Origin of the sequence: Brevundimonas bacteroides DSM 4726, assembly GCF_000701445.1 — a bacterium.
Taxonomy (GTDB): domain Bacteria; phylum Pseudomonadota; class Alphaproteobacteria; order Caulobacterales; family Caulobacteraceae; genus Brevundimonas; species Brevundimonas bacteroides.
Map to the genome: position 1 here is coordinate 1 of NZ_JNIX01000013.1, position 57,671 is coordinate 57,671.

The following is a 57,671-nucleotide window of genomic DNA, read 5'->3' on the forward strand; positions in this document are numbered from 1 at the left end:
GTGAGTTCGTGGTGTACTTCGACTGGGATCGCTCGACCCTGACGGCGGAAGCCAACTCGGTGGTCAGCCAGGCCGCGGCCTACGCCCGCTCGGGTCGTCCGACGCGCGTCCTGGTCGTCGGTCACGCCGACACCTCGGGTTCGGCCGCCTACAACGTGGGTCTGTCGAACCGCCGTGCGCGCACGGTCGCCGATGCCCTGGTCGCCCAGGGTGTGAACAGCGGCGTGATCTCGCTGGACGGCCGTGGCGAAACCCAGCTGGCCCGCCCGACCGCCGACGGCGTTCGTGAGCCGCTGAACCGTCGCGCCACCATCGGCATCAACTTCTAAGACGTCTGGACGGGGCTTCGGGTCTTTTCGATCCGGGGCCCCGCTCCGGTCATTTCGGAAGTGGCGGTGGTCGGTCCAAGCGTCCCCCCATCGCTCCCCTGATCCGTATGCAGAGCCGCCGGTTTTCGTCTTGAAGACCGGCGGTTTCGCTTTTTTGGACAAGTCGGTTGATCCGGCGCGGAGAGGCGGCGACAAAGGCCCTCATGTCCGTGCCCGCGCGCCTCTCTCGTCCGGTCCCCGACGGAACCGCCCGCTCCTTGCGTTCAGGGACAGGGGCGGGGATGCCGGACCGAAGCCCGGGCCGATGCGTTCTTCCGTCCTGTCCTTCTGACTTCGCGTGAGCCGGTCCATCATGACGGACGTCCGCCAGCCCCGCAGCCTGTTGCGAGACACCGCCCCGGAGATCGCCGTGGCGGAGCCCGCGACCGCCTCGGCTGTCTCATCGCCTGCTGCTTCGAGCGCCCGCGTTGCGGCGTCGGCCTCGGCCTTCGCCCCGGTCTCGCGCGCGGCTCCGGGCCAGAGCCTTCTGGGCCGCCGGTTCCTGATCGTGACCGCCCCGTTCGGCCCGTTCGGCCGGGCGCTGGCCGATGCGCTCCAGGCCGAGGGCGCCTCGGTCGCCCGCATGCTGTTCAACGCCGGCGACGCGGCCTACTGGCGCCGGTCGGGTGCGGTGCCCTACACCGGCGACGTGCGCCGCTGGCCCCAGCGTCTGGCCCGTCTGGTCCAGGACCAGGGCCTGACCGACCTGATCGTGTTCGGCGAAGGCGGTCCCTACAATCAGGGCGTCCTGGCCCAGCGCGACACGCTCAAGGCCGCCCGTGCGGGGGCGCTGGCCGGACAGACCGTCGAGGCCTCCACCGACGGCCCATCGTCGACGACGAGCGACCCCTCCGTTCAGGTAGCGAGGCTCCGCGAGCTGAGCGGTAGCGCCGCCGCCGCAGGCGGCCACCCCGATGCGCCCCTGCGCATCTGGGTGCTCGAGAACGGCTACTTCCGCCCGGACTGGATCACGGTCGAGGAGAACGGGGTCAACGCTTCCTCAGGCCTGCCGCGCGAGGCCCGGGCCTATGATCCGCCCATCCCCGAGATCCTGCCGACCCGTCCGGCCGGGCGCATCCTGCCTCACCACGTGGTCAACATCAGCCTGTATCACATGGTCCAGCCGCTGGGCCGGCTGATGTTCCGCCGCTACGTCTATCCCTACACCACCAGCCCGTGGCTGCAGTTCGTGGGCCATGTGAAGCGGTTCCTGGGCCTGACCTTCGCCTCGCGCTCGGAGGCCGACGCCGAGGTGATCCGCGCGCGCGGGCCCTTCTTCATCGCCTGCCTGCAGAGGGAGGGCGACGCCCAGCTGCTGCGCTACTCCCACTTTGCCGACAACACCGCCTTCCTGGCCGAGGTGATGAGCTCGTTTGCCCGCCACGCCCCGGCCGAGGCGCGGCTGGTGGTCAAGAACCATCCGTTGGACCCCGGCCTGGTCGACCTGCGCCGCATGACCCATGTGCTGGCGGTGGAGCGCGGCATCGCCGACCGGGTCGACTTCATCGACGGCGGCAACCTGGCCCAGCTGTGCCGCGCCTCGAGCGGAATGGTGGTCAACAACTCCTCCGCCGCCCTGTCCGCGCTCGGCTTCAAGACCCCGGTCAAGGTGCTCGGCGAGGCCTTCTTCGACTTCGCCGGCCTGACCGACCAGAAACCCATCGACCAGTTCTGGACCGACCCCACCGCCCCCGACGACGCCCTGTTCCACAGGTTCAGAGCCCACGTCATCGCCAGAACACAGGTCAACGGCAACTACCACGAACCCAGAGCCCTCAAACCCACCGCCAAAGCCCTCGCCAGAAGGTTCGCCGCAGCACGGTAGACGGTGGGGGCTTGTATCCGGACGGCGATCCCCGACGTAGCTGGGGCGTCCTGCTGATCGGAGCCTGTCCATGCCGCGTCCCGCCCACCGCTTTCCCGCCCGCCTCGCGGTCGTCGCCAGTCTGATCCTCGCCGCCTGTTCGGGTGAGCCCGCGACGGCCGAGCCGCCAGCGCAAGCGGGGCCCGACAGCGGGCGGCGCGAGGTCGCCCTCTTTGCCGGGGGCTGCTTCTGGTCGGTCGAGGCGAACTTCGAACGGATGCCGGGCGTCGTCTCTGCTGTCTCGGGGTTCGCCGGTGGGCGCGTGGCCAATCCGACCTATGATCAGGTCGTCCGTGGCGGAACCGGTCATCTGGAGGCCGTCCAGGTCACCTTCGACCCGGCACGCATCAGCTATCGCCAGCTCGTCGATCGCTTCTGGCGCACCATCGATCCGACCGATCCCGACGGCCAGTTCTGCGATCAGGGCGCGACCTACGCCACCGCCGTCTTCGCCACGGCGGCCCAGCGGCCGATTGCGGAGGCGTCGCGCGCCGCTGCCGTCGCCGTGATCGGAGAGCGACGTTTCGTCACGCCGGTGCGCGACGCGGCGCGGTTCTGGCCGGCCGAGGCCTACCATCAGGACTTCGCCCGACTGAATCCGGTCCGATATGGGGGTTACAGCCGGTTCTGCGGCCGTGAGGCGCATCTGCGCGCGGTCTGGGGCTGAAGCCGCACTGTGGCGCCCGCGTCACCGTCGAACGCTGTCACACGACTGTCACACCATTGTCGTCCCGCGTTCCAACACGCGGCTTAGAGGGGGCAAGATTTCGGCGGCGAGGCTTGTCTTCGGCGTCTGCTTGCGCGCCGGGCGCCGTCCGGACCTCTTGGGGATACCACAGATGAACATTCGCACTCGCGTGCTCTGGGCGACCACCGCCCTCGTCAGCGGCCTTGTCGTCGCCGGCGCCGCTTCCGCCCAGTCCTCGGGTACCGACGCCGCTGAAGGCGTGGTCATCGACGAAGTCGTCGTCACCGGTCAGCGCGGCCCGCGCTCGATCTCGGGTGCCACGGTCGCCCAGACGGTCGAAAAGACCCGCTCGACGATCACGCAGGAGTACATCTCGCGTCAGCAGCCCGGTCAGTCGATTATCGCGACGCTGAACAACGTCCCGGGCCTGAACGTCACCAACAACGACCCGTTCGGTAACTCGGGCTCGAACATCCGCCTGCGTGGCTTCGACGGCAATCGCGTCTCTCTGACCTTCGACGGCATTCCGCTGAACGACACCGGCAACTACGCCGTCTTCTCGAACCAGCAGCTCGACTCCGAACTGGTCGAGCGCGCCTCGGTCAACCAAGGCTCGACCGACTCGGACAGCCCGACGGCCTCGGCCAACGGCGGCACCATCGCCTACACCACCGCTCGTCCGCTGCGTGAGCGTTCGGCCCAGATCGTCTCCTCGATCGGCAGCTTCAACTATGGCCGCGTCTTCGGCCGCTTCGACACTGGCGAGTTTGGCCCCTGGGGCACCACGGCCTACCTGACCGCCTCTTACACGGACTACGACAAGTTCAAGGGTCCGGGCTCTCTGGAGAAGAAGCAGTACAACGGTCGTCTGTTTCAGGACCTGGGTGATGGCGACTTCGCAAGCCTGGCCTTCAACTGGAATGAAAACCGCAACAACTTCTACAATAACTTCAATACCCTGCCGACGTTCAACGCCGGCCTGAGCCCTGAGAACGACATCGCCTGCTTCCGCCCGACGCCGGGTGCCGGCACCGTCCAGAACGAAGCGACCGGTTCGACCATCATCACCTACTTCGGTGGCATCGCCTCGGGCAGCTGCACCAACGATCACCGCACCCGGATCAATCCGTCCAACACCGGCAACATCCGCGGTCAGTTCCGCTACAGCCTGCGCGACAACCTGATCCTGACCGTTGATCCGTCGTTCCAGTATGTCATGGCCAACGGCGGCGGCTATACTCTGGTCAGCGAGCGCGACGACCGTCTGGACCAGAACGGCACGAACAACGCCACCGTCACGACGGCAGCGCAGTGCACGGCCGCGGCCATCCTGAACACCGGCTTCGACCTGAACGGCGACGGCGACAGCTGCGACAACGTCGGCCTCTATACGCCGTCGAACACCAACACCCGTCGTTACGGCGTGATCAGCTCGCTGCTGTGGGACATCAACGACGATCACCGCGTCCGCGTGTCCTACGCCAACGACTACGGCCGTCACCGCCAGACGGGCGAAGCGACCCGCTACAACGCCGACGGCTCGGTGCCGGAAGTGTTCGCCGGCGAGAACACCTGGGGCAACGCCGACCTTCGCGTCGCGGGCCGCGACGGCTACTATTTCCGCAGCCGTGACCGGTTCTCGATCGCCCTGCTGAACCAGATCTCGGCCGAGTATCGCGGTCAGTTCCTGGACGACAGCCTCACGCTGCGCCTCGGCGTTCGTGCGCCGTTCTTCACGCGCGAACTGAACCAGTTCTGCTTCTCGCAGAACGGCTCGTCGAACGTGCGCTGCACGACCGAAGCGGTCGCCTCGACGCTGGCCAACGGCAACGTGACCTTCGCTTCGACCGGCACGACCCAGTTCATCCGGCCCTATTCGCAGGAAATCAAATACGACGACATCCTGCCGGACGTCGGCCTCAGCTACCGCTTCTTCGACAACCACTCGGTCTACGCCAACTACGCCGAAGGCATCTCGGTCCCGCGGACGGACAACCTGTACCAGCCGGTCCGCAACGCCGCTGGCGGCCTGGACTTCACCACGGTGCAGCCGGAAACGACCACGTCGATCGACCTGGGCTACCGCTACACCTCGTCGAACCTGATCGCCTCGGCCGCCTTCTGGTGGGTCGACTACGACAACCGCATCGTCTCGTCGTTCGACAACGATCCGACCTCGCCGACCTTCAACCTCTCGGTTGACCGGAACCTCGGCGCGGTCGAGCAGAACGGCTTCGACGGCTCGGTCGAGTGGCTGGTGACCGACAACATCTCGCTCTACGCCGCCGCGTCGTACAACGACTCCGAAGTGCAATCGAACGTGCCGCTGTCGGCCACGACCTTCCTGCCGACCGCCGGTAAGCGCATCGTCGAGACCCCGGAGTGGACCTTCAACCTGCGCGGCCAGTGGGCCATCACCGACAACTGGACCGTCGGCCTGCAGGGCAAGTATGTGGACGAACGCTTCACGACGGACGTCAACGACGAAACGGTCCCGTCCTACACGGTCGTCGACTTCGACAGCCGCTATGACCTGACCGATACCTTCGGCATCCGCAACGCCTTCGTTCAGTTCAACGTGACGAACCTGTTCGACGAGGAATATCCGGCCTCGATCTCGTCGGGCAACAACGCCACGACCATCGACGTGGATCCGGGCGCGGGCGTCGTGCTCCGCACCGGCCAGCTGCGCACCTTCTCGCTGGGCGCGCCGCGGACCATGATCCTGACGCTCGGCACGACCTTCTAAGGTCCACGCCTGCTGGAGAGAGACAGGGCGGTCCTTCGGGGCCGCCCTTTTTCTTTGGGGGTGGAGCTGTCGGCCGCGCATTGAATCCAGGGGCCGCCCTGTCTATCTGGCGCGGTCCGTTGTTCCGAGGAGGCCGCCCGGCCGATGACCCTTTCTCCCGTCCCCGCCGAATGGTCGGCGCACCGCGCGATGTGGGTGGGCTGGCCCAGCCATGCGGAGCTTTGGGAGGACAACCTCGAACCGGCCCAGGCTGAGGTCGAGGCCTTGGTTCGTGCGCTGGTTGGCCCGGGCCGCGAGCGGGTCCGGCTGATGGTTGGCAAGTCGGAAGCCGTGGAGTCGGCACGTGCGCGTCTTGATGGCGTCGACGGCATCGAGATCGTCCCAGGTCTCTTCGGGGACATCTGGCTGAGGGACACGGGGCCGATCTTCGCGGCGGGGTCTCGTCGCGCCTCGGCCTTCCGCTTCAATGGCTGGGGCGGCAAGTACGAGCTCGAGCATGACGACACCGTCGCCGACCAGATCGCCCAGGCCTCCGGCGCGGCGCTGGATCGACACGATTTCATTCTGGAAGGCGGCGCGCTGGATCACGACGGCGCGGGCACGATCCTGACCACCCGCCAGTGCCTGCTGAACCCCAACCGCAATACGGGCTGGACCGATGTCGTCGCCGAGGGAGCGCTGACGGACGCCCTGGACGCGCGCAAGGTGCTGTGGCTGGGAGACGGCCTGCTGAACGACCACACCGACGGCCACGTCGACAATCTGGCCCGCTTCGTCGCGCCGGGCGTCGTGGCCTGCCCGGTCGCCTGGGGCCGGAACGACCCAAATGCGGACGTCTACGCCGCGGTGGCCCAGGCCCTGACGGCGATGACCGATGCGGAGGACCAGCCGATCCGTCTGCTACGCCTGCCGTCGCCCGGCCTTGTGCTGGACGAGGACGAGCGGCCGATCCCGGCCAGCCACATGAACTTCCTGATCGCCAACGGTGCCGTGATCGTCCCGACCTACGGCGACGAGGCGGCCGCGCGGCTGGCCTGCGAAGGCCTCGCCACCGTCTTCCCTGAGCGCGAGATCATCGCCCTGCCGTCGACCGCCATCCTGACCGGCGGCGGGTCCTTTCACTGCATCTCCCAGCAGGAGCCCGCCTGATGGCCAGAACGATCAGTGTCGCCGCCATCCAGACCGCCTACGGTGAAGACCTCGGCGCGAACATCGAGACGACGATCGGCTTCATCCGGGAGGCCGCGTCGCGGGGCGCCCAGGTGATCCTGCCCAGCGAACTGTTCCAGGGCCCCTACTTCTGCGTCAGCCAGGAGGAGCGCTGGTTCGGCACCGCCTATCAGTGGGCGGAGCATCCCTGCGTCACGGCGCTCCAGCCGGTTGCGGCCGAACTGGGCGTCGCAATCCCCGTGTCGATCTTTGAGCGCGAGGGGCCGCACTATTTCAACAGCCTGGTCATGCTGGACGCCGACGGCCGGGCGCTGGGCGTCTATCGCAAGAGCCACATTCCAGATGGCCCCGGCTATCAGGAGAAGTACTACTTCCGGCCGGGTGATACGGGCTTCAAGGTCTGGAACACCCGCTTCGGGCGCATCGGCGTCGGCATCTGCTGGGATCAGTGGTACCCGGAAACGGCGCGGGCCATGATGCTCCAGGGTGCCGAGGTGCTGATGTATCCGACCGCCATCGGCTCGGAGCCGCACGACAAGGAACTGGACACGGCCGACCCTTGGCGGCGCGCCATGCAGGGTCATGCTGTGTCCAACGTCGTGCCGGTCGTCGGCGCCAACCGGATCGGCCACGAGCGGGTCAGCGAGGCCGGGCAGGTCTTCTACGGTTCGTCCTTCATCGCCGACCATAGGGGCGATCTGGTTCAGAGCCTGGGTCGGGACGAAGAGGGCGTGCTGGTCCACACGTTCGACCTCGACTACATCGACCGGCATCGCGCGGCCTGGGGTTTCTTCCGGGATCGGAGGACCGATCTGTACGGTGGCCTGGTGGCTCCGCGTCCCGCCTGAGGATCAGGGCAGGGGAATGGCCAGGGCGGCGCGTTCGGCCGCGCACGCCGGGCTGGTGCGGGCGGCGGTTCGTGCGGCCGCGATCTCGACGCGCGCGGCGGTGGCGTCCGCCTGGAAGGCCGGGGTGGTGATGACGGCTTCGGCGACGACCGCGCCCAGCGCCGCGCCGTCCTCGACGTCGGACGGATAGTGCATGCCGCAGACCATTCGGCTGATCGCGATCTGGCGGCCGATCGCGGTCACGGCCTCGGCCCGGTCTGGAACCAAGGCGGCCAGAACAGTGCCATAGGCCGACCCGACCGAGGCGCTGCCGGACGGATGCGAGGCTGTGGCGCGCTGGGCCGATGTCACGGCCTGACAGGCGCGCCGGTCGGGATCGTCACCGACCGGCCGGGGGCGGTGACCGCGCGCCTTGGCGAGTTCGGCGGCCTCATTGGCGTCGTGCAGAACGCGGGTCAGGATCGCGGCCAGCCGTGGGGCTTCGGCCGCATCGATGCGAAAGCCGAGCGCGCAGTCGAAATGGGCCAGCGCCACCCCGGGCCGAAGCTCGGCGTGCCGCGTCGCCAGCAGCCATCGGTCGGTATCCTCCAGCGCCGTCGACCGTTCGGAGGCCGTTCGGTCGGCGACGTCCTGCGGAGATCCCGGAGCAGCCGGGGCGGGAACGGCGGCGGCCAGCGCGCCGATCACCCTCTCGTCCAGATAACCCGCGGCGGGCGCGGCCGGACCCATCGCCTCCTGGGCCGTGGCGCCCCGGGAGAAACCCGCGACCGCCGCGACCAGCGCAATCGCCAGGACACCCTCCCTCATCCCGCCGCGCTCCAGCTCAGCTGCACCGAGGTCCGGCCTTCCGGCGTGGGTGCGGCGACGACCTGAAGACTGGCCCGAGCCTTCGCGGCGCCATAGGCCCGCGCGTCGCCCTGGTTCATGGCCATGACGGACGACAGGCCGGCGGCTTCCGCGCGTTCACGATGAAAGGCGATCACAGCCTCGGGCGGCGCATCGGTCAGGTAGGTCACCAGACCGCCCGGACCCTCCGGACCGGTGGCTACGACTGGATCGGCCTGGATCGTCGCCCCCGGATAGACGACGGCGAAGGCTGGAGCGCCGTCCGTCGCCGGTTGCGCCGGGACCGTCGAGCCAGAGGGTTCACTCGCCGCCGTCCCGGAAATGGAAACCGCGCCAGGCGTTTCCGTTTCCGGCGAGGTGGCCGCCTCATCGTCGTCCTTCAAACCGGAACAGGCCGCCAGCGATCCCATGGCCGCGAGGCCGAGGGCTGTTGCCCAGATACGCTTCATCCCTGTGTCGTCCTGTTCGACGTCTTGTTGGATGCACCGTGGCCCATCGAAACGGCGCCAGCAAGGCGCTGGTGCGGCGTTAATCGAAGATGTCGAAGATGCTGTCGCGCTTCTTCTTGCGGTAGCGGTAGTCGTCATCGTCTCGGTATCGCGGCTGGTCGCGGTATCCGTACTGCGGCGGTTGGGGTTGCTGCGGCTGGCCCCAGGGGCCCGGCTGGGGCGCGGCCTGCGGGGGCGGCGCATAGGCCGGCTGGGCGGCCGCCGGCGCCGCGGTGGCGGCAGCCTGCTCCATCAGCTTTTCCAGCTCGCCGCGGTCCAGCCAGACGCCCCGGCAGGTCGGGCACATGTCGAACTGGACGCCGCCGCGATCCAGGGTCTGCATCTGGGCATTGTCGTTGGGGCACATCAGCAGGGGCATGGGCGATCCTTTGCGGCGCGAGGTGTTTCGGGATGGTGAGGCCTCGGCACCGTCGGCGCAACCGGGCGGGGCGTCGCGCCCGTCCCGGTCCGCCCCGCATCAGCCTTCGGAGAGGACGATCAGCCGGTCCTCGGGCAGGAATTCCAGAACCTCGGCCTTGTCCGGATTGACCACGACGCCACCCATGTTGCGGCCGTCGGCCTCGTCCTCGTCACGCTTCCTGCGGTAGCCGATGGCGGTCTCGCCGCGCCTCCGGGCTGCTTCGGTCAGGGTGTAGCCGCTAACGGGGCCGGACAGGTCGACGTAGTCGCCGATCGGCCGCATGTAGATTTCCGACCCGTCCTCATCCAGCAGGTCGGCGAAGATGTCGGACAGGTATTCGTTCTCCGACGCCTGGGCCAGCATCAGGCTGACCAGCTTGTTGGACACCACGAAGTCGTCGGCGCGGGTGACCTCGGCCAGTTCGCGGTTCCTGATGTCGATCATCTCCGAGACCACGCTGATGTGGACGCCCAGCCGCTCCGACAGCTTCCTCAGGTGCAGCAGGGTGATCAGGGTGCGGGTGTCGGCCGACTGGGCCTCCATGGTGTCGGAGTACCCCAGCACCATGATCGAGTCGTAGGACACGGGGTCCAGCGCCTCGATCGAGGCCGCGTGGCCGGTGTCGATCACCTTGGCCTCGACCTTCATGTTTTTCGAGCCGAGCGGCATGGAGGCGACCTCCTCGGCGAAGCCGGGGGTGTCGGCCGCGATCGTCAGCAGAGAGCCCGGGCGCACGTACTTGGACAGCTCGTAGGCGATCAGCGCACCGCGTCGGTTCCAGCCGATGATCAGGGTTCGCTCCGCCTTCCGGCGCACGGCCTTGGGCATACGAATGGCGGAAGCGTCGATCAGGCGCTCGTCGGGCGGGGTCAGCCGAATGGAGTCGTCGTCCTCAGCGATGATGATGGCGCGGCAGCCCTCGGCAATGACCTCGTCCATCGGCGGGTTCATGCGGGTGCGGCCATCCGGATAGCGCAGGCCGATCATGGCAGAGTCGCGATAGCCCATGACTGCCTCGCCATAGGTCTTGCCGACCAGGTCCTCGAGTTCGGTCGTGTAGATTTCGCAGCCGTCGAAATCGAGCAGTTCAGAGTAGACCGCCGACAGACCGACCTGGCGGCTGGATTGGACCACGATGCGCGAGATCAGGTCGTCGGCCAGAACCAGCTGCACCTCGTCGCCGCCGACGATGCGGGCGACCTCGGCGTTATGGGAATCCCTCAGCTCGGCCGCGATCAGATACCGCTCCTCGCGCCGCTTGGGGTCGTTGGTCAGGGCCAGGACGGTCTTGATGACCTGGCTGTCAGGGTCGTCGGTGCCTTCCGGCGACACCACGATGATGGAGCGGCAGGCCTGGGGGTTGACGATCGACAGGTCGAACAGGTCGGTCGGGTCGCCAGAGCGGCAGATGATCTGGGTGTTCTTGAGATCCTCGACCTTGTCGGCGATCTCGTCCTCCATCTCGACCTTGTCCTTGTTGGCCATGATGACGATGCGCGGATTCTTCCGGCTCTCGTTGGCGATGACCAGTTCGGAGATGATGTCGAAGATGGAGGCCGACCAGTTCAGGATTATGGTGTGATCGGTCTCGAGCACGCGCGAACGGCCTTTCCGGGCCTCGTCGATCTTGGCGTCCAGACCGGCGGAGATCACCGAGATCAGGGCCGAAAAGACCAGGATGCCCATGGCCGTTACGAACAACGTCAGCAGCCGGAAGCTCCAGCCCGTGTCCCCGCCCATGGTGCCGGCGTCCATCGTCCGCATCAGCGACTGCCAGACCGCCTCGATGAAGTTGAAGCCGCCGTCCGGTCCGATTCCGGTCAGGGCCAGCACGCTGGCGGCGAACAGGATGGTGATCAGGGTCACGAGGCCCAGCCAGCCGACCAGGGCCATCGCCCCGCCCGACATCGACTTGTCGAAGCCGTACTTGAGCCGCTCGCCCAGGCTGACGGCCCCGAGCTGGCGATCCTTGGTGGTACCCGGTTTCGCGGTTCCCGCGCCCCTTCCGGCGCGCGCGGCGTTGGCGCGAGTGAGTGAGCCCATGATGCGGTCAGTCCCCCAGAAATCTCACCGGTCCCCCGACCGGTCTTTCTCCGTGAACGAAGCGAAATCGTCTTTCCCCGAAGCGCGTTGTCGTCATTAGTGATGTCCGATCACCTTGGGAAGCTGACGATTTCCGATTAAGGGACCGCACTGCCCACCGCCCCTTCGGAGAGCCGTCATGCGCTATCTGCACACCATGGTCCGGGTGAGGGATCTGGACACCTCCCTGCGCTTCTGGACCGATCTGCTGGGCCTGCGGGAAGTGCGCCGCATGGAGAACGAGAAGGGCCGCTTCACCCTGGTGTTCCTCGCCGCGCCGAAGGACCTGGAGAGGTCCGCCACCGAGCGGTCGCCGGAGGTCGAGCTGACGTACAACTGGGATCCGGAGGAGTACACGGGCGGGCGCAATTTCGGCCACCTGGCCTACAAATTCGACAATATCTACAAGGCCTGTCAGCGACTGATGGACGCCGGCGTGGTCATCAACCGTCCGCCGCGCGACGGGCGCATGGCGTTTGTCCGCTCACCGGACGGCATCTCGATCGAGCTGCTGCAGGAAGGCGAGCCACTGGCGCCTGCCGAGCCCTGGGTGTCGATGCCGAACATCGGGACGTGGTGATGCGTCTGGCGACAGCGGTCGGGCTTACGCTCGCCCTGGCGGCCTGCGCCTCGACCTCGGAGACCTATCCGGGGCGAACGGCGACCGAGCAGCTGCTGCTGGCGCGCGCGGCGGACCTCGCGGTCGAGGGGTTGCGTCTTCCGGTAGCCGACGGCGCGCGCGTGTTCGTGGACAATCGCTTCTTCGGAGGCGAAGGCTCAGGCTATGCGACCTCGACGGTTCGCGCCGCCCTGTCGCAGCGGGGCTATGCGCTCGCCGACGACAAGGCCCAGGCCGACGCGGTGTTCGAGCTGCGCGCCGGGACGCTCTCCATCGAGCAGATGCGCCGGGTCGTCGGCTTGCCGCCGCTGGCCTTGCCGATCAACGAGAACCTGAACGTCGTCTCGATCCCCGAATTGAGCCTCTACAGCCGCAGGGACCGGGTGGGCGTCGCCGAATTTTCGGGGTTCGTCTACGACGCGGGGACCGGCGCGCCGCTGGGCGCTGTCACGCCCATGATCGGCGAGTATCGAATTCGCAGCCACAAGGTGCTGATGATGGTCACCTGGGGCCAGCAGTCGGCGCGGCCTGGCGAACGCGATCCCGGCGACAGCTGGCGCGAGTTCTAGCGGCCGCAGGCGACCCGGTGCAGCGTCCATCCGGCCGCCGCGCCAGGCAGGGCGAGGGAAGCGACGAAGGCCCAGGGCTCCCAGGCGGTCGCCGGTTCGCCTGCCGCCAGGATGAAGATTGCGCCCGCGAGCGCGGACAACACGGCACCGGCCACCACGGCGTCCCGGCGGCTCCTCCGGCCCGTCCTCGACAGCACCAGCCAGGCAGGCGTGCCGATGACGATCAGACCGGCCATGTAGACCACGAAGGCGTAGATCGTGGCGGCTGGCAGGACCCAGGTCCCCCTGCCGACCTTGTCCCAGCCACCTTCATTGGCCAGCGAGGCATAAGTGCTGATGGCCGCGAACCCGATGGTCACGATGACCGCGCCCGCCAGCGCCGCCGCCGGATAGGCCAGGGCGACCGCGCCCCATCCCCGCGTCTTCATCGTCCGCCCCTCCCAAGGTTGACCCGCCAACACGACGCCTTTCTCCGGCGACGGTCAAGCTTGCAGAAGCTGACGGGGAATGGGCGCGGAGTGCGTGACGCCGCCGCGACCGCCGCCTATGGTCGGCTCCATGTCCGACACTCCCCTGCGGCTGTGGCTGATCGACGCCTCGGCCTACATCTTTCGCGCCTACCACGCCCTGCCGCCTCTGACGCGCAAGTCCGACGGCCTGCCGGTCGGCGCGGTCCAAGGCTACTGCAATATGCTCTGGAAACTGTTGAAGGACATGAAGGGCGCGGACGGCCCGACCCATCTGGCCGCCATCTTCGACCACTCGGAAAAGACGTTCCGCAATGACCTCTACGACCAGTACAAGGCCAACCGCTCGGCCCCGCCCGAGGACCTGATCCCGCAGTTTCCGCTGGTGCGCGAGGCGACAAAGGCCTTCGGCGTACATTGTGTCGAGCTGCCGGGATACGAGGCCGACGACCTGATCGCCACCTATGCCTGCAAGGCGCGCGACGCGGGCGGCGAGTGCGTCATCGTATCGTCCGACAAGGATCTGATGCAGCTGATCGGGCCGGCAGTGGTCATGTGGGATCCGATGAAGGACCGGCGTCTCGCGGAAGAAGCGGTGATGGAGAAGTTCGGCGTCACCCCGGACAAGATGATCGATCTCCAGGCCCTGATTGGCGACAGCGTCGATAACGTGCCGGGCGCGCCCGGCATCGGCCCCAAGACCGCCGCCCAGCTGTTGGACGAATACGGCGACCTGGACACGCTTCTGGAGCGGGCGGGCGAGATCAAGCAGCCGAAGCGGCGCGAGACCCTGATCAATCTCAAGGACCAGATTTTGCTCAGCCGCGAGCTGGTCAAGCTGACCTGCGACGCGCCGGCCCCTGAGCTGATCGAGGATTTCGCCGTGCGCGATCCCGATCCGGCGACCCTGTCGGCCTTTCTGGAGCTGATGGAATTCCGTTCGCTGGCGCGGCGGATCGGCGACGGCAAGCTGGCGGGGCACGAGGGCTCGGCCTTCGCGCCTCCGCGCCCCGCCCCGATGAGCGCGCCGGTCATCTCACCGCGATACGCGCCGCAGGCGGTGTCGGACACGGTCGAGAAACAGCCCTTCGACCACGACGCCTACCACTGCATCCAGACGCTGGAGGCGCTGGACGCCTTCATCGCCCGGGCCACCGAGGCGGGCGTCGTCGGCTTCGACACCGAGACCGACGCCCTGTCGGCGACGCACGCCGGGCTGTGCGGCGTGTCGCTGGCCATCGGCCCGAACGACGCCTGCTACATCCCCCTGACGCACGAGCATCCGCCGGTCGAGGGCGCGGGCGGGCTGGATTTCGGCGGCGGGGGCGATGCCCGCGAGCCCTTGACCCAGCTGGACAAGCCCACGGTGCTGGCGCGGCTCAAGTCCCTGCTGGAAAACCTCGCCGTTCTGAAGGTGGTCCAGAACGGCAAGTACGACCTCGCCGTCATGGCGCGGCGCGGCATCCGGGTGGCGCCGATCGACGACACCATGCTGATCTCCTACGTCCTTGAAGGCGGGCTGCACGGCCACGGCATGGACGAGCTCAGCCGCCTGCATCTCGGCCACGATCCGATCCCGTTCAAATCGGTGGCGGGGACCGGCAAGGCCCAGAAATCCTTCAAGCACGTCGAGCTGAAACCGGCGACCTGCTACGCCGCCGAGGACGCCGACGTGACGCTGCGCCTCTGGCGCATCCTCAAGCCCCGGCTGGCGCGCGAGGGGCTGGCGACCGTCTATGAGACGCTGGAGCGCGGCATGCCCGCCGTGCTCGCCGACATGGAGCTGGAAGGCGTCCGCATCGACCCCGACCGCCTGCGTCGTCTGTCGTCGGAGTTCGGCCTGCGCATGGCCGAGCTGGAGGAGAAGGCCCACGGCCTCGCCGGCCGCCCCTTCAACGTCGGCAGCCCCAAGCAGATCGGCGACATCCTCTTCGGCGAGCTCAATCTTTCGGGCGGCAAGAAGACCGCCTCCGGTCAGTGGGAGACGGGCGCCTCGACGCTGGAGACGCTGGCGGAATCCCACGAACTGCCCCGCGTCCTGCTGGAATGGCGCCAGCTGTCCAAGCTGAAGGGCACCTACACCGACGCCCTGATCGCGGCGATGGACGAGAAAACGGACCGCGTCCACACCTCCTATCAGCTCGCCGCCGCCACCACCGGCCGCCTGGCCTCCTCGGACCCCAACCTCCAGAACATCCCGATCCGGACCGAGACGGGCCGCCAGATCCGCCAGGCCTTCATCGCCCGCGACGGCCACGTCCTGATCAGCGCCGACTACAGCCAGATCGAGCTGCGCCTGCTCGCCCACATCGGCGACATCCCCGAACTGAAGCGCGCCTTCAAGGCCGGCATCGACATCCATACGGCCACCGCGTCCGAGATGTTCGGCGTCCCGGTCGAGCAGATGGACCCGGAGACGCGCCGCCGCGCCAAGGCCATCAACTTCGGCATCGTCTACGGCATCTCGGCCTTCGGCCTGGCGGCCCAGCTCGGAATCGATCAGGGCGAGGCGGGGGCCTACATCAAGACCTACTTCGAGCGTTTCCCCGGCATCCGCGCCTATATGGACGCGACCCGCGCCGAGGTGCGCCAGAACGGCTACGTTTCCACCGTCTTCGGCCGCAAGATCCACATCCCGGCCATCCACTCCAAATCGGGGGCCGAGCGTCAGTTCGGCGAGCGCGCGGCCATCAACGCCCCCATCCAGGGGGCCGCCGCCGACATCATCCGGCGCGCCATGATGCGGATGCCAGGGGCCCTGTGCGAGGCGGGTCTGGCAACCCGGATGCTGCTCCAGGTCCACGACGAACTGGTCTTCGAAGCCCCTGACGCCGAGGCCGAGCGCGCCATCCCCCTGATCCGCAGGGTCATGGAGAGGGCGGCCGAGCCTGCGGTGGCGCTATCGGTGCCGCTGGTCGTCGATGCGAGGGCGGCGAAGAACTGGGACGAGGCGCACTAGGACCGCGGTCAGGCCGCGTTCGTCGCCAGCCAGGCGATGTAGCCCCCGTAGGCGAGAAGCAGCACGCCCGCCTCCCAGCGCACGATCTTCATGCCCGTGCGGACGAACAGCACCAGCAGGGCCGTCGCGCCGAGCATGACCCACAGGTCGACCCGTGCGATCTCGGGCGGCACATCCAGCGGCGAGACCATGGCCGTGATCCCGAGGATGCCGAGGACGTTGTAGATGTTCGAGCCGACGACATTGCCCAGGGCGACGTCGGCGTGCTTGCGCGCAGCCGCCACGACAGAGGTCACAAGTTCGGGCAGGGACGTTCCGACCGCCACCACAGTCAGCCCGATCACCGTGTCGGAAACCCCCAGATCCCGCGCGATGACCACCGCCCCGTCGACCAGCAGGCGCGCTCCGCCGATGGTCAGGGCGATACCGACGACCGCCAGCCCCAGGCCGGCCCAAAGGCCACCCCTGGCATCGGGCGCGTCTTCCGAGATGTGCTCATACTTGGCCCGTTCGGCGTCCTCGACAGACCGCTCGCCCAGATAGGCGACCACGAGGTAGGCAATCAGCAGGGCGATCATGCCCAGGCCCCAGATGAAGCCGATGCGGCCCGCCAGCACCGCCCCGGCGCAGACCGCGCTGGCGATCACCAGCATCCATCCGTCGCGCCGGAAGGCCGCGCGATCGACAAGGATCGGCGTGATCAGAGCGGCGACGCCGAGGATCAGAAGGATGTTGGCCGTGTTGGACCCGACGATGTTGCCCACTGCAATGCCCGGCGATCCCGCCATTGCAGCCGTGATGCTGGTCACCAGCTCGGGTGTGGAGGTGCCGAAGCCCACCAGGGTCAAGCCGATCAGGAGCGGTGAGACGCCCATTGATTTCGCGGCCGTCGAGGCTCCGCGCACCAGGGTGTCGCCGCCGATCGTCAGCAGTACGAGGCCGCCGGCGAGCATCAGATAGGTGGTCAGGGTCGCGTCCATACGGTGGCGCTTGCCATGATGGGATGTCGTCCGCAATCGTCGGTATGCGCTACGTGACCGGCTGCCGCAGTCGCTGCAGGACGAACGAGGCGTTACGCCGCCAGGCCCGCCGCCTTCATGAGGCTCTTCAGCGGTGCGATTTGCTCTGGTGACGCCGTCAGCGCTGCCCGCGCCTCGGGCGCGCGAAACAGCTTGATGGCTTCGGCCTTGGCGCGGTCGGCGGCGGGGCCGAAGGGGGCGGTCTCTCCGGCGGCGAGACGCAGCAGGGCGGCCAGTTTCTGATGCGGCGGCGCGGGCGCGCGGGCCAGCTGGGCGGTCAGTTTGGCCTCGGCCTCCACCACGCCTCCGACATGGCCGATGGCCCCGCCGATCTGTTCGGTGTCATGCTCTGATAGAGCGGCCGCGCGCACCGAGCGGTGCAGCAGGGCCAGCGCCTGGAGCTTGCGCGCCGCCGTCTGGGGCGCGGTGCGCATCTCCTGCTCAAAGCGCAGCGAGGTCACGCAGGCCGCCAGCCAGCGCGCGGCGGAGCGCTTGTTGGCCACCCCTGTGACGTTCTCGCACAGCCGGGTCAGCTGCTCCGCCTCGCACAGGACGGTCTCGCAGGGGTCGACGTAAGCCTGGACGAAATCGGCGGTGACCAGGGACTTCGACCGCTCGGTGAAGGCGTTCTGCACCTCCTCCAGCGTCAGCAGCCGTCCGGCCGTCGCCGTCAGCGACATGGCCAGGGTTCGCAGGATGTCGATCTCGCCCGGCGCATCGGTCGGCCGCAGGCGGCGCGGACCCATCAGCTCGCGCAGCACCATCCGCGCCAGCGCCGCCGACAGGATGGGATACTCCCCCGCTTCCAGCCGGGCGCCCAGCCGGGCGGCCGGGCCATCGACGGCGGGCATCAGGAGCGCCATTCTCGGATCCATACGGATCAGGGTCTCGATCTCCCTGGGGGCGACCATGCGGACGACCGCCGCCAGGCTGCCGCCCTGATCCAGCGCCGGGCCGAGGATTTCGGACAGGCTGGTCCGAGACCCCATCATTTCGCACAGGATCTGTTCGATCCCGACCATCACCAGTGCGCGTGGCGGGCCATCCATCGGCGCGCGGTCGGCGAGATCCATCAGCCGTTCCAGCCGCGCCCGCGCCCCACGCAGCCCGGCCAGCGCTCCGGAGATCACCCCGCCCATGACAAAGGCGCGGTCCGACGACCCCGCCAGGCGGTGCGCCACATCCGCCAGCGACCGGTTGGCCAGGTCGGGGAACAGGTTCTTGCGGCCCGCCACGACGACCCGCTCCATCGCGGTCTCGGCCAGCTTCTGATAGTGGCGGATCAGCTCGTGCGCCGCCTGGCCCGTGGCCTGACTTTCGGGAATGGCGACCTTCTGGATGGCGTGCTGGACCTCGACGCCCGAGGCCTCCAGCCGCTCGACGAGATCGGGCCGATGCAGCAGCTCGAACACCGTCACGCCGTTGCGCGCCAGCCAGTCCTCCAGCACCCGGCCGATCAACTCGCGGGCATGTGGGGTGTAGAAGTCCTGCGGCGTCATGCAGTTCGGCCGGTCGTCGGCCTCCACGACCCGCTTCTTCGGGGCCTCCGGCGCGCCGCGCGTCAGGACCGTAACGGAGTTGAACTCCATCGTGTCCGGATCGAGCGTTTCCTTGGTCACGCGCACGGCCACGGCCCGTTTGTCGGCGAGCGTCTCCTCGGCCACCTCTATCGCCTGCTGGCGGTTCTCGGTCGCCTGCATCAGCGTCCAGGGCGCCGGCGCGGTCTTGCGGATATAGATCTCGTAGTGGACGGGTCCGGCCATTTTTGGGTCCGCTGTTGGCCGTTCATGGTGAACCGAAGGCTTTAAGTTCCGGTTTCGACGCCCCAAATCTGGCCACAACGACACTGTGGCCGTAATGTCACCCCGATCTCGGGCGAACGGTTACGCTTGACGTGCGTTGATAGGCCCCGGGCGGCGCGTCCGAGGCTGCGACAAGGAGACGGACTTGGCCAACATCACCCTGGTGGACGACGACGAGAACATCGTGGCTTCGGTCTCGCTGGCGCTGGAAAGCCACGGCCACAAGGTGGTCGCCTATCACGACGGGGCCACGGGTCTGGAGGCGCTCGAGCAGACGCCGCCGGACCTCGCCATTCTTGATGTGAAGATGCCTCGCATGGACGGCATGGAGGTGCTGCGCCGCCTGCGCCAGACTAGCCAGATCCCGGTGATCATGCTGACGTCCAAGGACGAGGAGATCGACGAAATCCTCGGCTTCAACCTCGGGGCCGACGACTACATCCACAAGCCGTTCAGCCAGCGGCTGCTGATCGAGCGGGTCAAGGCCCTGCTGCGCCGCTCGGGCGGCGACGGCGGCGAGCCCGAACCCTCGGCGGAATCCTCGGGCAAGGCGATCCGCCGCGGCAAGCTGGTCATGGACCCGGCGCGCCACGAGAGCACCTGGGACGGCAAGCCGGTGAAGCTGACCGTCACCGAGTTCCTGCTGCTTCAGGCGCTCGCCCAGCGGCCCGGCTTCGTGAAGAGCCGGGACAACCTGATGGACGCCGCCTACGACGACCAGGTTTATGTCGACGACCGCACCATCGACAGCCACGTCAAGCGCATGCGCAAGAAGTTCCGGGTCGTCGACCCTGAGTTCGACGCCATCGAGACCCTGTATGGCGTCGGCTATCGATACCGCGAGAGCTGATCCTTCGGAAACCGCCGAAGACCGCCCGTCCGGCCGACGCCTGATCCGCTTCGGCGGTTCGCGGCTGGGCGGACTGATTCTGGCGCTCAACCTGCTCAGCCTCCTGATCCTGTTCGGCGGGGCGCTGGCCCTCAATGAATGGAACCGGGGGCTGGTCCAGGCCAGACAGGAGAGCCTGCGCGTCCAGGCCGAGCTCTTGTCCAACGTTCTGGGTCAACTGGGCATCACGCGCGGCGAGCCTTCCCCGGCGCTGGACCCCATCGCCGCCAGCCAGTGGCTGAGGGACAACTTCATCCCGAGCGGCCAGAGGGCGCGCCTCTATGACGCCGACGGGTTGCTTGTGTCCGACAGCCTGTCAGTGACCGACGCCATTCCGGGCAACCCGCTTCCGCCTGCCAACCCTGCCGGCAAGCCCGTGGCCCCGCCCTCCGGCACCGAAGCAGAACGGGAAACTCTCGCCCTGGCCAACGAGGCTCTGGGGGCAGAGATCGAGGCTGCGTTGCTGGGCGTGCCCCAGGCCACTGTGCGGCGCTCCGAGACCGGCGGTCGCGTCGTCTCCGTCTCCTTGCCCGTGCGCCATGTTCAGCAGGTGCTCGGCGTCCTGACGCTTGAGGTCGGCGACGTCGATCAAATCCTGGACGCCCAACGCCGCGCGCTGCTTCCCTTCGCCTTGGTAGCGCTGGCGGTGAATCTGCTGGCGTCCTTGCTGCTGCATCTGTTCGTGGCGCGGCCCGTCATGCGGCTTTCGGCGGCGGCGGATCAGGTCAAGCTCCAGCGCGCCCGCGCGATTTCCTTGCCCGATCTGGAGGAGCGCAAGGACGAAATCGGCGATCTGGCCCGGTCGCTGGAATCCATGACCGAGACCCTGTCGGCGCGCATGGACGCCATCGAACGCTTCGCCGCCGATGTGGCGCATGAGATCAAGAACCCGCTGACGTCCATCCGCTCGGCGTTGGAAACGCTCGATCTGGTCAAGGACCCTGCCCAGCGCGAGCGGCTGGCCCGGGTGCTGCAACAGGATGTGCGGCGGCTGGATCGCCTGATCACCGACATCTCCAACGCATCGCGCCTGGATGCGGAGCTGTCGCGCGAACGGCCGCGTCCGGTCGATCTGACGACGCTCCTGACCGATATCGTTGGCGTCTACGACACCACGTCCAAACCCGGCGAGGCCCCGGTCCGGCTGAGCATCACCGCCGCCGGATCGACCGGGGTTCTGGGCCAGGACGGCCCGCTGGGTCAGGTGTTCCGCAATCTGATCGACAACGCCCGCTCCTTCAGTCCCGAGGGCTCCGACGTCCGCCTGACGGTCCGCCGCGACGACAGCGACCCCGGGCGCCCGCTGCGCGTGCTGGTCGAGGATGACGGTCCGGGCATTCCGCCCGAAAACCTCGAGACGGTGTTCGAACGGTTCTACACCTCACGGCCCAAGGGAACGGCCTTCGGGGCCAACTCCGGCCTTGGCCTTTCGATCGTGCGCCAGATCGTGGAGGCGCACGGCGGCCGCGTCACCGCCTCCAATCGCACCGATGCAGCCGGCAACGTGCTGGGTGCTCGGTTCGAGGTCGCCCTGCCCACGACCGGGCGGCGCGCATGAGTCCCGTCCACGCCACCGCCGTGGCCCTGTGTTGCGCCGATGGCTGGCGCGCCGCCCTGCTGCGAGGGCCGTCCGGCGCAGGCAAGAGCGACGTGGCCCTTCGTCTGATGGGGCAGGGGTGGCGGCTGGTGGGCGACGACTACGTCCACGTCTTCGCCTCCGCTGATGGCCTCTATGCCGCGCCCGCCGAGCGCATCGCGGGCAGAATCGAGGCGCGGGGCCTGGGCATCGTCACCGCCCGGCACCTGCCGGTCGCCCGCGTCTGGCTAATCGTCGACTGCGTCCAGGAGGGCGTCGAGCGCCACCCGGAAGAAGACCATGACACGGTCGGCGGCGCTGTCGTGCCCCGCCTGACGCTCGACATCCGGCCGGCTTCGGCCACCGCGATCATCGCCCGCGCGATTCGTCGTCTTTGATCCTGGCGCATTTTCCTCTATTTCGTCCGGCTTGCGCGCTGGCCCGGGGGGCGTCGGCGGCGTCACTGCGGGATGCTTCACCCTTGAAGACGCCTTCATGATCGGCCTCGTGATCGTCACCCACGGAGGTCTGGCCTCGGAATTCCTGTCGGCGATGGAGCACGTCGTCGGCCCCCAGCGCGGGGTCGCGGCCATATGCATCGGACCCGACGACGACATGGAGCGTCGCCGTCGCGACATCGTCGACGCCGCAGCCGCCGTCGACGACGGCGAGGGTGTCATCCTGCTGACCGACATGTTCGGCGGCACGCCGTCCAACCTGGCCATCTCGGTCATGGAACAGACCCACGCCGAGGTCATCGCCGGCCTGAACCTGCCCATGCTGATCAAGCTGGCCAGCGTGCGCGGTCGCGAGAGCCTGGAGGCTTGCGTCGCCCATGCCCAGGAGGCGGGGCGCAAATACATTTCCGTGGCGTCCTGGGTGCTGGCAGGCGAAAAATGACGGCGTCGCGTTCGGTCGGCATCTGCAACCAGCGGGGTCTGCACGCCCGCGCGTCGGCCAAGTTCGTCAAGCTGGCCTCCAGTTTCGAGGCCGAGATCACCGTCACCCGCGATGGCGTCACGGTCGACGCCCGTTCCATCATGGGTCTTTTGATGCTCGGCGCGGGAAACGGATGCTACATCGAGATCAAGGCCGAGGGGGCTGACGCCGCGGAGGCAGTCATGGCGCTGGTGGATCTCGTAAGCCGGAAGTTCGACGAGGACGCTTAGGTTATGGGTGCCGGGCATTGCTTCAGCGCGGCCAGGAGTGCATCGAGATCTTGCAGACGCTGTGCTACGGCTCGTGCCGGTGGTGGGACCATTTCCACAGGCGATAGGCCACGATCGGCGCAAAACCGCCGACCAGCGCCGCGACCAGCACGGTCCAGAAGCCGCCGCCCAGGCCGAATTGGCCCACCAGCCCGCCGACGACCGCGGCGGCCAGCGGGCCTAGGAAGGGCAGCCAGTGAGGAGGCGCGATCTTAATTCGCGTCGACCTTGATGACGCCGCGACGGATCTGGTCCAGCTCGATGGAATCGAACAGGGCCTGGAAGTTGCCCTCGCCGAAGGCCTGGTTGCCCTTCCTCTGGATGATCTCGAAGAAGATCGGGCCGAACATGTCCTGGGTGAAGATCTGCAGCAGCAGGCCGTCTTCGTCGGATCCGTCGATCAGGATGCGGTTCTTGCGCATCCGGGCCACGTCCTCGCCGTGGTTGGGCAGGCGCTTGTCGATCAGTTCGAAGTAGGTCTCGATCGTGTCCTGGAAGGGCACGCCGCGTTCCTTCAGCGTCTCGACCGTCTCGAAGATGTTGTCGGTGGCCAGGGCGATGTGCTGGATGCCCTCGCCGTTGTAGCGCCGCAGGAACTCCTCGATCTGGGAGTTTTCGTCCTGGCTCTCGTTCAGGGGGATGCGGATGGCGCGGTCGGGCGCGATCATCGCCTGCGAGAACAGGCCCGTCGCCTTGCCCTTGATGTCGAAATACTTCTGCTCCTCGAAGGCGAAGACCTCGCCATAGAAGCCGGACCAGGTCCGCATCTGTCCGCGACGGACGTTGTGGGTCAGGTGGTCCAGCAGATGCAGGCCGACGTTGTTCTTGCGCTCGGCCTCTTCCCAGCCCTCGATCTCGTCCCAGCCGTCGTAGAGCGAGCCGTTTTCGCCATAGGCGTCGATCAGATAGAGCAGCGAGCCGCCGATGCCGCGCAGCACATAGGCGCCGGGCCCGAGCGCCCCGCCGTCGTGCATCTCGGCCGAATGGGCGCCGCGAGCCACGGCGCCGTCATAGGCGGCCCTGGCGTCGGCGACGCGGAAGGCCATGCCGTTGGCGGACGGGCCGTGGTCCCTGGCGAACTCGCCGGCGTGACCCTTGGGATCGGTGTGGACCAGGAAGGTGATGTCGCCCTGCTTCATGCGGACCACGCCGTTGGCCGGATTGCGGTGGGTCTGGACGAAGCCCAGCACCTCCAGCTGGCGGATCATCGCCTGGGGGTCGGGACCGGTGAACTCGACGAACTCGAAGCCATCGACGCCCAAAGGATTGTCCTTGGCGGCGGTGGTCGCGCGGGGGGCCAGGTCGTCCATGGCGGGTCTCCTGAAGACTATGGTGGCCGCGGGGGGCGGCCGGTTGGCGCGGAACCTAGTGGCGCGAGGCCGGGAAGCCAACCCGCCGGGTCGAAAGGCGCGCCGACGCTTGCCCGCGCGGCCCGTGCGGCCTAATCGCAGGGCATGGCCAGCCCTCCCCTGATCTGCCCGTCCATCCTCGCTTCGGACTTCGCCAAACTGGGCGAAGAGGTCGCCGCGATCGAGGCGGCGGGGGCCGACTGGGTTCACGTCGACGTGATGGACGGTCACTTCGTGCCCAACATCACCATCGGGCCTGATGTGGTGAAGGCGCTGCGACCGCACACGACCTTGCCGTTCGACGTCCACCTGATGGTCGCGCCGGTCGATCCGTGGCTGGAGGCCTATCGCGCCGCCGGTGCCGACATCCTGACCGTGCACCCCGAGAGCGGTCCACACCTGCACCGCACGCTGGGTCGCATCCGCCAACTGGGGGCCAAGGCGGGGGTGGTGCTGAACCCCGGTACGCCGCTGGGCGTCCTGGAGGAGGTCATCGATCTGGTCGACCTCGTGCTGTTGATGTCGGTCAACCCTGGCTTCGGCGGCCAGTCCTTCATCGACAGCGCGCTGAGGAAGATCGAGCGGACCCGGGCCTTGCTGGATGCGGCCGGATCGAAGGCGCACCTGCAGGTCGACGGAGGTGTAACGGCGGCAAACGCCGGGGCCTGCGTCGCCGCCGGAGCCGACGCCCTGGTCGCCGGGACGGCCGTCTTCAGGGGCGGATCGTCGGCCTATGCCGCCAACATCGCGGCGTTGAAGGGCATTCCGGCTTGAACCCCATCGGGCCCTTCGCGGAGCGGTCGAGCCCGTCCGTGGGCCCCGACGCCATCCCCGGCCTGAGGGGCGCGCCCATGCGCACGCCGGTCAAGAGCGCGGGCGTGACGACCGGTCCGCAACTGTGGCCCGCGATTGCCGGGCGCATGCTGACGCGGCAGATGTGGATCGAGCTGTATGGCCTGCCGGGCTATGCCCAGACGCTGGCGGCCGGAAAGGCGGTGGCCTTCGCCGCCTCGCCGCGCGACTTCCGCCCCGTGGACGGCGCCGTCGGCAAGGCGATCCTGTCGGGCAAGTTCCACCTCGCCGGGACCCATATGGAGGTCGAGAGCGGCGGCGATCCGTGGAATCGACCGAGCCCGTCTAAGGCCTTCGCGACGGACCTGCACGCCTTCACCTGGCTCCCCTCGCTCATGCTCCACGAGGAGCGGGGCGCGCGAGAGGCGCTGAGGCTGACGCTGGCCTGGGCCCAGACCTTCGCGCGTTGGTCGCCCTTCGCTTGGGACCCGCAGATCCTGGCGCGGCGGACCTTCAACCTGGCCTGCGCGGCGCGGCGCATGGGGGGGGTGGCGAACGACGGGGACCGCTTCCGGCTGGCCGACATCCTCGGCCGTCAGGCGCGGCAGCTGTTGCGTCCGCCGGGCGGGCTGGCCGGACAGGCTGAGCGGCTGGTGGCGTCGGCGCTCGCGGGGGCGGTGCTGGCCGGGACGCCGGGCCAGCGCATCCGCCGGACGGCGCTTGGGCGGTTGGGCAGTGCTCTGCGCGCGACCGTGGCCGGCGACGGATCGCATGCCTCCAGAAGCCCCGAAGCGGGTCTGGAGCTCCTGCTCGACCTGCTGGCCCTGAACGAGGCCCTGGCGCAGCTTTCCGAGCCCCCGCCCGAGGCGGTGTCGGGGGCAATCGTGCGCCTGACCACGGCCTTGAGGCTGCAGGTCCTGCCCGACGGGCGACTGACCGCCATGCAGGGCGGCGGCCCGTCCACGATCGCCCGGGTCGCGGCGGCCCGCGCCCATGACGAACATGCCGACACGCCGGGCGGGGCCACGGGCACGATCGGTGGATTGGCGCGCATCCGCTCGCCCCTGCTGACCGTGGTCACCGACGCAGGGCCTCCGGCCAAGGGGGCCTGGTCCGAGACCGCCTGCGCCCAGCCGCTCGCGCTCGAGATTGTCTGCGGCAAGGACCGACTGATCACCGGCTGCGGCTGGACGCCCCGCGCGCCCGATCGCCAGGGTCTGCGGCTGTCGCCGGGGCACTCGACCCTGACGCTGGGCGAGACGGCCTTCGCCGAACCTCTCGGAGGCTGGAAGGCCGAGCTGCTGGGGCCGCGCCTCTATGGCCGCCCGTGGAAGACGACTGTCGAGCGGCGCGATGCCGAAGGCGCCGTGTGGCTGGAGGTCGAGCACGACGCCTGGGCCGCGCCCTACGGCCTGCTGCATCAGCGGCGGCTCTATCTGGACCAGCGGCTGGACGAACTGCGGGCCGAGGAGCGTCTTCATCCCTGCCCGGAACAGCGCGGCCAGGTGCGCCAGATCGCGGCCCCCTATGCGGTGCGTTTCCATCTGGAGCCGGGGGCGCAGGCGTCGCTGGCGCGGGATCGGCGCTCCATCCTGCTGCGCGGTCATTCCGGCCGGGGCTGGTGGTTCAGGACCGATGGACCCGACGTGGCCATCGAACCGTCGGTGCACGTCGAGGATGGGCTGACGCGGCGCTCGCTGCAGGTCGTGGTGCGCGGGTCGGCCCGCACCGATGCCGAAACCAGGATCCGATGGAAGCTCAGCCCGGCGGGCGCGGCCGGCGACCCGGTCTGACCTGGATCAGCCGCCGATCCGCACCTCGACCTCGTCCTCGCCGCGCGTGACGGTCAGGACGGGGTTGCCCCGATCGTCCAGCCGGGCCCCGAGCGTCGCCAGGCTGTCGATCCGACGGCCTCCAACCTCGGTGACGATGTCGCCGGCGCGCAGGTCGGCGGCGGCCGCCGCCGAACCGCCCTCGACGGCTTGAACCTGGATGCCGGATGGTGTCGAGGCGAAGCTGGCGCCGAAGGCTTGAATCTCGGTCGCGCCGATCTGCACGGCGTCGGGTTCGGAGACCTCGACGGTCATGGAGGCGTTCCCTTCGACCCCGTCGCGGAGATAGACGAGCGTCAGGGCCGTTCCGGGAGGCGCGATGCCGACCACCGCCTGGACCGAACCGGCGTTGGCGACCGGCCGGTTTTGGATGCGGGTGATGACATCGCCGCGAAGCAGGCCCGCGCGATCGGCGGGCGATCCGGGAACCACATCCTCCACGATAGCGCCGCGAACAAAGCCAAGGCCCAACTCAACCGCGCGCTCGGCGGTGAGCGAGCCCAAGGTCGCGCCGATCCGGCCGCGCGTGACCTGTCCATTGGCGCGCAGCTGCTCGACCACAAACCGCATGATGCGGGTCGGCACGGCGAACGCGATGCCGTCGTTGCCCCCCGAGAAGTCGCCCGACAGGATGGAGGTGTTGATGCCGATCAGCCGTCCGCGGCTGTCCAGCAACGGGCCGCCGGAGTTGCCCGAGTTCACCGCCGCGTCGGTCTGGATGTAGTCCTCGACCGCGTCGCCCATGCCCGAGCGGCCAAGGCCGGAGATGACGCCCATGGTCAGGGTTTGGTCGAGGCCAAGCGGATAGCCGACGGCGAAGGCGAGATCGCCGGTGCGCAGCGTGTCAGAATCGACGGTCTCCACCTCGGCAAGGCCGCCAGCAGAGATGCGCAGCACCGCGAGGTCGGTCGCCAGGTCGGCGCCGATGAGTTCGGCGTCCAGCAGACGGCCGTCGGACAGGTCGACGCGAAACTTCTGCCCCCCCTCGATGACGTGGTTGTTTGTGACGATGATGCCCTCGTCCGCGTCGATGATGACGCCGGAGCCGCCGGACACGGCCGTAGGTTCGGACCCGTCGCGCGAGGGGCCGGTGGAGTTGCCCAGCGTCGTCACCCGGACCACCGCCGGCAGGGACCGCTCAAGCCCGGTGGCGAAGCTGAACACGCCGCGCTGGCTGTCGTACGGCAGGGGAAACTCCGGCGCGGTCTGGGCCGACGCCGCGCCAGTCATCAGCAGAACGATGGCGGTTGTCGCCAGGAAGCAGGTGCGGTTCACGGTGGTCCCCCTCGATGTCTTTCAGCGAGCCTATCTTGCGAAATGCGCCGTGACGATGGTCCCCGGCGCGGCGTCATCAATCGTCATGCGCGCGCCGTGGCGGCGCAGGCTGGCGCGCACGAAGGCCAGACCCATGCCGTGGCTGTCGGGCGCGGAGGCGGCCTTGCCCATGCCAGGCCCCTGATCAGACACGCTGAGGATCGGACCGTCGTCGGTGGGCCGGGCGCGGATGATCACTGCTCCTCCGTCGGGCGAGAACTTGACCGCATTGTCCACGAGGTTGGCGACAGCGCGCTGGAGCAGGGACCGCACCCCGAGCACCGCAACCGGCTCGACCTCCGCGCTGAGGCGGACGCCGCGCTGCTCGGCGATGGGTTCATAGAGTTCGACCGCGGCCTGGGCGAGGGTATCGAGGCGGACGCTCTCGAACGACCAGGCCTCGCCGTCGCGCAGAGCCATGGCCTCGGTCATGGCGCGGGAAATGTCGGCCAGATCCTGACGCGCCTCACGGATCAGACGGGCGCGGGTTCGGGCGTCGTCGCTGGCCGCCAGTTGGTCGAGACGGGCGGTCGCCCGTGCCAGCGGCGTACGGAAGTCATGGGCCAACTGGTCGGCGGAGTCCCGCAACCAGGTCAGGAGTTCATCGAGTCGATCCAGCGTGCGGTTGACCTGGCCGGACAGCTCGGTGAGCTCCGGGGCGACGGATACCTCTGGCGCGCGATAGGAGAAGTCTCCCACAGCGGCCCGGTCTAGCGCCTTGCTGACCTTGGCCAGGGCGGTCGTCAGACGCCGCCGGGCGAACGTCGCGGCTGTTAGTCCCGCTGCCAGGATCAAAACGCCGACGCCGAAGACAGCCAGCACGGCAAGGCGCCAGGCCGAACCTGCCGGATCGACGACCCGGCCAACCGTGACCTCCAGCGCGCCGACGGACCGCCGCACGATCACGGCCTCCACGGCCCGGTTGAGGCACAGCTCCCCGGGAGCCAGGCGGACCAGATAGACATTCGGTCCGAGCCCGGTCAGCCGGGTGGTTCGGGCCGTCTCCAGCGCCGCCAGACCGGCCGGCTTGCCGACCGGTGCACGGATTAGGCGCACGCCCGCCCCGCCCCGGCCGGTCCGACAGGTTTCCTCCAGCGTTGTGGCCTCGCGGCTGGGACCGTCCTGAAAGGCGGTCAGGACCGCGGACAGATAGGCCGCGTCCGCCTCGGTCATGGACGCCGCGTCCATGGCCACATCCGGGGGCAGTTTGACGGCGATGGCGGCGAAGTCGGCGAGCGCGGCCAGCGCCGCCTGCTGGCGCTGGTCCAACTGGGCCGCCCGGCCCGTGATCATCAGCGATCCCGAAAGCGCCACAGCCGCGAGGATGGCCAGAGCCGAGGCGAGTTCGGTTGTGGTTCGCCGGCCCAGCCAGGCCACCGGGGCCGACAGATCCAGCCGTCGGCGAAACTGGGCCCAGCGGGTCACTGCGCCAAACTCACAGGGCTGTCCCGATCACGCCGCGTCCAGGTCGCGGAACACCAGGCTCTGACTGCGCGCCGAGACGATCAGGGGGTGCAGGTCCTCGCCGATCTCGGGAGCCTGTTCCTTGAGCCGACGCCGCAGCGCGGAGATGCGCGCGTCGATGATATTCACGAAGTTGTCCGGCAGGAAGGTCCACTCGACCCAGCAGCGGTCCCACAACATGGTCTTGGTCACCGGCTGACCGCGCGCGGTCATCAGCTCCGAGACGATGGCGAACTCCAGCGGGGACAGATCGATCAGCCGTTCGCCCTCGGCCGTCTTGAGCTTCAGCGTGCGGGCGCCGGGCGACAGCCGGAACGGCCCGTTGGTCAGGTCGGTGGAAACCGGCTTGGCGCGACGGGCCACGCGGCGCAGCTGGGCGGCGATCCGGGCCAGCAGCTCCTCGTCGCCGATGGGCTTGGACAGATAGTCGTCGGCCCCGCCCAGCAAGCCCTCGACCTTCTGACGCTCGCCGGTAAGCGCCGTCAGCATCAGGGCGGGCGCGTCGGTGGAAGCCCCCGTCGCCGAGCGCAGCCGCTTCAGCATCTCCAGCCCGTCCAGCCCCGCCGTCAGCCGATCCAGAATGAGCACGTCGTAGGGTTGGGTGCGGGCGGCCTCCAGCGCGGCCTCGCCGGCGTCGAACCGGTCCACCGTCGAAAAGCCGGCGCTCAGCAGGCGCTCGGCCACATGTTCGGCCAGAGCGGGATCATCTTCCAGCAACAGGGCGCGGCGTCCCGCGAAGACCTCCACCAGGGCCGCGAACGGGTCATCGACCGGCTGTTCTGCATCCTCGGTGACTATTTCGCTCACGATGTTTCCCCCGCCCCGCCGGGAGGATAGGCGTCCTCTCGGTCGATCGACAATCCCCGCGCATCGGCCGGATATGACACCGTAAGGCACATACGTCATCGCGCCGCTGATCCTTCCTGACGCCGCTCCCGCAAAGATGAAGGATTTTTAAGGTTGCGGCCTGCCTTCGCGGCGTAGGGTCGAAAGGAAGCGCCCGGTCCGTGGCGCCGGATGTCGAAACCTCCAGGAAACTCCCATGAAGTCGCTTCTGCTCGGCGCCGCCATCGGCGCGATGCTGCTGCCCTCCGTCGCCCTCGCGCGCGGCCCGGAACATGACCACGCCTGCGTCGACGAGGCCTGCACGGTCTGGTCGATCTTCCCGGCCGCCCAGACCGCCGAGGGCGCGACCGGTTGGCAGGGCATCGAGGCGCCTCGCTACGGGACCTGGGGCTTCGACACGGCGGGCATGGATACGTCGGTGCTGCCCGGCGACAACTTCCAGCGCTATGCCAACGGCGCGGCGCTCGACCGACTGGTGATCCCTTCGGATCGCTCCAGCTACGGCTCCTTCGCCCTGCTGCGCGAACTGTCGGACAACCGCATGAAGGCCATGATCGACGGCCTGCTGGCCCGCACCGATCTGACGCCCGGTTCGGACGAGGCGAAGATCGCCGACGCCTATCGCAGCTACATGGACGAGGCCCGCATCGAGGCGCTCGACGCCCAGCCGCTCCAGCCGTATCTGGCCCGCATCCGCGCCGTCGACAGCCAAGAGGCCATGTCGGCCTATATGGGCTCGACCATCGGCGGGCTCGGCGCCTCCTTCTTCGCCACCGGCATCACCACCGACCAGAAGTCGCCGAACCGCTATGTGGTCTCGGCCGGCCAGGCGGGTCTGGGCCTGCCCAACCGCGACTATTACCTGTCACCGCTCTATGCGGAGAAGAAGGTCCTCTATCAGGCCTATGTCGCCCGCATGCTGGAGATGATCGGCTGGGACGATCCGGCCGGCAACGCCGAGCGCATCGTGGCGCTGGAGACCGCGATCGCCCAGGCCCACTGGACCCCGATCGAGAGCCGCAATCGCGACCGCACCTACAACGAATACACCATCCAGCAGCTCGTCGCCTACGCACCGGGCTTCGACTGGACCGGCTATTTCGGCGCGGCGCGGCTAGGCGAGATTCCCCGCCTGATCGTGCGCCAGAACACGGCGATGCCCCTTATTGCCGCGATCTATGCGGACACCCCGGTCGAGACGCTGCGCGCGTGGCAGGCCTTCCACACCACCGACCAGGCCGCGCCGCGGCTGTCGCGCCGCTTCTCGGACGCGCAATGGGCGTTCCGCTCGCGCGACCTGCAGGGCCAGCCTGAGCAACGGGCGCGAGACAAGCGGGCCATCTCCTTTGCCGAGGGTGCCTTGGGCGAGGCGGTGGGTCGCGCCTATGTCGCCGAATACTTCCCCCCCGAGTGGAAGGCGCAGATGGAGGAACTGGTCGCCAACCTGCGTCGCGCCCTGTCGCAGCGGATCGAGACCTATGACTGGATGAGCGCCGAGACCAAGGCGGCCGCTCAGGAGAAGCTGGCCAAGTTCACGGTCAAGATCGGCTATCCCGATGAGTGGCGCGATTACAGCGCGCTGGAGATCCGTCCGGACGACCTGTTCGGCAACGCCGAGCGGGCCGGTCGCTTCCGCTGGGAGTACCAGCTGAACCGTCTGAACGATCCGGTCGACAAGGCCGAGTGGGGTATGACGCCCCAGACAGTGAACGCCTATTACAACTCCACCAACAACGAGATCGTCTTCCCGGCCGCGATCCTGCAGCCGCCCTTCTTCGACCCCAACGCCGACCCGGCGGTCAACTATGGCGGCATCGGCGGCGTCATCGGCCACGAGATCGGCCACGGCTTTGACGACCAGGGCTCCAAGTCCGACGGAGACGGCGTGCTGCGCAGCTGGTGGACGCCCGAGGATCGGGCGAACTTCGAGGCCCTGACGGCGCGACTGGGTGCTCAGTACGACCAGTACGAGGTCCTGCCCGGCTATAACGTCCAGGGCGGGCTGACGATGGGCGAGAACATCGGCGACGCCGCCGGCGTGGCGGTGGGACTGGAAGCCTACCACCTGTCGCTGAACGGCCAGCCCGCGCCGGTGATCGACGGTTTCACCGGCGACCAGCGGGTGTTCCTGGGCTGGGCCCAGGTCTGGCAGACCAAGGGCCGCGACGACTTCCTGAGGAACCAGGTCGCGACCGACAGCCACAGCCCAGCCGAGTTCCGCGTGATCGGCCCTATGCGCAACATCGACGCCTGGTACGACGCCTTCAACGTCCAGCCCGGCCAGCGTTACTACCTGGCGCCCGACGAGCGCGTCCGCATCTGGTGACGTAAAGAGGGCCGGAGCGGCGATCCGCTCCGGCCCTTTTCATTTCAGAAATCCCCCTTGAGGTCAGGCGGCGTTGGCCGCCTTGCCGCCTGCCCTCTCGGCCTCGCGGTAGGCGATAACACCACGGGCGATCAGCTCGGCGGCTTCGCCCGCGTCGCCCCAGCGCTTGACCCGGACCGACTTGTTCTTCTCCAGGTCCTTATAGCGGGTGAAGAAGTGCTCGATCTGCTCGACCATGATGGTCGGCAGCTGCCGGTAGCTGGCGATGTCCGTGTAGTAGGGATGAAGCGCATCCACCGGCACGGCAAGGATCTTGTCGTCGCCCCCAGCCTCGTCTTCCATCATCAGCACGCCGATGGGGCGCGAACGGATGACGCAGCCCGGCACCACCGGCGTCGGGTTCAGCACGATCACGTCGCAGGGGTCGCCGTCGTCGGCCAGGGTGTGGGGCACGAAGCCGTAGTTGCCCGGATAGTACATCGCCGTGTGCAGGAACCTGTCGACGAACAGGGCCCCCGACGCCTTGTCCATCTCATACTTCACCGGCAGACCCCCTTGCGGGATTTCGATGACGACGTTCAGGTCCCAGGGCGGATTGGGACCGACGGGGATGGCGTCGAGGTTCATGGCGATTGCCCTGGATGATTGTGCGACTGCGAAGCGAGGCCGGGCGTGATAAGCCTCCAAGCGCCTCGCGGCAAGCGCGGGCGGTGACGCAGTCACGGAGGCGCGCTTCGAAATGACGGTACTGGATTGGTTGGGCCTGTCCCTCTTTTTTCTATGCTGGCTGGCCTATGAGCCGCTGCTGAGGCTGCTGGCCAAGCGCAGCGGCTCCTTGAACGACGACATGCTGACCGTCCGCCACGCCTGGATGACGGCCATGACCCGACGCGAGGTCCGGCTACTGGACAGCCAGTTGCTGGGACATTCGATCAACTCAGGCTCCTTCTTCGCCTCGTCCAACCTGCTGCTGATCGCGGGCGTGGCCAGCGTGCTGTTCGGCGGAGACCAGGCGCTGCAGGGCTTTTCCGCGGTCGGTGCCGAGGATGTGCCCCTGCCACTGCTCGAGGCCAAGCTGGGCCTCGTACTGCTGTGTCTGGCGCGGGGGCTGCTCGATTTCATCTGGTCGATCCGCCAGATGAACTATGCGCTCGCCATGATCGGGGCCGCGCCCGAGATCACGACCGAGGCCGACCGCGACGCCTTCGGCCAGGCGACGGCGGACGTGCTCAATCCAGCGCTGGGAGCCTTCAGCCAAGGCGTTCGCGGTTACTACTTCGCGCTCGCGGCGGCCGCATGGCTGTTCGGGCCGCTCTGGCTGTGCGCGGGTGTGGTGTCGGCCTTCACCTTGCTGGTGTGGCGCCAGTCCGGGTCGCCGGCGGCGCGCGCCATTCGCATGGCGCGGCGGTTGATCGAGGTGGATCGACAACGCAGCAAGTGACTATTGCATCGCAACAAACACTGCGGGCTCGCTGGGTGGAAGCGCTTTGCGCTGAAAGCGATTACATGCCCGCCTGAAAGCACGAACGACCTGTAACGTGGCGTGATCCCGCGACGATCAAAGCGCCTTGACGCATTGTGCGTTGCAACCTAACTTAACCGTCGACGCCTCCGGGCGTCTTGCCCTTCCTGGGCGTTTCCTCCCTATAGACTTTAATGCCGCGCCCTCGGGCGCGGCTTTTTTTCGGTCTCAGCGCGGCCAGGTCTCACGCGATAGGGCTGCGATCACTCGGGTCAGCAGACCCTGGAACCGATCATGGTCCGCTGACGGCTCCAGCGCCGCCTCGTCCAGATAGAGGGCGCGGTTGATCTCGACCTGCATCGCCTGGAACCCCTCATCCGGCCTACCCCAGCGCTGGGTGGCGTAGCCGCCGGCATAGGGGGTGTTGAGCGCGACCGTCAGCCCCTCGGCCTCGAAGAGACTCCGGATCCGCCGTGTAACCCCCGCCCGCGTTGCCGAGCCGTGTCGGTCGCCGAGAACGATGTCGACCCCGCGGGCTCCCCTCTTTCCGACACCCGCGCCCGTCGCCCGGGAGGGCATGGAGTGCCAGTCGATCAGAAGGGCGAGACCGTGCCGCGCCCGGCTTTCGATCATCAGTGCTTCCAGGGCGGCATGATAGGGCGCGTGGACATTCGACAGACGGGTCAGCGCCTCGTCTGCCGACAGCCGCCGACCATAGAGCTCGGCGCCATCGCCGGCCCGGCGCGGGATGACCCCGTACCCCGCTGCTACCTTGGCGGACGTGGCGCCCTCGACCTCGTCGATCAGGGCCGCGTCCAGCTCGTCCGGTGCCCGGTTCAGGTCGATGTAGGCTCGCGAGACCCGCGCTGCGAGCAGGGGTGCCCCGAAACGCGGACCTGCGGCGACGAGGTGGTCGACGCCGACGTCCTCCGCGCTGCGCAGCGTCATGGACGACAGGGCAGGGCTGTGGCCCATGTCCGCCGGGGTCCAGCCGCCGGAATGCGGTGAGGCGAACACCATCGGCCCGCGCACGCCGATCGCCGGATGCACCACGAACGGCGGCGGACGGTCGGCCGGATCGGGGACGGGAACCGCGGTCATGGCCCTCGCCATAGACTGTTTTTCCCCAACCGCCACGAGACCAGCTCCGATCTTCATGGCGAATTTCATCGCCGGTTTACCGTTCCCGGCCTAGCGTGGCCACAACGAGAGAGGAACGATCGGGCATGGCGCGCATCCTGCTGGCGGAAGACGACGGCTCCCTGAGGGGCTTTCTGACCCGGGCGCTGGAGCGCGCCGGTCACGAGGTCGTCGATTGCGAGAACGGCGACGACGCTATCGACGCGCTCGAACACGGCCCCTACGACCTGCTGCTGACCGACATCGTCATGCCCGGCGCCGACGGCATCGAGGTCGCCCGCGTCGCCGCCGCCCGCCAGCCGGGTCTGCGCATCATGTTCATCACCGGCTTCGCCGCCGTGGCCCTGTCTGCGGCCCAGGCCAGTCCCCAGGCCAAGGTCCTGTCCAAGCCTGTCCACCTGCGCGACCTCGTCAGCGAAGTCGAGAAGATGGTGGCTGCTGCCTGACGCGGTCTTTTGCCGGCGCTACCGCTCGCCGCGCGGCGGCTCTCTGCCTGAGCGCATCCTGGTCGCGCTAACGCTCGCCACTCGGTGGCTCGCTGCTTGAGCGCAGGATTGCCCCTTGCGAGGCGCGCGACCGCCGGGTTATAGACCGCGCCTTCCCGGACCGGCCCTGCCGGAACCGCCACGGCGGACGCGTAGCTCAGCGGGAGAGCACTACGTTGACATCGTAGGGGTCACAGGTTCAATCCCTGTCGCGTCCACCATTTTTCCTCGACATTGCAATGGGTTAGTTTGGCCCCGACTGAGGCAAACCCATGCTGCGCTATCGGCGTTGCCAAGTGTTGCCAACGTCCGGACGAGCAGGGCGAGCGTGCCGACTAGGGATGGAAGCCGTCGTGGCACGCCCGGCGAGCGTTGCAACCGGTTGCAACCGATTAATAGTGCGCGGCCCAGATATGTGGTTACAGGGGTTGCCAGCTTCGTCCCACACCGCTGGCCTGCCTTGTCTTTTCTTCGTTCTACCCCCGCCGCCCATAGCGCCCGAGTTCGATCTCGGAGGATCGCTTGGCATGATGATGATGTCCTGACCCTCACCGAGGTCGCTCGCATCCTGCGATGTGAGGAGGACACGGTCAGACGCATCCCACGGCCGAAGCTGCCAGCCCGGAGAGGGCCTGGAAAATGGCTGCTCTACCTCCGCGAGGATGTGCTGGCTTACGTCAGGAACCTCCCCATCGCCGGGCTTGCATCAGATGTATCTCCGGAGCCCCGCAGGGCAACGATGAAGGCTCCAACCCGTCCGTTTGACCCCGCTGCATTGGCCAGTCAGATGCAGAGGTCCAGCCGTGGGTAGGGCGTTCAAAGTTGGCAGCTTGACGATCAGGCCGCACACACGCGACGGCCATGCTACGGGCCGTTGGCAAGTGGATGTGCCAGCCAATCTGACCCTCCGTGGAAAACGCCTCCGGTTGATGTTCGGATCGGCTGAGGAGGCTGAGGCCCGCGCGCGCTCCCTGCTGTTAGAGGTGCGGCTGAATGGAGCCTGCGGGGACGCGCAAAGTGCAAACGACGCCGCGCCCTGCTTGTCGGACGTGGCGGAACACTGGGCGCGCGATCAGCAGGTGAGAGTTGATGCTGGCAAGAAGCGCCAGAGCAGCCTTGTCACCAACCTCTACCAACTCGCACCCATCGTGAAAGCGTTTGGCCACCTTCCAATCGACCAGTTGAACCGGCGTCGTCAGGATGCCTACCAAGCCGCTCGGCGAAAGGAGGGGCGCGCGCCTGAGACCATCAATGCCGAACTCGCAACGCTCGGCCAGGTGCAGGCATGGGCTGTCGAGCAAGGCCTCGTAAGCAAGGTCGTCTCGACGGACCGCCTGCCCGTCGATCCCAAGGACCCTCTCGTCCTAACGCCAGCCGAGGCGGTCGCCCTCTTGGAGAACATCCCAGACCGGATCAGGCCCTTCGTTCGCCTCCTGATGGAGACGGGTTGTCGTTTCGGGGAGGCCGCACATCTGAGGTGGGAGCAGGTCGATCTGGAGCGGGGAGAAGCCCGGATCGAGCGCCGGGCCGACTGGGGGCCAAAGAGCCGCTACAGCATCCGCACGCTCCTACTCTCTCCGGCCCTTTGTGCTGACCTGGCCGAGCGGCAGGGAGCGCCTGATCAATACGTTTTCGAGAGCCGCAAGCGAGGCAGGCCTATCGATGACATCCGAAAGTCGATGCGGGCGGCGACGCAGGCAGCCAACATCACGCGCCGAGGGAAGCTGGCCAATGTCAGACCCAAGGACCTCAGGGCATGTTTTGCGACATGGCAGGCGAGTAGTGGCGTCCGGGAACGGATCGTCCAGAGCCTGCTGGGGCACGCGCCAGGGACGAAGGTGACGAAGCGTCACTATGAGCACACGACGCGGCCTGAAGAGGAGGCGGCGACTTCTGCACTTTGGCTCCAACTCGGATCCGCATCGGGATTGCCACTTGATGAAAGGCAGGTTTGACGGAAGCTGCGCCACGTTTTTTGGCGGCCCGATGTTGCTTTGGGCGGAAAAATGCCGCCCTTGCTGGTCCGACCGGATTGAGGACCACCGTTGATTACCAGTTCACTCTTGCTCGCCACGTCCCTCCTCTCGCAAACCGAGCCTCTGGTTAGTCCAACCTACGATCTTGCCGCCGATCAGGAGACCATCGCTCGCCATGCGGTGGGATGCGTAACCCAACACGCTTCTTCCGGAAGGACCGACATCCCAACCATCCAGACTGCGGACCCCACTGTAGGCACAGTCGTCGCCATCAACTTCCTTCGGGCTGAGGGAAGCGGGCTCTTCGGTCGCGATATGCGGACCTCGCTGCGCATCGACGCCAGAGACGGCCGCTTCCGCGTTGTGAACACCGACTTTGAGTTGTTCAGCGAGTGGCGTTTGGAATGGTCCCCCATAGGCCGGGAGGATCGCCAATGGCCTGGCTTGGAAGCGCGATTGAACCTACAGTCTGTGCAGATCGCTGCTTGCATCCGCGACGCTGCTGGCGACTGGTAGTTCTTGACCTCCCCCAAGCGCGACCGCACACCAACTTCCGAGTGATTTTCGCGTGAGGGGGGAGGCCGGATGGCACGGGGCAGGCCGCGCAAGGATGCGGGCGAGAAGTCGAACAAGACCAAGCTGGGGTTCGAGGCGACGCTGTTCGCGGCGGCCGACAAGCTGCGTTCCAACATGGACGCCGGGGAGTACAAGCACGTCGTCCTCGGGCTGATCTTCCTCAAGTTCATCTCGGACCGGTTCGAGCGGCAGCGTGCGAAGGTCCTGGAGACGCCTCACGCCGATCCAGAGGATCGGGACGAGTATCTGGCCGACAACGTCTTCTGGGTGCCCAAGGAGGCCCGCTGGGGCCACATCCAGGCCAATGCGCCCCAGCCCGAGATCGGGCAGATCGTCGATGACGCCATGTACGCCATCGAACGAGAGAACGCCTCGCTCAAGGATGTCCTACCCAAGAACTACGCTCGCGCCGACCTGAACAAGACTAGCCTCGCGGGGGTCATCAACCTGCTGGCCGATATCGACACCCTGCCCGAGGCCAACGGCGGGCAGGACGTGCTGGGTCGGGTCTATGAGTACTTTCTCGGCCGGTTCGCGGCGGCGGAAGGCAAGAGCGGCGGGCAGTTCTATACGCCCGGCTGCGTCGTGGACCTGATGGTCGAGATGCTCCAGCCCTTCAAAGGCCGCGTCTATGACCCCTGCTGTGGCTCAGGTGGCATGTTCGTACAGTCAGAGCGGTTTGTGGAGGCCCACGGCGGGCGATTGGGCGACATCTCCATCTATGGCCAGGAGAGCAATCCGACGACGTGGCGTCTGGCCAAGATGAATCTCGCTATCCGGGGCATCGACGCCAACCTCGGCCAGCGGAACGCCGACACCTTTCATGACGATCTGTTCCCGGACCTGAAGGCCGATTTCGTTCTGGCCAACCCGCCGTTCAACGACAGCGACTGGGGCGGTGAACGGCGCAGGAGTGATGTCCGCTGGCGCTACGGCCCGCCTCCGCCGCCGGGCAATGCCAACTACGCGTGGATTCAGCACTTCATCCACCACCTCGCGCCCCACGGCCTCGCGGGCTTCGTCATGGCCAATGGATCGATGAGTTCCAGCCAGTCGGGCGAGGGCGAGATCAGGAAGGCGTTGATCGAGGCAGACCTGGTGGACTGCATCGTCGCTCTGCCCAGCCAGCTTTTCTATACGACCCAGATACCGGTCTGCCTCTGGTTCCTGGCGCGCGACAAGTCGAACGGCGTGCTCCGGGACATCAAGCTGCGCGACCGGCGGAGGGAGACCCTGTTCATCGACGCGCGCAAGCTGGGGCGGATGGAAGGGCGGGTGCTGCGGGTGTTCGACCAGACGGACATCGAGACGGTGGCGGAGACCTACCATTCATGGCGCGAGGGCCGTGCCGAGTACGAAGACAAAGCAGGGTTCTGCCGGTCGGCGACGGTTGAGGAGATCGCCGAACAAGGCTTCGTCCTAACACCAGGACGTTATGTCGAAGGTCTGAAGGAGGAAGATGAGCACGGATCGACTGAGCGAATGTCCCTCCTGGTTTCAAACCTGATCCGACAGATCGATGAACAGAAAGCCTTGGACATTGCTGTCGTAGCTGCACTCGAACGGGTGGGGCTCCGCTCGTGACGACGTGGTCAGATCACGCGCTCGAAGACTGTCTCGAACGTCTCATTGACTATCGTGGGGTCTCGCCCCCGAAGTCGGAGGTCGGGATTCCCGTTTTGTCCGCGAAGGTGATCAAGGACGGACGTATTCTCAAACCCATCGTTCAGCGGATTGCGCCTGAAAAGTTTCAGACTTGGATGCGTCGTGGTTTTCCCGAGATCGGCGACGTCATTTTGACGACGGAAGGCCCACTCGGACAGGTCGCTCAGATCGACGACGAAGGTTATGCGCTCGGCCAACGCCTCGTTCTTCTCCGGGGGCAGCGTGGCGTCTTGGACAACCGCTTTCTCAGATACTGGCTGATGTCGTTCGAGGGGCAGCAGCGACTACAGGCAAGGGCGACTGGCACCACGGTGGCAGGGATCAGCCAAGCCACGCTTCGCCGACTTCCTATATCCAAACCGGACTTCCCCGAGCAGGTGGCAATCGGCGACGTCTTGGGCTCACTCGACGACAAGATCGAGGCGAACCGGCGGATGAACGAGACGCTGGAGGGCACCGCTCGGGCGCTGTTCAAGAGCTGGTTCATCGACTTTGACCCCGTCCGCGCCAAGGCCGAAGGGCGGCCGACGGGGCTAGCTACGGAGATCGATCTCCTCATGCCGTCATCGATGGACGAGTCCGAAACTCATCCGAGCGGTTGGAGCACTAGCGGGTTCGATCTCCTTGCGACGCCCGGCTCGGAAGCCGTTTCGGCCGACGTTCTGGGGGATGACACGCCCTACATCGCGCTGGAACACATGCCGCGCAGGTCAATAGTTCTGGCCGAATGGGAGGGGGCAGGCGGGCTCGGGAGCAACAAATCTCGCTTCAGGGAAAACGATATTCTGTTCGGGAAACTACGACCCTATTTCCACAAAGTGGGGCTCGCTTTGGTCGATGGGGTTTGCTCGACCGATATCGTGGTCCTTCGACCGAAGGCTTCGCACTTTCGTGCGATGACCTTGTTTGCAGCCAGTTCCGACGCCTTTGTGTCGTTCGTAGATGTCGCCTCGACGGGCACGAAGATGCCCCGCACGAACTGGGCTCGCATGAAACAGTTTCAGGTCGTCGATCCGGGACCGGCGATTGCCGGTACATTTGAGGATGTGGTTTCCCCGATGTTGGCTCGGATCAAACTCAACACCCAACAATCTCGCACCCTCGCCGACCTCCGCGACCTCCTCCTGCCCAAGCTGATGTCCGGCGCAATCCGTGTCCGCGACGCCGAGAAGATGTTGGAACAGGTTGCCTGATGCCGGTCCTGTACCACAACGGCGGCTTCCCCCCGCCCAACCTCGACTGGCCTCGCCTGCTGCCCCTGATCGGTCCGGCCAACGCCGCCATTGCCCGCTACGAAGGCCTGCTGCACAGCGTGCCCAACCCCAACGTCCTGCTGTCACCCCTGACGACGCAGGAAGCCGTTCTGTCGAGCCGGATCGAGGGCACACAGGCCACCCTCGGCGAGGTTCTGGAGTTCGAGGCGGGAGACGACCTGGACGATGAGAGCACGGCCAAGACGGCCGACATCCAGGAGGTCCTGAACTACCGCGAGGCCCTGTTCGCCGCGACCGGGATGATGCGCGACTTGCCGCTCTCTCAACGGCTGATCCGCCAGACCCATGAGGTGCTGATGCGCGGGGTCAGAGGCCGCAACAAGGACCCCGGCCAGTACCGACGCATCCCGAACTGGATCGGGCCAGACGGCTGCACCATCGAGCAGGCTCGCTTCGTGCCCGTCTCTGCCGACCGTCTCCCCGAGGCGATGGCGGCATGGGAGACCTACCTCCACTCAACCCAGTTGGATCAACTGGTTCAGTTGGCAGTCGTCCATGCGGAGTTCGAGGCGATCCACCCGTTTCTCGACGGCAACGGGCGTCTGGGGCGACTGGTCATTCCCCTGTTCCTGTCCAGCAGGGGCCTGCTGTCCCGGCCGAACTTCTATCTCAGCGAGTTCTTCGATGCGAACCGGGCGGAGTACTACGAGCGCCTGTTGGCGGTGTCTCGTGATGGCGACTGGACCGGTTGGTGCGAGTTCTTCCTCAAGGCCGTGATCGCTCAGGCCGAGGTCAACCAAGCCAAGACCACCGCCATCCTCGATCTCTATGAGAGACGGCGGGACTGGATCGCAGAAGCCACCAAGTCTGCCTATGGCGCACGGGCGCTGGACTGGATGTTCTCCCGCCCCATTTTCAAGTCATCGGATTTCGTGGCGGGCGTGGATATCCCGAACCCGACGGCCACGCGCATCTTGCGGGTCGTGCGCGAACACGGTTTGCTGCGAGAGGTCCGACCGGCCGCCGGTCGTCGATCCGCCGTCTATGCCTTTTCCGAACTGCTCAACCTCGCTGAAGGCCGAGAGGCCTTTTGAGGATCACGCATTGAGGCCAAAGACTGTTGTCGATCACAAAACGGACTTTGTGATCGACAACGTGCGTTGACATGATTCGCTGATCCACAAAGCCACACGTGAAGTTGCAACCCGTTGCAAGGTCGGGTTCATTTCAACGGACATCTATTGCGCGGCTTGAAGGGCAAGAGGACCTTTCGTCCTGCGACTGATCCGGGGGAGGCCGAGTGAACGATTTCGTCTACCCCACGCCATCCCAGTCCGCAGGAAAGGCGGTCTACGAGGACCACGTCGAGCAAGCGGCCTTGGGATGGATGTCAGACCTCGGGTGGTCGGTGATGCACGGGTCTTACTTCGCGCCCGACGCGCCGTCCGGACGAGCCGACTACCGCGAGGTCGTTCTGACCAGCCGCCTTCGGCAGGCTCTCTCGACCCTGAACCCCGGCGTGGCGTCCGAGGCGTTGGAGCAGGCCTTGCGCATCGTCGTGGCAGACGCCAGCCAGGACCCGTTGGAGAACAACCGGCGCTTTCTCCGCATCCTTCGAGACGGCGTGGACGTCGAGGTGCGAGAGGGTTCAGGCGCGAGGACCATCAAGGTCCGCGTGGTCGATCTGGCAGAGCCCGAACGGAATGACTTTCTGGCGGTCAACCAGTTCACCATCGTCGGCCAGGACGAGCGGCGGCCGGATGTGCTCGCCTTCGTCAACGGCCTGCCGCTCGGCGTCATCGAACTCAAAGACCCCACCAATCACCAGGCGACGCTCCGGAGCGCCTATAACCAGCTTCAGACCTACCGCGAGCGCATCCCGGCCCTATTCCGCTTCAACGCCGTTATGGTCATCAGCGACGGGCTGGACGCCAAGATCGGGGCTCTGACGTCGGGCATGGATCGCTACGGGCCGTGGCGCACCATCGACGGCGACGAACTGGCCGAAGGTCTCGACCTGGACGTCCTGATCCGAGGCGTGTTCGACAAATCGCGTTTCCTCGAACTGGCCGCACTGGCCCAGACCTACGAGGTGAAGGATGGCGCGGCCAAGGCGAAGAAGGTGGCGGGCTATCACCAGTTCCATGCGGTCAGGAAGGCGCTGGCGGCCACAATCGCAGCATCTCGCCCGACCGGAGACAGAAAGGCGGGCGTCGTCTGGCACTCCACCGGGTCGGGCAAGAGTTTCACGATGGCGCTCTATGCGAGCCGCCTAGAGCGTGCGCCGGACCTCGGAAACCCGACCGTCGTGATGGTCACAGACCGCAACGATCTCGACGACCAGCTGTTCGACACCTTCTGCGCCCACCCGGACCTGTTCGCCACGACACCGATTGCCGTGGAGGACCGGGACGAACTCCGCGCCGCGCTGGGCCGGGCGGCGGGCGGGATTGTCTTCACGACCATGCAGAAGTTCGGTCTGGTCGCGGGCGAAACGTCATTCCCGGAACTATCGGCGCGCCGGAACATCATCGTGGTGGCCGACGAGGCGCACCGGACCCAGTACGGCTTCAAGTCTCGGGTCACCGTACGCGGGGAAACCGCGTCTCTGACCTCTGGCGGCTTTGCCCAGCACATTCGAGACGCCCTACCGAACGCCACGTTCATCGGCTTCACCGGTACCCCGGTTGAGACCGCCGACCGCAACACGCGAACTGTCTTCGGCGATCAGATCGATACCTATGACATCGCCCAGTCGGTCGAGGACGGTGCCACGGTCCCGATCTACTACACCGCCCGCCTCGCGCAGCTTCGACTGCATGAGGAGGCGAAGGCCGCACTGGACGAAGGCGCTGACGAGGTCCTGGAGGCCGAAGAGACCACTCAGGCCGAAAAACACAAAGGTCGCTGGTCGAGGTTGGAAGCCTTGGTTGGAGCGCAGGACCGGATCGACCTGATCGCTGCCGACATCGTGGAGCACTTCGAGCAACGCCGGGAGGGGATGGGTGGCGGCAAGGCCATGATCGTCGCCATGAGCCGCCGCATCTGCGTCGCCCTATTCGATGCTGTGACGGCGCTTCGTCCTGACTGGGCCGGGAACGAGGACGGTGCCGGGATGCTCAAGGTCATCATGACCGGCAACGCGGGTGATCCGGAAGGCTATCGGCCGCACATCCGGAACAAGTCGCGCCTGCGGAAGCTGGCAGACCGGTTCAAGGACCCCACGTCGGGCTTCGACCTCGTGATCGTCCGCGACATGTGGCTGACCGGTTTCGACGCCCCCAGTCTCCACACGCTCTACGTGGACAAGCCGATGCGGGGTCACGGCCTGATCCAGGCGATCTCGCGGGTGAACCGAGTGTTCGGCGAAAAGCCGGGCGGATTGGTCGTGGACTACCTCGGCATCGGCGCGGAGTTGAAAGCGGCCCTGACGACCTTCAGCGCGAGAGACCAGGAGAAGGCCGGGGTCGATCAGGACGCCGCCGAACGGCTCCTGCTGGCCGAGCATGAGGCCATCAGTGCCATGCTGACCGACGTGGATTGGCGCGGCTTCTTCACCGAGGCTGCGGCGGGCAAGCTGAAAATCCTCCGCAACTGCATAGACTACGTGCTGTCCGTCGAGGACGGCCGACGGCGCTATCTCGACATGGCGGCGCGTCTGGTCACCGCTTTCGCTCTGTCGGCAGGAACCCAAACCGCCGCCCGGCTGCGCGATGACGTCGCCCTGTTCACCGCGATCCGCGCGAACCTGATCAAGCACACTGGAGGACGGAAGGACGCGGCTGAGATCGACCACGATCTCAACCAACTCCTCTCCCGCGCCGTCATTGCAGACGGCATCCTCGACGTTTTCCGGGTCGCGGGGATGGAGCGGGCCGACATCAGCCTGCTGTCAGACGAGTTTCTCGCTGACGTCCAGAAGATGGAGCAGAAGAACCTCGCCATCGAGGCTCTACGGAAGTTGCTGGCGGGGGAGGTCAAAGGTCGTGAACGCAAGAACGCGGCCGAGGCCCGGCGCTTCTCCGAGCGTCTGGAGGCTTCGATGGCGCGCTACCACAACCGCGCGGTGGACAGCCTTCAAGTCATCCAGGAACTGATCGACCTGGCCAAAGACATGCGCGACGCTGTGAGCCGAGGCAAAGCCTTCGGCCTGAGCGACGAGGAGTTGGCCTTCTACGATGCTCTCGCCGAGAACAAGAGTGCCGTTGATGTGCTCGGCAACGACCAGCTTCGTGTTCTGGCCCAAGAGATCGCCCGGCGCATCAGGGCTAGCGTCACCATTGACTGGACCCGGAAGGAGAGTGTCCGGGCTGACATGCGGCGGCAGGTGAAGCAGTTGCTGCGAAGGTTCGGCTACCCGCCCGATCTGGAGCCGCACGCAATCGAAATGGTCCTGGAGCAGGCCCGCCTTTCAGCCGACGAGATGGTTTGACCCAGCAGCTTGCAACGGGTTGCAACGCGTTATGCCGGAGCCATGACCTCGGTCGGGTCTGAACTACCGTCCGGGATCATCTCTGCGATCCGTTGCTCCCAGTCGGCGACAAACGCCTCGCGGCCGCCCCAAAGCCACTTGCTGTTGGCATAGGCTCGCAGCCGCGTATGGGGTTGAGCGGCACTCGTCGGCTGAGCCGAAAAGCCCATTTGGAGGAGGTCGGTGCCGAACCTCATGGTCCAGTAGTGGTGTCTACGGCGCTCTGGAACGGCTACCACCGATCCATTGAGCACGCGCCAATGGTAACCAAGGAAGTCGAAGCCATCGGTGATGGCGTTCATGGTGACCCTTCCCGCCTCGAAGGGCCCTGCCTCCGAGCGCCGAAGCGCCCGGAGGATGGCTTCCTTGAGCACGAGCGCCGCCTCCCGTGACTGGACCACCGCCCCGATGTTGTCGGAGTAGGCAATCAAGGCGATGAGGCCCTGAAGGTCGCCCGCAGCCCTCAGGATATGCCCCATCACGATCTCGGCCACGAAAGACGAAGCCGCTGAGCCAGTGGCTAGGCCGCTTGGGCTTCCGCTTTCACACTCGGCGCCAGATGGCGCAGAGGCGACATATTCTGAACTGCTCCTTTCCATCCCTCTGTAGTCCGGAGGGGACTTCCAGCGGTGGACCTTCAGATGTTCCATCGACAGGTGCCTATGGATTACCTCGGGGGGCAGCCCGGTCATCCTCGCAAGTTCAGAGCAGGCTATCGACTGGAAGAACCGCCTTACGTCGATCTGGACGAAGACGGCCTCCGCCGGGGCCTGTTCCAACGCTACGCGAAGACGTTCGCACGCGACGGGCGGCCCACCGGCAAGCATGACCTGCGCAGGATGGCAGGCCCGTTGTGGGTGGGCGCGGGCGAACGGTCGTAGGACCATCGCGATCAGAGCCGCACAGGCTCCATCAACGAGGCCAAACTTTACGATGGGGCGGAGCCCGCCCTCACGCTTTCTCATCCATCTGAGGGTCGGAGACGCCCTTCTGGCGAACACGCTGACACTGGGCAGAAGCGCGAGGAGTTCGCGCGGGGTCAGACGGTTCACTGATCTCGCCTTCGCGTTCTCCCGGATCAAGGCATGGAGACACACGGCCCGGCACGTCAGCATCTTCCGGGACTTGTGCTTCGCTCCGCGCAGGTCATTTGCAGCAAGCCGGTTGGCTATCTCACTGTCGAAGCGAGCCGCTCGGGCCTTGGCGTGACTGGTTAGGTCCAGCCACTCGGCTTCAGTCAGATCGGGCACCGACCCTCTCCCTGCGTCAGACAGGAACTCACCGGGCGTGCGTGGCCGTGCGGTCACCTGCGGGGCGTCTGGAGGGGTTGCGCTCATACGCTTGCCCCTAACCTCTTCGGAGCCACATGTCTAGATTAGTGACAGCAAAGAGGTAGTTCCCAATACCGTATGTTTGGTATAGCTACATGTGTAGGCTTCTTGTCTAATGTAGTGATTTGATAAGTTGAAGTTCTAAGACTAGTCTCTTGTTGACGAACGATCCACTCGTGTTAGCGTGAACGCAGACCACGCTATGGAGGGATCGGGTGCAAATAGGTGAACGCGGTGTTTTTGTCGGTTACAGCGGGCCATCGCTAAATGCGCCGCCTGTATTCTCGCCGGGGGCTGTCGTGGCTGTCTGCCGCGTCTACGCGGAAGGCATTTACCGCTGTCGGGCCATCACCCTCGGCGGCCAAGAGTTGCCCAACATCACGGACATGGTCTTGGCCGAAGAGATCGTGCCGCTGAAGGCGGCTGGTGATGAACCAAGAAAGCCCCCCAAAGTCGAAGTGGCCCTTGAGGCAACGGCAACGCCCGAGAGCGTAGACCGCATCCTGGCGTCTCGGGGCTCGAAGCACTTCAACGACCTGCGTGACCGAGCCGCCTATGTTTACGTAGCTGGAGGGCATCCAAGCCACTTGCGGACGTTCTTTACTCAGGCGCTCGTTCTTTTGTCCGACATCACCAATGGCCCCACCGCTCTCGATGGTCGCTCCGGTGTCTTAAGGATGAAGGCGTGCGCAGTTGAACGGCTCAGGCTCAATCAGCACCCGATGGTGATCAAGACACGACAGTACGTCTCCGATGGCTGGCTCATTAGGGCATCACGCGGACCAAACGAAAGGCGGCCATACACCAAAGTGTTCCTGCTTCGCGGAGCAGAGAGGGTCACTGTCCAGATTGACGGATCGGTCCTCACTGATTGGCCCTGACGCGTTGCCAACGGTTGCCAACCGAACCCCAACCAACCCCCCAAACCAAGCACAAATCAAAAAAAGCGGCTCCGAAGTTGCAACCCGTTGCAACTGTAACCTCTTGAATAATCTGCGGAATATCGAGCGCGGAGCAATGGCAGACTATATTGACATCGTAGGGGTCACAGGTTCAATCCCTGTCGCGTCCACCATTCTTTCTCAAGACATTCACAACGTTGAAGAAGCCGCTTTCGGGCGAGCTTCAACGCGGTGGGCTCTCTGGCGCTGCTGCGCGTTCTGCGCCTCAATGCTCTCCTGCCGCTGTACACGCAGGGGTACGACGGCCTGACGCCGCGTCTGGCCTTCAGCAGCGTCGTCCGCGTCGCGACCAACACCAACGGGCAGAGCTATGGCGGCGAGACGATGATGTCGACGCTCGGCCGGATGTTGGGCCTGACCACGCAGAACGTGCTCTCGGTCGCCACGCGCGCGACGATCGCGGCCAAGGCGTCGGCAACTTTCCGGCCCACCTGAAGCCGACGACGCTCTATGGGCTGCTTCCTGCCTCCATCCTGCTGGCGCTTGCGCTGGCGCTGGCGCTGGCGGGGCTGGGCGTCGTCATGTCGGACCGTGCTCGATGGCGCAACGACACCATCCCTGCGATGCAAAAGGTGATCAGGCCTGCATCGTCCAGCCCTCGACGCCCATGGCCGCCTGCTTGACGGCCTCCGAGCGGGTCGGGTGGGCGTGGCTGGTGCGGGCGAGGTCTTCGGAAGCGCCGCCGAAGGCCATGGCCACGCAGGCCTCGCCGATCATCTCGCCGGCCTGGGGGCCCATGATGTGGACGCCCAGGATGCGGTCCGTCTTCGCGTCCGCCAGAACCTTGGCGTAGCCGTCGGTCTCGTGGTTGATCTTGGCGCGGCTGTTCGCGGTGAAGGGGAACTTACCCGACTTGTAGGCCACGCCCTCGGCCTTCAGCTGGTCCTCGGTCTTGCCGACCCAGGCCACCTCCGGGAAGGTGTAGACGACGCTGGGGACCAGGTCGTAGTCGACGTGCCCGGCCTTTCCCGCGATCAGCTCGATGGCCGCGACGGCGTCTTCCTCGGCCTTGTGGGCCAGCATGGGTCCATGGGTCACGTCGCCGATGACCCAGACGCCCTCGGCCACCTTGAAGTGATTGGAGGCGACGAAGCCGCGTTGATCGGGCGTCACGCCGACCGTCTCCAGCCCCAGGCCCGCCGTGTAGGGACGACGCCCGATGGCGACCAGCACGACGTCGCCGGTCAGGGTCTCGGCCGCTCCGCCAGCGGCGGGTTCGACTGTGAGCTCGACGCCGTCCTTCGTGACCTTGGAGCCGGTGACCTTGGAGCCCAGCTTGAAGGTCATACCCTGCTTGGTCAGCGCACGCTGGAAGGCGGTGGCGAGATCGGAGTCCATGCCCGGTGTGATGCGCGGCAGATACTCGACGACCGTGACCTCGGCGCCCAGGCGGCGCCACACCGAGCCGAGCTCCAGCCCGATGATACCGGCGCCGACGACGATCAGCTTCTTGGGAACCTCCGGCAGCGACAGGGCTCCGGTCGAGTCGATCACCTTGCCCGGAACGAAGTCGACGCCCGGCAACGGCGTGGGCTCCGAGCCCGTGGCGATGACGATGTCCCTGGCCTTGAGCGTCGTCTTCGAGCCGTCTGTCGCTTCGACCTCGACCGTTCCGGGACCGGCGATGCGGCCACGACCCTTGATCCAGTCGGCCTTGTTCTTCTTGAACAGGAACTCGATGCCCTTGGTCAGGGCCGTCACGCTCTCGGACTTCTGCTTCATCATCTGTCCGAGATTGAGCTTGGGCGCGACGTCGATGCCGATGCCGGCGAAGTCCTTCGCCGCCATCTCGTAGAGTTCCGACGCGTGCAGCAGGGCCTTGGACGGCATGCAGCCGACGTTCAGGCAGGTGCCGCCCAGGGTCTCGCGCATCTCCACGCAGGCGACCTTCAGCCCCAGCTGGCCCGCGCGGATGGCGGCGTTGTAGCCGCCGGGTCCGCCGCCGATGACGACGACATCGTACTGGGCGGGAGCGGCGGGGGCGGCGTCGGCCATGGAAACCTCGGGGAGGGAAGCGGTCGGGAGGACGGGGGCTGTCCTAGCGCCTGACCCGTCCGGGTCAACCGCCGCAGCGGATATGGGAAGCGAAGTCGACGGCGGCGAGAGGGGCGCGAGGGGCGTGGGAGTGACTCTCACTCCCACGCCAAGGGATTGATTGTCTTCATGATCGCTGGGAGTCCCGGCCGAGGGACTCTCACCCCGGCCTTCGGGCGGCGGGTGATCGGCCACCAGGATAGGCGATAGCTGCGTCAGAACTGGACGTGCCGGTGGAGGCGCCTCAGCTGGCGAGCTGGCCGGGGACGCGCCGTCGTGCCCTCCGTCGGGACACGGCGACAATGATCAGGCCGATCAAGAGCAGCGTCCCGAGGATCAGCCAGGTGGGATCGACCGGAAGACCGGCGGGCGCGACGGCCTCGGCCGAGCGTTGGGACAGTTCACCGCCTGAATAGCTGTCGGCCTGGATCGAGGCTTGCGCCGGGTCGGTGCGGCCGCGATCGATGGCCAGACGCAGGACCGCGTCGGCGATGAAGCCGAGGAAATAGGCGATCGCCGCGCGCGGATTGCCCGCGCTCAGCATCATCGCCGCGATCACATAAAGCAGCACAGCCCCGACCCACAGCGCCGCGCTGGACAGGCCGCCGCCCGCCTCGATCATGCCGCGCGCCCGCTCCAGGGCCACATCGAGCGGCGCGCCCTCGAAGAAGGGCGCCAGGAAGGGCCAGGCCAGCCATCCCGCATAGGCGATCACCGCCGCGACGAGCAGGTATCGGACGAAGGTCATGACGGCCTCGCGGGAGACGGTGGAGTCAGGCGTAGACGGGCGGCTGGGTCCAGTGCCGGGTCAGGGCGTGACCCTTCTGACCGCGCCAGGTTCCTGTCATCACGACCAGCAGGCCGACGGCGAAAAGCGCGGCCAGAGACGCCGGCCCCGGCTCGATCGCCGGGACAAGGGGCTGGAGCGCCGCTGCGATCCGTGCCGGCGTGTCGCTGATGGTCGCGCCGGGCGTCGCCTGCAGCAGCGCGCGCTGGATCACCTCGGCGCCGAACGCCAGGAAGTAGGCTCCTGGCGCCGCCCCGACCCTGGCCGCAGTCAACACCGCCGCGATCAGATAGAGCGCCGCCGATGCGAGCCACAGTGAGGGCAGGAAACCGCCCAGCCGTCCGGCTTCTTCGGTCACGGCGGGCAGCGCATCGGCGACCCCGCCGCCCGCTGTCAGCGGCTGGACCAACGGCCACACCAGCCAGCCGGCATAGGCCGCAATCAGAAGACCGAGACACGCTCGCCAAACCCAGACCATCGGCACCCCCCGTTGGATGGTTAACGCCTAGCAGAACGCCGGTCATCCGACGAGAGGGCTGGCGCGGCTAGCCGCGAACTTCCTTCAGGCTGTCGTCCATGAGCCACTGTGGGACTGGCATCAGCTTGGGCCCGTCCGTCCAGACCAGCGCCGCCTCCACCGGTCGGTCGGGATAGAGCGCCCGCAGGACCGCGACATAGACCGCCATCTGGGCGGCATAGGCGGGGTCGGCGTCCTCGATGCGGTCTGGGGCTGGGCGATTGGTCTTGTAATCGACGACGAGGATACGCTCGGGCGTGATCACCAAACGGTCGATGCGCCCGTTGATGACGACGCCGGGGGCGAGCTCGGGCGCCGAGCCGACGAGCGCCACCTCGGCGCGGGAGCCAGGGCCGAAGACCGGGGCGAAGCGGGGGTCGTCCAGCACGCCGAAGGCGGCCGTGATCATCTCGCTGCGCTGGTCGTCCGACAGGCCGCGTTCGCGGGCGAGCAGGCGATGGGCGGCGTCGGGACGGGCGTCTGGCTCCATCTCGGGCAGGCGCTCCAGCAGGAGGTGGATCAGGTCGCCGCGTCGGAAGCGGCCCAGGGGGGCGCCCTCGCCCGTCGAGGCCACAGCGAGCGGCGAGGGGGCGGCGGCGCGCTTGGCGCCCTTCGCCTGGGACGGAGAGACGTAGCGGGCGGACGGGTCGATCGCCGGGGCGCGGCGGGCCCAGTCGGGGATGACCGTCGTCGGCGCGGCGACGGCGGCGGCACCCCGACCCAGCACGACCGGGTCATGACCATAGCGGCGGCGGTCCTCGCCGATGTCGCGGACCTCGGGTCCCAGACGCTCGAAAGTCTCGGACAGGATCGACCACCAGCTGCCGTCCTCGAAGCCGTCGGTGCTGTTGCCGCGCCCGCGACCCATGACGATGACGCGGTCGCGCGCCCGGGTCAGGGCGACGTAGAGGAGGCGCAAGGACTCCTCGAACGCGCGCTGGTCCCTGGCCTCGCGCGCGGCCTTGGCGGCGGGCGGATCGGTCTCCTTGGTGGTCAGGAGCATGAGCCAGCCTTCGCCATCCTCGGCCGGGACCGGCATCAGCCCCGGCCCCTTGCCGCGGGCCCGGGCCGTGGTGTCGGGCAGGATGACAACGGGCGCCTCCAGCCCCTTGGCGCCGTGGACGGTCATGACGCGGACCTCGCCGCGCGGGCCTTCCAGCTCGCGCTTCACCTCAACCTCGGCCTGTTCGAGCATGGCGAGCGCGGTCTCCAGGTCGAGCCCGCCACGATCCTCGGCCGCCAGGACCTGGTTGAGGGTTTCGTCGATGGCCTCCTCCGCTTCGCGCCCCAGCCGGGCGAGGATGCGGGCGCGGCCACTGAGGCCGGTGTCGTCGACGCGATTGAGCAGGCCGGAGAAGAAGGCGAAAGGATCGCGGCCCCGGCTCGAGAGGACGAAGTCGAGCAGGGCGCGGGCGCGGGTCCATTCGGGGCGCTCGCCGGAGCGGTCGCGCAGTTCGGCCCAGAGCCTGCGGCGCTCCTTTTTCGAGCCGGCCAGGTCGAACAGACTGTCCTCGTCGACATCGCAGAAGGGGCTTCGGAGCACTTCGGCCAGGCTCAGGTCGTCGTCGGGATAGAGGGCGAAGCGGGCCAGCGAGATCAGGTCGGAGAAGGCGATGTGGGTCGACAGCTTCAGCCGGTCCGCCCCGGCCACAGGCACGCCCGCCGTCTTCAGGGCGCGGATGATCTCCTCGAAGGTGGCGTCGCGCTGGCGCACCAGGATCAGGAAGTCGCCGTAGCGGGCCGGGCGCAGCGCGCGGCTGTCCTTGTCCTGGACGGCCACGCCGTCCTCGACCTGGCGCTGGATTTCGCGGGCAAGGTCGCGGGCCATGCGCTTGCGGGCGCTATCGGGGGCTTCCTCGTCGACCGGGTCATCCCAGGCCTCGCGCTCTGGTGTCCTGTCGTCCCGGTAGAGGGGCCAAAGGTCGATGCAGCCTTGATCCCCGGCGCGCATGGGCTTGTGGGGCGCGATATCGCCCTGAACCCCGACGAGGGCGCGCGCGCGGTCAGGCGCGCTGGCCGCATCCGCGTCGAAGAAGACCTTGTCCACGAAGGACAGGACCTCGGGCGTCGAGCGGAAAGAGGTCTCAAGCGGCACGCCGGCGAAGCCCATTCCCGCCCCGGTGACGCGGTTCTCGAAATCCCGCCGCTTCTCCACCAGCATCTCGGGCCGGGCACCCTGGAAGGAGTAGATCGACTGCTTGGCGTCGCCGACGACGAAGACGGAGCGATCCACCGTGCCCTCGCCGAACCGGCGCGATCCGATGCCGGAGAAGAAGCCCTCGGTCAGGGCTTCGACGATGTCCCACTGTTCCGGGGCGGTATCCTGGGCCTCGTCGATGAGTACGTGCTCGATGCCGCCGTCCAGCTTGTAGAGCACCCAGGCGGCGCTGGACCGCTTCGTCAGGAGGTCGACGGTGCGGGCCACCATGTCGCCGAAGTCGAGCGCGCCCTTGTCCGCCTTGCGCGCCTCGTAGAAGCGGGCGTGGGTCTCGGCGAGAGTCAGGACGTGGTTGGTGTCCTCGGCCAGCCGGGCCTTTCGGACCTCGTCCAGCTTCGCGCAGTAGCGGGCCTGGAGATCGCCCAGCCACTCGCGGGCGAAGGACGGGGCCTTGGAGGTGGCGATGCGCGACCGGGCCTTGCCGCTGGTCAGGAAGACCGAGCCCAGGCCCTCGAAGGTCCAGTCGGCCGCGTGCATCCGGTCGGCGCAGCTGCCGTCGTCCTTGCCGCCCGTCGCCATCTGCTCGGCCACTGACACCCAGGCGGCGCGGTCGACGAAGCGCATGAAGTCCGTCTCGATGGCCTCGGCGCTGCGCTCCGGATCGGCGTCTGCGAGCCTCCAGGGGCTGCGCGCCCGGCCCTCCCGCCAGCGCTCGATGTAGTCCGTCAGCCGGGCGCGATCCGTCTCGATCTTGCCCAGCAGAGCCTCGAAGTCCTTGAACGCCAGGGCCACGGCGAAGTGGGCATAGGCCTGGCCGATGCCACCGTCCGGATGGGCCAGGGCGTGGCGGGCGAGGTCGTCGCGCGCCATCCGAGACAGGGCGACGGCGGCCTGGTCCTCCAGCACCTGAAAGCCGGGGGTGACGCCGGCCTCGAGGGGGAAGCGCCGCAGCAGCTTTTCGCAGAAGGCGTGCAGGGTCTGGATCTTCAGCCCGCCGGGCGTATCGAGCGCCTGGGCGAACAGACGGCGCGCCCGCTTCAGATCGTCGCCGGACAGGCGGTCGGGATCGCGACCGTCGAGCTCGTGCAGCGAGGCCCGCAGCTTTTCGTCGTCCATGACGGCCCAGGCGCCCAGGCGCTTGTACAACCGCGACTGCATCTCGGCGGCGGCGGCCTTGGTGTAGGTGACGCACAGGATCTCGGCGGCGCGGACATCGGACAGCAGCAGGCGGGCCACGCGGTCCACCAGGGTCGAGGTCTTGCCCGAACCGGCATTGGCGGTGACGAACACCGACCGGCGCGGGTCGGCGGCCTCCTGCTGCCTCAGGTCGGGAAGGATCGTCGTGGAGGGCGCGCCGCTCATTCCTCGCCCTCGTCGCCGCCGATGACGGACCATTCCCAGACGCGGGCCAGACGGTCGTAGCGCCCGCCGAAGCTCGCCTTCTTCTGGGGGCGGGTCCAACTGCTGTAGGGGATGTCCGGGTTGTCGAAGGCGCGGACGGCGCGCGTCAGACGTTCCAGCGCCTGGCGCGACAGCTCCGCGGCCTCGGCTCCGCTGGCGATCGTGCGCGTTGCGCCCGCGACGGTGCGGCCGATGATGCGGATATAGGTCAGATCTTCGGCCTCGACGGGGCCGATGCCATCCAGCCCGGCCTCGGCCAGGATCGCGCCGGTCAGGGTCAGCTGGGGCGCCAGGCCACTGGCCACCTCCTTATTGGACGGGGCCTGACCGGTCTTGAAGTCCAGGATTGACGCCCCGGTCGCAGAAATCTCGATGCGGTCGGCCTTGGCGGTGACGATGAAGGGGCCGTGGGGCGTCGGGATCGGGTGCGCCACCTCTTCCTCGACGCGGATGACGATGCCCCGCGCGCGGCGGCGCAGTTCGAACCCGGCCAGCCAGCGCGCCGCGTTGCGGGCCAGCGGAACCTCGCGGGCCATGGCCGCGTCCTCGAAGCCATGCTCGGTCAGGGCCTCGGTCAGCAGGGCGAACAGCCGGGCCTCTGTGTCGTCCGGCAGGGCGTCGGGCCAGTCCGCCACGAACCGCTCGACCGCCTTGTGCAGGGCCTGACCACGCAGGAGGGCGTCGGCGGACTGGCCGGGGCGGTCCATCTCCCTCAGGCCGAGGACATACCGGGCATAGACGGAATAGGGGTCGCGCGCCCACCGCTCGATGGCCGTGACCGGCAGCTTGCGGGGACGCCGCTCGACCGGCGGGCGGGGGGCGGGACGGGGGGCCAGTCGGGCGGGGCCGACCGGCGCATCCAGGGCGCGGGCGATGTCGAGGGCCGGACAGGCCGCGTCGATCCGGACCGTGTTGTGGTTGTCCGTAGCCCCACCCGTCAGCATCTGGAGACGCCACAGCCAGCGGCTCTGCACGGCGGGTTGGCCCCCGAGGCGTTCCCGGTGGATCAGGATTGCCTCGGGACTGGACGCCGCTTGGACGAAGTCCTGCGCCGTCTGGCCGACGCGACGCTCGGGCGGCGGCAGGCCCAGCGCCTTCCTCATCGGGCGCGACAGGAAGGGATCGGTGGGCGCTGCGGCGGGCCAGACGGTCTCCTCCAGCCCGGCCAGGATCATGCGGTCGGCGCGCACCAGTCGTGCCTCGATGGCCCCGAGGATGCGCAAGCTGGGATGGGTCGCTCCGCCCGTGCGTACGGTCGTCTCGCGCAGCAGGACGTGACCCAGTTCGGCGAAGGCATCGCGGCCGATGGGACCGAGGGCTGAGCCGCCCTCGATCAGATGGGCAAGCAAGGCGGCCGCCGCCTCGCCGTCCGGGCCGGACCAGACGTCGGCGCCGCACAGGCTCTCGATTAGGGCGGTCAGGGCGCGGGCGGCGTCGTCCAGCGGGGCTTCGGGCGCGAAGGAGGTGTGGGCGGCTTCGGCGAGCAGGTGCAGATGCTCGGCGAGCGCGGTCGCCTCGGCCAGCGCGGCCAAGTTGTGATCAGACACGGCCCCGCCCGCGCCACGGGGTTGGCCGGCTTGCTTCAGACGATCGGCGATGCGGCTCCAGCGGCGCGGCGAGGGGCCGCGCAGGGCGGATTTTTCCAGCGTCCGGACGGCCGTCCGGCTCGCCTCCGGAACCGCGATCGCGTCCGCCTTTAGCAGACCCAACAGGGTCTGGGGGTTGAGCGGATCGGCGATGAAGCGGGCGGCGAGATCGACCAGCGTCCCAACGGACATCCGCTCCAGCGTGGCCCCCGACGAGCTGTCCGCCACGATGCCCCATCGCTCAAGCCGGGCGGCGACGCGGCGACCGAGCGCGAGGTCGGGGGTGACGAGGGCGCAGGTCTTGCCGGGGGTTTCCAGCGTCTCGCGCATCAGAAGCGCGATGGTCTGGGCGGCCTCCTCCTCGGCTCGGCAGGCGACGACGGACAGGCCGTCAAGGCCCAGGGCGACGGGGTCGGCGGACTGGCCCGAGGCGGCGGCGCGGGCGCGCAGGTCGGCGATCTCGGTGCGCCAGTCCGCCGTGGCGTCGGCTGGGCGGAGCGCCTCGTTCAGCAGCCGGGCGCGGGCCCGGCCCTTCGCCTCGTCAGCGGGCGCGATCGCGGGCCGGAACCACGGCCGGACGGCGGCCCGCTCGATCTCGGCGCGCTCCAGCAAGCGTTTGAGTGCGCCTTGCGGGTGGGGTTCATCGACCTCCGCCCAGGCGGTCTCGGCGAGGTCATGGTCGAGGCCGGGAAGGACGACGCATCCCTGTGGCGCGTTCGCGACGGCCTTGAGGACATCGGCGGCGGCCTTCACCGTCCCGGTCGATCCAGCGGCGATGACGGGGCCGATCGGCGGGGTCTTAGCCCAGCGCTCGGCCAGAAGCCGCAGCAGCCGGGTGCGCCGCCAGCTGGCGTCGACCAGACCCATCGCCTCCAGCCGCTTCGGCCATGCCTCGACGGCGAGCCCGAGAAACTCGGCCGAGGCCTGCCAGTGCTCGGCGAGGTCGTCGGGGGCCAGGGTCGCGACCCGCTCGGGGGCCTCGACCTCCTCGATGTGGCAGGAATCGAGGAAGCGGCCGAGCGCGTCGGCCAGCTCCAGCGCGCGCAGCGGCGGGTGGCCGGGCAGGTGGTCCTCCACGATCATCCGCGCCATCTCGAACCGGCGCGTCAGGGGCGCGATGGCGGGCGGCAGGTCCAGACCCAGTTCGCCGGGCGAGAATGGCGGCTCGTCCTCCTCCAGATCGCCCAGCGGCCGCACCTGGGGCAGAAGTACGGGGCGGCCCCCGCTCTGCGTCGCCAGGGCCGCGCCGAAGGCCCGGGCCGCCCGGCGGTTGGGCAGCAGGATGACGGCGTCCGACAGGGTCTCGGGCGGCCGATCGCCCAGCCAGTCCAGAACCCCCGCCGCGAGGTCT

At 67.5% G+C, this 57,671-nt stretch carries 47 protein-coding genes and 2 tRNA genes (1 of these 49 running past the window's edge); 29 read left to right on the forward strand and 20 right to left on the reverse strand.

Annotated features, from left to right (window positions below):
• The 6 genes from Q333_RS0111160 to aguB all read left to right on the forward strand — a co-directional run.
• Window positions 1-329, forward strand: a 329-nt coding sequence (locus tag Q333_RS0111160; protein WP_029416996.1) for an OmpA family protein, incomplete at its 5' end; no start/stop codon positions are given.
• A 352-nt stretch (window positions 330-681) separates the two neighbouring features.
• A complete protein-coding gene (locus tag Q333_RS0111165) occupies window positions 682-2,193 on the forward strand; it encodes a capsular biosynthesis protein (RefSeq protein WP_084176039.1) in 1,512 nt (503 codons plus the stop codon).
• A gap of 70 nt (window positions 2,194-2,263) precedes the next feature.
• The gene (msrA, locus tag Q333_RS0111170) at window positions 2,264-2,899 is read left to right on the forward strand and encodes a peptide-methionine (S)-S-oxide reductase MsrA (protein WP_029416998.1); all 636 of its coding nucleotides are present in this window, start codon (window positions 2,264-2,266) and stop codon (window positions 2,897-2,899) included.
• A gap of 172 nt (window positions 2,900-3,071) precedes the next feature.
• A complete protein-coding gene (locus Q333_RS0111175) occupies window positions 3,072-5,669 on the forward strand; it encodes a TonB-dependent receptor (protein WP_029416999.1) in 2,598 nt (865 codons plus the stop codon).
• 144 nt (window positions 5,670-5,813) lie between these two features.
• A complete protein-coding gene (locus Q333_RS0111180) occupies window positions 5,814-6,818 on the forward strand; it encodes an agmatine deiminase family protein (protein ID WP_029417001.1) in 1,005 nt (334 codons plus the stop codon).
• Entirely contained in the window at window positions 6,818-7,687 is an 870-nt protein-coding gene (gene aguB, locus Q333_RS0111185) for an N-carbamoylputrescine amidase (protein ID WP_029417003.1), read from the forward strand. The genes Q333_RS0111180 and aguB overlap by 1 nt, the downstream gene beginning before the upstream one ends.
• Window positions 7,688-7,690: 3 nt before the next feature.
• Here the strand turns inward: aguB and Q333_RS0111190 are convergent, their stop codons facing one another.
• The 4 genes from Q333_RS0111190 to Q333_RS0111205 form a co-directional block, all read right to left on the reverse strand.
• The gene (locus Q333_RS0111190; protein ID WP_029417005.1) at window positions 7,691-8,494 is read right to left on the reverse strand and encodes a phosphatase PAP2 family protein; all 804 of its coding nucleotides are present in this window, start codon (window positions 8,492-8,494) and stop codon (window positions 7,691-7,693) included.
• The gene (locus Q333_RS0111195) at window positions 8,491-8,982 is read right to left on the reverse strand and encodes a hypothetical protein (RefSeq protein ID WP_029417007.1); all 492 of its coding nucleotides are present in this window, start codon (window positions 8,980-8,982) and stop codon (window positions 8,491-8,493) included. Before Q333_RS0111195 ends, Q333_RS0111190 begins: the two co-directional genes overlap by 4 nt.
• Before the next feature lie 79 nt (window positions 8,983-9,061).
• On the reverse strand, window positions 9,062-9,400 hold the full coding sequence (locus Q333_RS0111200; protein ID WP_029417009.1) for a TFIIB-type zinc ribbon-containing protein: 339 nt from the start codon (window positions 9,398-9,400) through the stop codon (window positions 9,062-9,064).
• A 99-nt stretch (window positions 9,401-9,499) separates the two neighbouring features.
• Window positions 9,500-11,485, reverse strand: a complete 1,986-nt coding sequence (locus Q333_RS0111205; RefSeq protein WP_084176042.1) for a CASTOR/POLLUX-related putative ion channel — start codon at window positions 11,483-11,485, stop codon at window positions 9,500-9,502.
• Window positions 11,486-11,663: 178 nt separating this feature from the next.
• Between Q333_RS0111205 and Q333_RS0111210 the strand changes: the two genes are divergently transcribed.
• Both Q333_RS0111210 and Q333_RS0111215 read left to right on the forward strand, forming a co-directional pair.
• A complete protein-coding gene (locus Q333_RS0111210) occupies window positions 11,664-12,104 on the forward strand; it encodes a VOC family protein (RefSeq protein WP_029417012.1) in 441 nt (146 codons plus the stop codon).
• On the forward strand, window positions 12,104-12,712 hold the full coding sequence (locus Q333_RS0111215) for a DUF6655 family protein (RefSeq protein ID WP_029417014.1): 609 nt from the start codon (window positions 12,104-12,106) through the stop codon (window positions 12,710-12,712). The genes Q333_RS0111210 and Q333_RS0111215 overlap by 1 nt, the downstream gene beginning before the upstream one ends.
• On the opposite strand, the gene Q333_RS0111220 is transcribed toward Q333_RS0111215, so the two are convergent.
• Entirely contained in the window at window positions 12,709-13,140 is a 432-nt protein-coding gene (locus Q333_RS0111220) for a hypothetical protein (protein ID WP_029417016.1), read from the reverse strand. The genes Q333_RS0111215 and Q333_RS0111220 overlap by 4 nt on opposite strands.
• 118 nt (window positions 13,141-13,258) lie before the next feature.
• On the opposite strand from Q333_RS0111220, the gene polA reads away from it, so the two are divergent.
• The gene (gene polA, locus Q333_RS0111225; protein WP_035294281.1) at window positions 13,259-16,138 is read left to right on the forward strand and encodes a DNA polymerase I; all 2,880 of its coding nucleotides are present in this window, start codon (window positions 13,259-13,261) and stop codon (window positions 16,136-16,138) included.
• Between the two features lie 8 nt (window positions 16,139-16,146).
• Here the strand turns inward: polA and Q333_RS0111230 are convergent, their stop codons facing one another.
• Window positions 16,147-17,118 (reverse strand): calcium/sodium antiporter, encoded by a 972-nt coding sequence (locus Q333_RS0111230; protein ID WP_051651279.1) that lies wholly within the window; start codon window positions 17,116-17,118, stop codon window positions 16,147-16,149.
• Between the two features lie 92 nt (window positions 17,119-17,210).
• Window positions 17,211-18,920, reverse strand: a complete 1,710-nt coding sequence (locus tag Q333_RS0111235) for a hypothetical protein (protein WP_029417020.1) — start codon at window positions 18,918-18,920, stop codon at window positions 17,211-17,213.
• A 184-nt stretch (window positions 18,921-19,104) separates the two neighbouring features.
• Between Q333_RS0111235 and Q333_RS0111240 the strand changes: the two genes are divergently transcribed.
• From Q333_RS0111240 to Q333_RS0111260, 5 genes are all read left to right on the forward strand, one after another.
• A complete protein-coding gene (locus Q333_RS0111240) occupies window positions 19,105-19,809 on the forward strand; it encodes a response regulator transcription factor (protein ID WP_029417021.1) in 705 nt (234 codons plus the stop codon).
• Complete coding sequence (locus Q333_RS0111245; protein ID WP_029417022.1) at window positions 19,778-21,406, forward strand: ATP-binding protein; 1,629 nt, start codon at window positions 19,778-19,780, stop codon at window positions 21,404-21,406. The genes Q333_RS0111240 and Q333_RS0111245 overlap by 32 nt, the downstream gene beginning before the upstream one ends.
• On the forward strand, window positions 21,403-21,822 hold the full coding sequence (locus Q333_RS0111250; protein WP_029417023.1) for an HPr kinase/phosphorylase: 420 nt from the start codon (window positions 21,403-21,405) through the stop codon (window positions 21,820-21,822). The genes Q333_RS0111245 and Q333_RS0111250 overlap by 4 nt, the downstream gene beginning before the upstream one ends.
• 97 nt (window positions 21,823-21,919) lie before the next feature.
• The gene (locus Q333_RS0111255; RefSeq protein WP_029417025.1) at window positions 21,920-22,324 is read left to right on the forward strand and encodes a PTS sugar transporter subunit IIA; all 405 of its coding nucleotides are present in this window, start codon (window positions 21,920-21,922) and stop codon (window positions 22,322-22,324) included.
• A complete protein-coding gene (locus Q333_RS0111260) occupies window positions 22,321-22,593 on the forward strand; it encodes an HPr family phosphocarrier protein (protein WP_029417026.1) in 273 nt (90 codons plus the stop codon). The genes Q333_RS0111255 and Q333_RS0111260 overlap by 4 nt, the downstream gene beginning before the upstream one ends.
• A 64-nt stretch (window positions 22,594-22,657) precedes the next feature.
• Here the strand turns inward: Q333_RS0111260 and Q333_RS17990 are convergent, their stop codons facing one another.
• Both Q333_RS17990 and hppD read right to left on the reverse strand, forming a co-directional pair.
• Window positions 22,658-22,780, reverse strand: a complete 123-nt coding sequence (locus tag Q333_RS17990; RefSeq protein ID WP_281173721.1) for a hypothetical protein — start codon at window positions 22,778-22,780, stop codon at window positions 22,658-22,660.
• A 64-nt stretch (window positions 22,781-22,844) separates the two neighbouring features.
• A complete protein-coding gene (hppD, locus tag Q333_RS0111270) occupies window positions 22,845-23,942 on the reverse strand; it encodes a 4-hydroxyphenylpyruvate dioxygenase (protein WP_029417029.1) in 1,098 nt (365 codons plus the stop codon).
• 144 nt (window positions 23,943-24,086) lie between these two features.
• Here hppD and rpe point away from each other — a divergent pair, with 144 nt between their 5' ends.
• Together rpe and Q333_RS0111280 are read left to right on the forward strand one after the other, a co-directional pair.
• Window positions 24,087-24,755 (forward strand): ribulose-phosphate 3-epimerase, encoded by a 669-nt coding sequence (gene rpe / locus Q333_RS0111275; protein ID WP_029417031.1) that lies wholly within the window; start codon window positions 24,087-24,089, stop codon window positions 24,753-24,755.
• A gap of 38 nt (window positions 24,756-24,793) precedes the next feature.
• Window positions 24,794-26,566, forward strand: coding sequence for a heparinase II/III family protein (locus Q333_RS0111280; RefSeq protein WP_245591541.1), 1,773 nt, complete (start codon window positions 24,794-24,796; stop codon window positions 26,564-26,566).
• Window positions 26,567-26,572: 6 nt separating this feature from the next.
• Here Q333_RS0111280 and Q333_RS0111285 read toward each other — a convergent pair whose 3' ends face one another.
• The 3 genes from Q333_RS0111285 to Q333_RS0111295 are packed head-to-tail and all read right to left on the reverse strand — an operon-like array spanning window position 26,573 to window position 30,190.
• Complete coding sequence (locus Q333_RS0111285; protein ID WP_029417035.1) at window positions 26,573-27,880, reverse strand: trypsin-like peptidase domain-containing protein; 1,308 nt, start codon at window positions 27,878-27,880, stop codon at window positions 26,573-26,575.
• Between the two features lie 30 nt (window positions 27,881-27,910).
• Window positions 27,911-29,344 carry a sensor histidine kinase gene (locus tag Q333_RS17040; protein WP_051651280.1) on the reverse strand — a complete coding sequence of 478 codons (1,434 nt, stop codon included), beginning with the start codon at window positions 29,342-29,344 and terminating at the stop codon, window positions 27,911-27,913.
• 27 nt (window positions 29,345-29,371) lie between these two features.
• Entirely contained in the window at window positions 29,372-30,190 is an 819-nt protein-coding gene (locus Q333_RS0111295) for a response regulator transcription factor (protein WP_051651281.1), read from the reverse strand.
• A 235-nt stretch (window positions 30,191-30,425) separates the two neighbouring features.
• Here Q333_RS0111295 and Q333_RS0111300 point away from each other — a divergent pair, with 235 nt between their 5' ends.
• Window positions 30,426-32,555, forward strand: coding sequence for a M13 family metallopeptidase (locus tag Q333_RS0111300; RefSeq protein ID WP_029417040.1), 2,130 nt, complete (start codon window positions 30,426-30,428; stop codon window positions 32,553-32,555).
• A 63-nt stretch (window positions 32,556-32,618) separates the two neighbouring features.
• On the opposite strand, the gene ppa is transcribed toward Q333_RS0111300, so the two are convergent.
• Complete coding sequence (gene ppa, locus Q333_RS0111305; RefSeq protein WP_029417042.1) at window positions 32,619-33,182, reverse strand: inorganic diphosphatase; 564 nt, start codon at window positions 33,180-33,182, stop codon at window positions 32,619-32,621.
• Window positions 33,183-33,294: 112 nt separating this feature from the next.
• On the opposite strand from ppa, the gene Q333_RS0111310 reads away from it, so the two are divergent.
• On the forward strand, window positions 33,295-33,996 hold the full coding sequence (locus Q333_RS0111310; RefSeq protein ID WP_029417044.1) for a DUF599 domain-containing protein: 702 nt from the start codon (window positions 33,295-33,297) through the stop codon (window positions 33,994-33,996).
• A 249-nt stretch (window positions 33,997-34,245) separates the two neighbouring features.
• Here Q333_RS0111310 and Q333_RS0111315 read toward each other — a convergent pair whose 3' ends face one another.
• On the reverse strand, window positions 34,246-35,118 hold the full coding sequence (locus tag Q333_RS0111315; RefSeq protein WP_029417046.1) for an N-formylglutamate amidohydrolase: 873 nt from the start codon (window positions 35,116-35,118) through the stop codon (window positions 34,246-34,248).
• 125 nt (window positions 35,119-35,243) lie between these two features.
• Between Q333_RS0111315 and cpdR the strand changes: the two genes are divergently transcribed.
• From cpdR to Q333_RS0111355, 8 genes are all read left to right on the forward strand, one after another.
• Window positions 35,244-35,603, forward strand: coding sequence for a cell cycle two-component system response regulator CpdR (cpdR, locus tag Q333_RS0111320; protein ID WP_029417048.1), 360 nt, complete (start codon window positions 35,244-35,246; stop codon window positions 35,601-35,603).
• A 185-nt stretch (window positions 35,604-35,788) separates the two neighbouring features.
• Window positions 35,789-35,863 (forward strand) — tRNA-Val (locus Q333_RS0111325).
• A gap of 194 nt (window positions 35,864-36,057) precedes the next feature.
• Window positions 36,058-36,453, forward strand: coding sequence for a helix-turn-helix domain-containing protein (locus Q333_RS18060; RefSeq protein ID WP_407059719.1), 396 nt, complete (start codon window positions 36,058-36,060; stop codon window positions 36,451-36,453).
• A 118-nt stretch (window positions 36,454-36,571) separates the two neighbouring features.
• Complete coding sequence (locus tag Q333_RS0111330) at window positions 36,572-37,597, forward strand: tyrosine-type recombinase/integrase (protein ID WP_035294284.1); 1,026 nt, start codon at window positions 36,572-36,574, stop codon at window positions 37,595-37,597.
• Between the two features lie 606 nt (window positions 37,598-38,203).
• On the forward strand, window positions 38,204-39,778 hold the full coding sequence (locus tag Q333_RS0111340; RefSeq protein WP_029417052.1) for a class I SAM-dependent DNA methyltransferase: 1,575 nt from the start codon (window positions 38,204-38,206) through the stop codon (window positions 39,776-39,778).
• 95 nt (window positions 39,779-39,873) lie between these two features.
• On the forward strand, window positions 39,874-41,052 hold the full coding sequence (locus Q333_RS0111345; protein WP_157072448.1) for a restriction endonuclease subunit S: 1,179 nt from the start codon (window positions 39,874-39,876) through the stop codon (window positions 41,050-41,052).
• Window positions 41,052-42,167 (forward strand): Fic family protein, encoded by a 1,116-nt coding sequence (locus tag Q333_RS0111350; RefSeq protein WP_029417055.1) that lies wholly within the window; start codon window positions 41,052-41,054, stop codon window positions 42,165-42,167. Before Q333_RS0111345 ends, Q333_RS0111350 begins: the two co-directional genes overlap by 1 nt.
• Window positions 42,168-42,373: 206 nt before the next feature.
• Window positions 42,374-45,505 carry a type I restriction endonuclease subunit R gene (locus Q333_RS0111355; protein WP_029417056.1) on the forward strand — a complete coding sequence of 1,044 codons (3,132 nt, stop codon included), beginning with the start codon at window positions 42,374-42,376 and terminating at the stop codon, window positions 45,503-45,505.
• 29 nt (window positions 45,506-45,534) lie between these two features.
• Here the strand turns inward: Q333_RS0111355 and Q333_RS0111360 are convergent, their stop codons facing one another.
• On the reverse strand, window positions 45,535-46,794 hold the full coding sequence (locus Q333_RS0111360) for a hypothetical protein (protein WP_029417057.1): 1,260 nt from the start codon (window positions 46,792-46,794) through the stop codon (window positions 45,535-45,537).
• Between the two features lie 296 nt (window positions 46,795-47,090).
• Between Q333_RS0111360 and Q333_RS17660 the strand changes: the two genes are divergently transcribed.
• From Q333_RS17660 to Q333_RS0111370, 3 genes are all read left to right on the forward strand, one after another.
• Window positions 47,091-47,756 carry a hypothetical protein gene (locus Q333_RS17660; RefSeq protein ID WP_157072449.1) on the forward strand — a complete coding sequence of 222 codons (666 nt, stop codon included), beginning with the start codon at window positions 47,091-47,093 and terminating at the stop codon, window positions 47,754-47,756.
• A gap of 124 nt (window positions 47,757-47,880) precedes the next feature.
• Window positions 47,881-47,950 (forward strand) — tRNA-Val (locus tag Q333_RS0111365).
• Window positions 47,951-48,008: 58 nt separating this feature from the next.
• Window positions 48,009-48,272: a potassium-transporting ATPase subunit KdpA gene (locus tag Q333_RS0111370; RefSeq protein ID WP_029417059.1), complete on the forward strand. Its 264-nt coding sequence runs from the start codon at window positions 48,009-48,011 to the stop codon at window positions 48,270-48,272.
• A gap of 141 nt (window positions 48,273-48,413) precedes the next feature.
• Here the strand turns inward: Q333_RS0111370 and lpdA are convergent, their stop codons facing one another.
• The 5 genes from lpdA to addB form a co-directional block, all read right to left on the reverse strand.
• Window positions 48,414-49,832 carry a dihydrolipoyl dehydrogenase gene (lpdA, locus tag Q333_RS0111375; RefSeq protein ID WP_029417061.1) on the reverse strand — a complete coding sequence of 473 codons (1,419 nt, stop codon included), beginning with the start codon at window positions 49,830-49,832 and terminating at the stop codon, window positions 48,414-48,416.
• A gap of 283 nt (window positions 49,833-50,115) precedes the next feature.
• Entirely contained in the window at window positions 50,116-50,619 is a 504-nt protein-coding gene (locus Q333_RS0111380) for a hypothetical protein (RefSeq protein WP_029417063.1), read from the reverse strand.
• A 25-nt stretch (window positions 50,620-50,644) separates the two neighbouring features.
• The gene (locus tag Q333_RS0111385) at window positions 50,645-51,136 is read right to left on the reverse strand and encodes a hypothetical protein (RefSeq protein WP_029417065.1); all 492 of its coding nucleotides are present in this window, start codon (window positions 51,134-51,136) and stop codon (window positions 50,645-50,647) included.
• Between the two features lie 67 nt (window positions 51,137-51,203).
• Window positions 51,204-54,695: a double-strand break repair helicase AddA gene (addA, locus tag Q333_RS0111390; RefSeq protein ID WP_029417067.1), complete on the reverse strand. Its 3,492-nt coding sequence runs from the start codon at window positions 54,693-54,695 to the stop codon at window positions 51,204-51,206.
• On the reverse strand, window positions 54,692-57,671 hold the 3' portion of the coding sequence (addB, locus tag Q333_RS0111395; RefSeq protein ID WP_029417069.1) for a double-strand break repair protein AddB. Its footprint extends 77 nt past the window's final position; 2,980 of the gene's 3,057 nt are visible here — the last part of the coding sequence; the start codon falls outside the window, past its right edge; it ends in the stop codon at window positions 54,692-54,694. Before addB ends, addA begins: the two co-directional genes overlap by 4 nt.

Coding starts and splice junctions, on each gene's coding strand:
- Q333_RS0111165 (WP_084176039.1), top strand. CDS start 682: ATGACGGACGTCCGCCAGCCCCGCAGCCTGTTGCGAGACACCGCCCCG.
- msrA (WP_029416998.1), top strand. CDS start 2,264: ATGCCGCGTCCCGCCCACCGCTTTCCCGCCCGCCTCGCGGTCGTCGCC.
- Q333_RS0111175 (WP_029416999.1), top strand. CDS start 3,072: ATGAACATTCGCACTCGCGTGCTCTGGGCGACCACCGCCCTCGTCAGC.
- Q333_RS0111180 (WP_029417001.1), top strand. CDS start 5,814: ATGACCCTTTCTCCCGTCCCCGCCGAATGGTCGGCGCACCGCGCGATG.
- aguB (WP_029417003.1), top strand. CDS start 6,818: ATGGCCAGAACGATCAGTGTCGCCGCCATCCAGACCGCCTACGGTGAA.
- Q333_RS0111190 (WP_029417005.1), bottom strand. CDS start 8,494: ATGAGGGAGGGTGTCCTGGCGATTGCGCTGGTCGCGGCGGTCGCGGGT.
- Q333_RS0111195 (WP_029417007.1), bottom strand. CDS start 8,982: ATGAAGCGTATCTGGGCAACAGCCCTCGGCCTCGCGGCCATGGGATCG.
- Q333_RS0111200 (WP_029417009.1), bottom strand. CDS start 9,400: ATGCCCCTGCTGATGTGCCCCAACGACAATGCCCAGATGCAGACCCTG.
- Q333_RS0111205 (WP_084176042.1), bottom strand. CDS start 11,485: ATGGGCTCACTCACTCGCGCCAACGCCGCGCGCGCCGGAAGGGGCGCG.
- Q333_RS0111210 (WP_029417012.1), top strand. CDS start 11,664: ATGCGCTATCTGCACACCATGGTCCGGGTGAGGGATCTGGACACCTCC.
- Q333_RS0111215 (WP_029417014.1), top strand. CDS start 12,104: ATGCGTCTGGCGACAGCGGTCGGGCTTACGCTCGCCCTGGCGGCCTGC.
- Q333_RS0111220 (WP_029417016.1), bottom strand. CDS start 13,140: ATGAAGACGCGGGGATGGGGCGCGGTCGCCCTGGCCTATCCGGCGGCG.
- polA (WP_035294281.1), top strand. CDS start 13,259: ATGGTCGGCTCCATGTCCGACACTCCCCTGCGGCTGTGGCTGATCGAC.
- Q333_RS0111230 (WP_051651279.1), bottom strand. CDS start 17,118: ATGGACGCGACCCTGACCACCTATCTGATGCTCGCCGGCGGCCTCGTA.
- Q333_RS0111235 (WP_029417020.1), bottom strand. CDS start 18,920: ATGGCCGGACCCGTCCACTACGAGATCTATATCCGCAAGACCGCGCCG.
- Q333_RS0111245 (WP_029417022.1), top strand. CDS start 19,778: ATGGCGTCGGCTATCGATACCGCGAGAGCTGATCCTTCGGAAACCGCC.
- Q333_RS0111250 (WP_029417023.1), top strand. CDS start 21,403: ATGAGTCCCGTCCACGCCACCGCCGTGGCCCTGTGTTGCGCCGATGGC.
- Q333_RS0111255 (WP_029417025.1), top strand. CDS start 21,920: ATGATCGGCCTCGTGATCGTCACCCACGGAGGTCTGGCCTCGGAATTC.
- Q333_RS0111260 (WP_029417026.1), top strand. CDS start 22,321: ATGACGGCGTCGCGTTCGGTCGGCATCTGCAACCAGCGGGGTCTGCAC.
- hppD (WP_029417029.1), bottom strand. CDS start 23,942: ATGGACGACCTGGCCCCCCGCGCGACCACCGCCGCCAAGGACAATCCT.
- rpe (WP_029417031.1), top strand. CDS start 24,087: ATGGCCAGCCCTCCCCTGATCTGCCCGTCCATCCTCGCTTCGGACTTC.
- Q333_RS0111300 (WP_029417040.1), top strand. CDS start 30,426: ATGAAGTCGCTTCTGCTCGGCGCCGCCATCGGCGCGATGCTGCTGCCC.
- ppa (WP_029417042.1), bottom strand. CDS start 33,182: ATGAACCTCGACGCCATCCCCGTCGGTCCCAATCCGCCCTGGGACCTG.
- Q333_RS0111310 (WP_029417044.1), top strand. CDS start 33,295: ATGACGGTACTGGATTGGTTGGGCCTGTCCCTCTTTTTTCTATGCTGG.
- Q333_RS0111315 (WP_029417046.1), bottom strand. CDS start 35,118: ATGACCGCGGTTCCCGTCCCCGATCCGGCCGACCGTCCGCCGCCGTTC.
- cpdR (WP_029417048.1), top strand. CDS start 35,244: ATGGCGCGCATCCTGCTGGCGGAAGACGACGGCTCCCTGAGGGGCTTT.
- Q333_RS0111330 (WP_035294284.1), top strand. CDS start 36,572: ATGTTCGGATCGGCTGAGGAGGCTGAGGCCCGCGCGCGCTCCCTGCTG.
- Q333_RS0111340 (WP_029417052.1), top strand. CDS start 38,204: ATGGCACGGGGCAGGCCGCGCAAGGATGCGGGCGAGAAGTCGAACAAG.
- Q333_RS0111350 (WP_029417055.1), top strand. CDS start 41,052: ATGCCGGTCCTGTACCACAACGGCGGCTTCCCCCCGCCCAACCTCGAC.
- lpdA (WP_029417061.1), bottom strand. CDS start 49,832: ATGGCCGACGCCGCCCCCGCCGCTCCCGCCCAGTACGATGTCGTCGTC.
- Q333_RS0111380 (WP_029417063.1), bottom strand. CDS start 50,619: ATGACCTTCGTCCGATACCTGCTCGTCGCGGCGGTGATCGCCTATGCG.
- Q333_RS0111385 (WP_029417065.1), bottom strand. CDS start 51,136: ATGGTCTGGGTTTGGCGAGCGTGTCTCGGTCTTCTGATTGCGGCCTAT.
- addA (WP_029417067.1), bottom strand. CDS start 54,695: ATGAGCGGCGCGCCCTCCACGACGATCCTTCCCGACCTGAGGCAGCAG.